Below are 50,264 nucleotides of genomic sequence, written 5' to 3' on the forward strand. Positions count from 1 at the left end.
CGACATCAGCCAATTGCTGTGGGGCGACCGCATGCCGTCCCAGACGTTGAGCGACAAGCTCAAGAAGGTGTACGACGAGATCGACGCGTGGCGCACGAGGCCGTTGTCGGGCGAATACCCGTACGTGTTCATGGACGGCGTGTGGCACAAGCGCTCCTGGGGCGGCGCGGTCGAGAACGTCAGCGTCCTCGTCGCCATCGGGATCGGCGGGGACGGCCACCGCGAGGTCATCGGCGTCGCCGAGGGCATGAAGGAGGATTCCGCCAGCTGGGAGCAGTTCGTCAGGGGCATGATCGAACGCGGTCTGAAGGGCGTGCGCCTGGTGGTCGGCGACCGGTGCGCCGGACTGGTCGCCACGGTGGGCTCGATGCTGCCCAAGGCGAAGTACCAGCGGTGCATGGTGCATTTCATGCGCAACGTGCTCTCCAAGACGCCGCCAAGCCACCGCGAATGGGCGTCCGCCGCCCTGAAGGCCGTGTTCGCCATGGAATCCCGGGAATCCGCCCTCGCCAAGGCCGGACAGGTCGCCGCGGAGATGGAATCCAGGAGGCTGAAGGCCGCCGCGAACTGCCTGCGCGAGGGCGTCGGCGAGACGACGACCTATCTGCTGGACGAGTTCCCCGCGGAGCACCGCAGACGGATCCGCACCAACAACATGATCGAACGGCTGAACAGGGAGATCCGACGGCGCACGCGCGTCGTGGGCAGCTTCCCCGACGGCGACAGCGCGTTGATGCTCGTATGCGCGCGCATCCGGTACGTCACCGCGAACGAATGGTCGAACCGCCGCTACCTGGACATGTCCCGGCTCGATGACAACCTCGTGGAAGCGAACTGATCATCGCGCCATGGACGGCCATGATCCAAAGTGCGCAACTTTTCGGGCACTACCTTTACAATATCCCGTTGGTTACAACGTTTGACGCCACTTGTTACAGAGAGAACCCCCATGAAGAGAAGCATCCTCGCGCTGGCATCCGGCGCGTTCATCCTCGGCGCCGCCGAATTCGTGATGATGGGCATCCTGCCCCAAACCGCCGCCGCCATGCACGTCAGCATCCCCGCCGCAGGCCATTACATCTCCGCCTACGCAATCGGCGTGTGCTTCGGCACGCTGATTCTGGTGTTCGGCCGCAAAGTGCCACCGAAGAACCTCATCATACTGTTCATGGTGATCGCATTGGCAGGCAATACGCTCAGTGCGGTTTCCGTGAACTCCCCCATGCTGTTGGCTGCCCGTTTCATCTCCGGCCTGCCGCACGGCGCGTTCTTCGGCACTGCGACGCTGATCGCCAAGACGTTGGCCGACAAGGGCAAGGAAGCGCAATCCGTCTCGATGATGGTGACCGGCCAGACCGTAGCCAATATGCTGGGCGTTCCCGCGGGCACGCTGCTGGCCGAAACGATGTCGTGGCGTCTGGCGTTCGCGATCCTCGCCGCCTGGGCGTTGATGACGATGATGCTCGTCCTCGCCTGGGTGCCGTTCGTCGCGCCGATCAAGGATGCCGGCATCAAGGGTCAGTTCCGGTTCCTCACCCACACCGGCCCGTGGCTGATTCTTCTGGCCGTATTCTGCGGCAATACCGGTATTTTCTGCTGGTGGAGCTATATCTCGCCGTGGCTGCAGAAGACCGGCGGCTGGCAGTCCGCGGTCGTGCCGCTGCTCATGGTGCTCGCCGGTTTCGGCATGGTGCTCGGCGGTATTTCCGGTGGCCGACTGACCGATCTGTGGAAGCCCGGCGCGACGGCCGCGCTCTCGCAGGGCATCGCCACCATCGGCCTGCTGCTGGTGTTCCTCGTTCCCGGCAATCACATCACGACCGCGGTGCTGACCTTCATGCTCGGTTTTGCACTGTTCTTCAACTCCTCGCCGCAACAGCTGCTGATGGTGCAGGCCGGTGAGGGCGGTGGCGAGCTCATCGCCGGTGCGGCCGTGCAGATCGCCTTCAACTTCGGCAATGCGGTCGGTTCGATCATCGGCGGCGCCGCGCTGACGGCCACCGCCATGAACTACCACTACACGGGGCTTGCCGGCGCGCCGATCGCCCTGATCGCCGTGCTCATGCTAGTCACCTACTCGCGCCGCTACGAAACCCACACCGGGGCATTGGAGCGTATGCGCGAAGTACGGGTGTGAGCCTTCACCGCCTCCCATAAAGCCTGCTTGGCTCATCGCAAACAGGCTTGCGCATGTCTCATCGAATCAAATCGAATCTGCATGTATGCCGTTGCCTTAGGCGAACGGCATCGGCATACACTGGGAGAGGAACGGACACGCGACAAGGAGGATGCATGGTTGACGAGGCGGCACTGCTGGCCAGTTTCACGGCACGATTCGACCGGGAAACGGAGGATACCGCAGACCAAACGGACGGAACGGCACCTGACGGAACGGCACCCGACGAAACACAGGACGAGACTGCTCCCACCTTCGACGTCGACCGGTTCCTGCAAGAATTGGATGCGATATTCGCCCGTCATGCCGCAGCGAGCGAAGCCGCACCCTACCTCGAACAGGCCATGATCGACGCGGAGAACGCCGGCGACGAAGCCGGTCTACTCACCGTCCTCAACGAAACCATGGGGTTCTATCGTTCCCAAGGCTGGCATGAGAAGAACCAGTGGATCGTGCAACGCGCCATCGAACTGGCGCTGCGCATGGGCCTGGAAGGAACCGAAACCTGGGCCACGACGCTCATCAACTGCGCCACCGCGATGCGTGCCGCGCAACACTACGATCAGGCCGAGGACCTGTACATGCAGGCCTTGCAATGCGCCGAAAACGTCTACCCGCCGAAGGATCGCCGCATCGCCGCGCTGCACAACAATCTTTCCATGCTCTACCAGGAGACCGGCAGGCCCGAATCCTCCGAACGCGAACTGCGCGAAGCCATGCGGATACTACGCGAGGCAAGCCGCGACCCATCGACGGATATCGATCTGGCAAGTTCGTGCACGAATCTCGCATTGACGCTCTTGGATGAGGGCAAGGCCAGCGACGCCCGCACCTATGCCGACGAGGCGCTCGCCATCCATGCCGCCGCACGGGCGCAGGGCGTGGATTCGGCGCATTACGCCTCCGCATTGGCGGGCGCGGCGCAGGTATGTTTCGCGCAACGGCAGTACGGCGAGGCTGCGGGGTTTTACCGCAAGGCGCTGAACCTGATCGAGGAGCGTTATGGCCGGAATACGGAGTATTGGCGTACCACCGAGGAGAATCTGAAGCAAGCGCTGGATGCCGCAAAGGCCGCGGGTCAGAGCGTTGATGAGCCGGCGCACGGGGCTACCGTCGCGCCGATGCCCAACGGCATGGAACTGGCACGCGACTTCTGGGAGCAGGCCGGCAAGCCGATGCTGTTGGAACGCTACCCCCGGTATGCGGGTCGTATCGCCGCCGGATTGGTCGGGTACGGTTCGGAATGTTTCGGATTCGATGATGCGTATTCACGCGATCATGATTTCGGACCGCGCTTCTGCCTGTGGCTCACGGATGAGGATTACGCCACCATCGGCGAATCGCTGCAGCGTGATTACGATCGCATCGCCGCCGCATGGCGGGCGAAGCACACCTCGCCGGATGTGCCCAGCTCCCCCACCACCCCGCGGGCGCGGGGAGCCGCACGCAGGGACGGCGTGTTCCGTATCGGCGATTTCTTCGAGGGCATTACCGGCTATCGGCAGGCCCCCGCACAGGACGCTCCGCATGAATGGCTTATGTTGAGCGAATCCACGCTGGCCACCGTGACCAACGGTCAGGTGTTCGCCGACGCGCTCGGCGCGTTCTCCTCAGCCAGGCAGGGGTTCACGTTCATGCCGGAGGATGTGCGTCTTTCCTTGATTTCCCGCCGTCTCGGCATGATCGCGCAGGCTGGCCAATACAATCTGCCCCGCATGTTGAACCGCGGTGACGGGCCGGCCGCCATGGCATGCATCCATGAATTCATGCAGGCCGCGATTTCGCTGGTGTTCCTCATCAACAACCCGGTTTCCGTAGGCTATGTGCCCTACTACAAGTGGCGGTTCGCGGCGCTGCGCCGGCTGAGCGGGCGCATGGCGACACGTCTGGCCGACGTGTGCGCGCAATTGGAGGAAGTGTTGGAACTCGCGTCGGCGGCGTGTTTCGCGGGTGGCGGCACAACCGTCCGGGCCAACACCCATATCGATGCCCATGCCGATTCCGCAACCGATTCCGCAACCGATTCCGCAACCGATTCCGCAACCGCATCGCCCGCCGACCGCATTCAGGCGATCATCGAAGGCATCTGCGCCGAAATCGTGGCCGAGCTGCGGCGCGAAGGCCTAACCGAATCGGATGAGACGTTCCTGGAATGGCAGCGCCCGTACGTCGAGGAGCATATCGTCTCCGACGCGCCATGCCTGCACAGTCTGTGAGCATGGCCATGCAAACGAACGACATCAGCAACGACACCGCCGACGGCGCGACCAGTAGCACAACCGATAGCACTGCCAGCAGCACGCGCAACAATCTGGTCGAAACCATCGTGCGATTGGAATGGGATGCGTTCCAGCGCACGACCAATACGGGCGGACGCGCCGCATGCCAAGGCAACTGGCCCGTATTCCATCAGATGCGTGCCAGTCAGTTCCTCACCTGGACGGAGAATCTGCTTGCCAGTTATCGCGACGATCTCGACCGGGCCGAGCATCTCGGCCGTAATCTCGTCACCGAAAAATACGCGCGTATGATGCGTTCCACCCATCCCGACGAGTATGCGGCGAACATCGAACCGTATATCCCCAAGCTTTCCGCCGCCCGCGAGGCCGAACAGGAGGCGATCATCGCCACGCAGGTGGCGTGGGCGCGTGAATTCCGCGAGCGCTACCCGAAGCTGGGCGCGGCCATGCGTGTGCTCACCACCGCGGAGGATACGCCTGACGCCACATCGTTCGAAACGTATCTGCGCGGCGAACTGGGCACCTATTCGGAGCGCACGCTCGGCTTGTACCGGGATTTCGTGGCGCGTTTGGCCGCCGAGCATCGCAATCTTACGGAGGAGACGATTGCGAACACCGCGCGGATCGCCGGTTTCGAAGGATTGGATGGGGCGGAACACGCGCAGTAATCGCGGGAATCCCGCGAAACGCCGAACATGACGGCTCCCCTTGCGCGGGAACGTCCTACAGTGGCAACTGTGCGAGCAGAATCGAGAGGAACGGGAACACCGCAGGAACCGGCATTGCCGGGACGTACGGCGAAGGGAACAGCGAAAAGAATAGGATTAACCGCCGCGTTGACTGTGTTGATCACCGTGCTGCTGATTGCGCTGCTGGGCGCTTTGGGGGCCGCGTGCACGCCGCGATGGCAGGTCAAGCCGTTCACGAACCATATCACCGTGCGGTCGTCCAGCACCGCCATCCACGCGAACGGCATCACCTCCCCGCAGGAGGGCCGCTACCGCACTAAGGAGACGCATGTCACCGTCAAGCTTGGCAACGGCAAATCGGTCAGCGCGATTGTGCGTGAACCGGTCGGTGCGCCAAGCGATCATGCCGCGTGTCTGTTCCTGCATGGGTCGGGAACCGGCAAATCGTCGGAGGCGTACGGCGATATTGCCAATGCGATGGCTTCGACCGGCATCACGACGCTGGTGCCGGACAAGCGTCTCGACAACTATTCCATGTTGAGCCGCGACTATGAATCCAGCGCCGACGATTACGCGCAATCGTTGAGGGTTCTGCGTGCGTGGCCTGGCGTGGATGCCACGAAGACGGGAATCTACGCCGAATCCGAAGGCACGTGGATCGCCACGGTGCTGACGAGCAAGCATCCCGATTTGGCTTTCGCCATACTCGCTTCCTCCCCCGTGGTTTCCGGGCGGCAGCTGATGGCCATGAGCGCCACCAACTATCTTGAGGCCGTGGGCGCCCCGGATGCCGTCACCCGTATCATTCCGAAGCTGACGAGTCTGAGCGTGCAGGGTATCGGCCCGAATTACGCCGATTTCAACGCCGCGCACTACCGCACGTCGCTTACCATGCCGCTGCTTATCGATTATGGGACGCGCGATACGGCGATGCCGGTCGAACAGGGGGCGCGGATGCTGACCCGCGCAGCCAACGCCGCCGGCAACCGTAATGTGACGGTGCGGTATTACTACGCGAATCATCAGATGCGCACCGGTTCGGCCCAGCCGGCTCCCGGTTTGCCGTTGGAATCGCATTACACACATGACTTGGAGGATTGGGTGAATGCCGTCACCGCGGGTGCCGGTGCAAACGATTGGACCACGCCGATGGTGGCCGGAGCCCAGCCTCATCAGACGCTTACCGCACCGACCGACACCTCGCCGGCGTTGGTGACTTCCGTGGGCGTGATCGCCGGCGCGATCGCATTGTGCCTGCTATGCGCACTGCTTGCGGTTCTCGGCGCACCGATACTGATTGCAGCGGGACTGATTCGCGGCCGCGCCCGCAAGTCGGGTCATGGTTCGCAAGACGATTCGCAAGACGATTCGCAGCTTGCCCTAACTCCCGAGCAGGTCCGAATCCCGCGACCATCGATCCCGCGCTTCACCGGTTCGCTTCGCGCCTCGCTGATCGTCAACGCCGTTCTCGCCGTGGGTGTGACGTGCGTGTTCCTCGCCTATCTGGTCACCGTCATCGTCGACGCGATTTCACTGACCAGCAATTCCACCGTGCTGGCGAGGAACTGGCATGTCGTCACGGCGCTCGCCTGGATGGCCGTCGTGGCCTTCGCCTGGCTGCTGGCGGAATTGATCACCGAAGCGCTTCGCCGTCATACCGGCGCGGTGGCGGCGGCGCGGAACGCCTGCCATGCCATGCCTGATGCCCGAAGCTCCGCTGGAACCTCGAGCATCGGCTTCGGCCATGCCATGGTGATCGTCTGCGTCGTACTGTCCGCGGCGGTGTCGTTGGCGCTACTGGCGTTCTGGGGATTGTTCGGCTGAGGAATCGGCTTCGCCGGCGTCTCCGGTGCCGGCGGTACCGTCGGCACCGCCGGCCGTGCGCGCACGTACCGCACCGACGATCGCCCACACCATGGCGATGGCGATGAGCAGACCCCCGATTCCACCGAGAACATACACGAGGAATCGCTGCGCGTCGATGCCGCCCCACCACGCATCCATCGGCAGGTTCAGACCGCACACCATGGTCACGATGCCGACGATGCACACGAAAACACCGAACACGACGGTCGCCTTGCTGACCCCGGAAGGCCGGATGACCTCACCGCCGTCATGCGCGTTCCCGTAATACGCATTCCCGTAACCTGCGTTCCCGTAACCCGCGTTCCCGTACCGTTCACCCCCGTACACCGGCTGCGATTGCGGCAATGCCTCGGTCGGCGAGTCCATATCCGGTTCCCGCACCGTTTCATCAACGGGTATCTGTTGGGTTTCGTCGTCGTTCATTTCGTTCCTTTCCTTACCGCAGCGTTTCCCAGCGTGTTGTCGGATGCATATTGCACCGCGACGCTGCCGCCGACGGTCGCGCCGACATTGGCCTGCAATTCCGGAAGCGCCGGCGCCTTGCCGTCGTCGACGAAGCAGGGCCAGTACTGCCGATTGTTGGTGATCTCGCGATACCCCTTGTCGATGTCGGAGGACTTGAACGGCGTCGACCGATCCGAATCATCACCGACGTCACCGGCATCGCCGTCATCACCGTCATCACCGTCCGCGCCAGCGGGGCATGTTTTGAACCCGGACGAGGACAACGCCCGCCTACCGACGACCGAACCGGCTTCGGCTCCGCCGAACAGCGAAACCATGCCTTCGCCATTACGGAAGGAGATCTGGTTCGGGCCTCCCACGAAATCAGTGATCGTGTAGCTGCCATCGACCGCCGTGTTCCCGAACGACCACCAGCAACCGTCAGGCAACGTGAGCACCACCTGCGCGTTCACGACGACCAGATTCAGCGCTCCCACAGGGCAGGAACTCGTACCGTATGTGCCGTCATTGAGCTTGACCTTATGCGAACCGTTGTTTTTGGCGTACTGGCTCAGGTCGATATGCAGCACGTCGGTGGCGTAGCTGTTGCCGTATACGGCCATACCGCGCTCGTATTTGCGCATCTCGTCGGCGGTGGACCCCATGGTGACGGTTCCATCGACCTTGACGCGACTGTACGATTGCTCGACCTGGATCATCCGGTAATCGAAAACCGAATATCCCACCATGCCAACGGCAATGACGCAGACCATGAACATCGATAGCCATGCCAGCGGGTGCAAACCGCCTGTCCTGCGCCCAAGGCATCCGAGCACGACGATCACCAGGCCGGTCGCCAGGCAGATCGCGCCCAGGCAGACCGCGCTCGCACGCAGTATGTATTCGGGCTGCAGCCCGTCATGCATCCCGTATGACATGACGCACCACGCGCACACCGCGCATGCAATCAAGGCCAGACCGAACATCACCAGGACGAGCAGTGGCCCTGCGGGCTTGCGGCGTTCCCTTCTGGGCGGGAGCGGCTGTTGCGGCCGCGCGGCCACCGGAGCGGTGAATGTCGGTGGGACATCGGCCGTGGCGAAGGCTTCGGGGCGGGCCATGGATTGCCGGTACGGCTGGTATGGCGATTGATACGGCGGCTGGTACGGCTGGTACTGCGACTGCGGGGACGCACCAGATGGGGTGTTTTCGCCAGCGGCACCGGATTGCGTCTGCCGCGCGGGGTTGACCGGCATGGTCTGATTCGGCGCAGGCTGATTCGGCATGGCCTGGTTCGACGCAGGCTGATTCGGCACGAATTGCCCCGGCGCAGGTTGCCCCGGCATGGGCTGCCCGTACGCCTGCCGAGCCGCCCCCGGCTGCGTCTGCCGGTTATTCGCCACGCTCGACCGCCGGTTGACCACAAGCCACAACACCAAGGCGGCCAAAGCGAACGCGAACCATCCGGCACCGGGAATGCAGAGCGCCATAACGCAGAAAATCAACGCGCCGACGCAATTCCAATCCCACACGCCGTTGATCAAATCCTCGAAGAGAATCCGGTTGCCGTTTTCATCCGGTAGCAGGAGCCACGCCAAACCGTAGAACGCGGCACCCGCACCGAAGAACAATGCCGTGACCAGCATCAATGCGCGTACCAGCGTGACGCTCCAACCGAGGCATCGCGCCAATCCGTCGCACACGCCGCCGACCCAACGGTCACGCCCGCGTACGATCCGACTGGAACGGATCCAGGAGAAGAAGCGCCCGCCACGCGCGGGGCGGGGCGAACCATACGAAGGCTGTTGGTAATACGACTGTCCGGCGGCGTTGGCCGGTTCCGGTTCCGGCCCACTGCGGCCATTCATCGAATCATCATGTGTTTCGTTCATGCTTCCATTACACCAACCCGCAGGCGATCCGCTTATCAGGGAACACCCTGAATCTGCCCTGAACACGGGCTGGATACCCTGAACATGCGACCCCTACGAAGCACAATGGAACCATGAAGTCTTTGGGAAAACCGCGGTACACGCAGCAACAGTACGACCAGGCGAGCGCCATCTACATGGAGTACCGCTACGATCAGGCCGTGCAAGAAGGCCGCCCTCGGCCCGCCCACCAAGCACGCCTACCGCTGTTCAGGCCATCGTATGGGCGCATGGGGGCCGGCGTATGCAAGGCCATCAGCATGCATCTCGGCATTTCCGTCGCGTGGATCCGACTGCTGTTCCTCGTCGCCGCAACATGGTTCGGCGCGGGCGTCATCGCCTACGTTTTCCTATGGATGACCGTTCCCATCGGCGACCCCGTCCAACACGCGTATGCGCTTGCCGCCAATCGCCCGCTTGCGCAATCACCGCTCGCCAAAGGCAACCGGCCATACGAAACGCATACGGATCCCGCCGATCGAACGGCATCCGCGCGAACCCGGCAACACGCGGCGCAACCTTACCCTCAGTCCTATTCCCAACCTTATCCACAGCCCCAAGCCGCAAGCCGCCCCGATGCCACTCCCACGGATTTCGACAATGCGCAAGGGACCAGCGAAAGCCTTGAGCAGACCCTCAGAAGAACGCCGAAACCCGTCCTGCTCACCTTGGCCGGTTTGGCGTTTCTTTCCCTCTGTCTCATTCTGCTGACGGGCGGTGTCGAACCTTTCCTGATCATCCCACTGCTGCTCGGTCTGACCGGCATCGGCGTCTCCTGGCTGAGGTTCAACGCGGAGGACGGCCAATTGTGGACCATGCTGGGCGGTATCGCCATCATTTTCGCGGCCTATGCGATGTACACGGGTTCGCATGTGCGAACGCAATCGGTGTCCATGCCCGGCATACTGCTGTCCGGCTTGGCGCTGCTCGTCGGCGTGCTGCTGGCGATCGTGCCGTGGATCATGGCGCTGATCCGTGATCTGGGCATGGAACGCGCGTTGAAGGAACGTGAGGAGGAGCGCGCCGACATGACCGCGCATCTGCATGATGGCGTGCTGCAAACGCTGGCTCTGATCCAATTGCATGCCGACGACCAGCAGACCGTATTCTCGCTGGCCCGCTCGCAGGAACGCGAGCTGCGCGAATGGTTGTATCAGGAACGCACCACGTCGGATCGTTCCGTCAACGCCGGTCTGAAGGAGATCGCGGCCATGGTGGAAGACACCCACGGCAAGCCGATTGAAGTGGTGACCGTCGGCGATGCGCGTCCGAGCGCGCAGACCGATGCGCTGCTCGAAGCCACGCAACAGGCGTTGATCAATGCGGTGACCCATGGCGGCGAGCCGGTTTCCGTCTACTGCGAGGCGAACGACACGCTGGTCGAGGTGTTCGTACGCGACCACGGCGACGGATTCGATGTGCACGCGGTGCCCGCGAACCGTCTCGGTATTCGTGAATCGATCATCGGACGCATCGAACGCCGCGGCGGTACAGTGGAGATTGTGTCACGTCCACAGTGGGGCACCGAAGTGCGCATGCACATGCCGATTGCGGCAGCGCCGGCGCGTACGCAACCGGCGGCAGGCGACGCAGCGCAGCAACAACAGCAACAGCAGCCGCAGCAGCCGCAACGGTCGCAATATCAGGCGGCTACGCGAGGCGCGCAACGGCAGCGTGCATCACGGCAGACATACGGCGACCGAGCCAGCGGCCGCAGTAAGGAGCAGCAATGAACGAGCAGGAACGGCAGATCCGAATCGCCATCGTCGACGATCATGAGATGTTCCGGGCCGGGGTGATCGCCACGCTGCAACCGTATTTCGACATCATCGGCCAAGCTGCGGATGTCGAGGGATCGGTGGCGATGATCGCCCAGACGAAACCGGACGTGGTGCTGCTCGACGTGCATGTTCCCGGCGGCGAAGGCGGCGGCGGTGCCGAAATCCTCGTCAAATCACGCGCCTACTCCCCCAACACCGTGTTTCTCGCGCTGTCGGTTTCCGATTCGCCGCAGGATGTCGGTTCGGTGATCCGTGCCGGTGCCCAGGGCTATGTGACGAAGACGATTTCCGGCGATGATCTGATTTCCTCCATCAAGCAGGTGCACGAAGGCTATGCCGTGTTCTCGCCGAAGCTGGCGGGATTCGTGCTGTCCGCCTTCCAGAACGGCTCGTCGGCGGGCATGGGCGCACAAGGCGGCCCGATCCATGACGATGAGTTGGATCGTCTGTCGAACCGCGAACAGGAGGTCATGCGTCTGATCGCACGCGGCTACACGTATAAGGAGGTGGCGGCGGAACTGTTCATCTCCATCAAAACCGTGGAAACGCACGTCAGTTCCGTACTGCGCAAACTGCAGCTGTCGAACCGCACCGAACTCACCCGCTGGGCCGTGAACCGCCGCATCGTGTGACGCCGGAGGGAAACGGCCTCTCGCAAAACCCGCAAGCGGGAATCGCCCAACCTATTTCACGGCTTTCGCCGCGCCCGCGCCTTTCCCCATATCCTGCGTTGCGGATAGACGCACGTACCCGGAATGGTGCATGGTGAACCGCATGCGATCGGCTATATACACGTCGGTGGCACGCTCGAACGGGCGACCATCCGACGCGTAGGCAACCCGGTGAATGCGCATCAGCGGGGTTTCCGCATCGACCTGCAGCAATTCGTTCTCGTGCTCATCGCCGATCACCGATTCCAACGTTTCGTCCACATTGCACGGGTACACGCCATAGTCACGCTCAAACATGGTGTAGAACGGCGTCGTCAGATCGCGCGTCAGGAACAGCGGGAACAAATACGCCGGCAAACGCGATCGTTCCAACGAAAGCGGTTGGTCCTCGATATACCGCAACCGCATGATGTCATAGATCATCGGATACTCGCCCGGCAATCGCAATAATCGCACGTCGGAAACGGAAGCCGGGGCGATCACCGCCCGCAATACCTTCGATGAGACGCGCATACCCTGCCTGCGCGCGATCGTCGGCAACGATTCCACCGTATTGATATTGCGCTCCAAGCGCCCATCCGATACGATGACGCCGCCTGCCCGCCCGATTTTCCTGATGATCTCATGATTGGATTCCAGCACGGTCAACGCGTTGCGCAAATCGGAGCGACTGACGCCAAAGCTTTCGGCAAGAGCCCGTTCCGAACCGAGTTTTTCGCCGGGAAGAAGCTCCTGCTCACGTATGCGAGCGCGGATACGGTGAACCAGTTCACTCGTGGCGCTTCGCTCGCGCCCGGTGCCGGCATGATCTTCCATATCCGCGCCCTTTCCTCACAGCTATTTGCTGTTTTACAACTTCAATGTTTCCAAGGTCTTCGTGAATCCGTCCATGAACCAGTCCACGTCGGATTCGCTGAATACCAGCGGCGGACGCAGCTTGAGGATGTTGCCGTAGCGGCCGCATACGGAGGTGAGGATGTGGTTGTCGCGCAGGGTTTCGAGAATGTCCAACGCGGCTTTCTGATCCGGATCCTTGGTGCCGGGCTTGACGATTTCGCATCCGATATACAGGCCTGCGCCACGCACGTCGCCGATGCACGGATGCGCCGGCATAAGCGACGTCACGGCGTCTTTGAACACCCTGCCGACCTTTTTGGCGTTGCCCATGGTGTCTTCGTCACGCATCACGTCGAGTACGGCTTGGGCGGCGGCCATGCATACGGGGTTGCCGCCGAACGTGTTGAAATACGGGATGGAGCCGGCGAACGGTTCGAGCACTTCGTGCTTGGCCGCCATGAGGGAGGTGGGCAGGCCGTTGGCCATAGGCTTGCCTGAAGTGACGAGATCCGGCACGATGCCTTGGCGACCGAAGCCCCAGAACGCATCGCCGGTACGGGTGAAACCGGGCTGGACCTCGTCCGCGATCCACACGCCTCCCAGTTCGTGGACGGTATCGATGACCGGCTTCAGATAGCCGACCGGATCGGGGTATACGCCATCGGATGAGAAGATGGAGTCGGCGAGCAGTGCCGCGAACTTGATGCCGTGACGTTCCATATCGGCCACTGCCTTGCGCACTTCGCCGGCCATCCAGTTGCCGAATTCCTCGGCGGTGCATTCCGAGCCCGGCTTGCCGTCGATGACCAGACGGTAGGTATCCGGGGTCGGAATCATGCGCATGGTCAGACCCAACGTCTGCGCGGTGCCCAAGGCCGGGGAAAGCTTGGAAGTCAATGCGGAATTGCCGTGATACGCCTCATGCGTGACGATCACGCCTTCGCCGCCGGTATAGGTCTGGGCCACTCGTATGGCCAGATCGTTGGCTTCAGAACCGGTGCATTGGAACATGATGCGATCGAGCTCGTCGGGCATGGTGGACAGGATATCTTCCGCATAATGCAGGATGTTTTCGTGCAGATAGCGCGTATGGGTGTTGAGCATCGACGCCTGCTTGGACAAGGCTTCGACCACGCGCGGGTGGCAGTGACCGACGGAAGCGACGTTGTTGTACACGTCCAGATATTCCTCGCCGTCGGCATCCCACAGGTGCGACCCGCGGCCTTTCACCAGATGCACCGGATTGCGGTAGAACAAACGGTAGGCGGGGCCGAGTACGTCTCGCTCCTCGGTGAGTTTGCGTGTTTCCGGATCAAGTGCGGCCGCCATTTCCGGGCGGAAGCTGTTGGTGTCCATAATGGTTGATCGGGTTGCCATGATTCCTTCTTTCGTTGGCTTCCTGTGGCGTTACCCACACGGTAATGCAGCTATGTTGAGTGGCTGATACAGCGCAGAAACAAACCATTTCCGCTGTTTTCCGCCCATTTGGTCAACCTTTCGAGGCTGCGGCGACCACGGTTCCCGCAGCCGCGCAGGTTGGTTTTCCATACGTTTCGCGTTTTATGATTCCGGTTTTCACGAATCGGATTTCGCGCGTTCGCGAAAACCGCACCCTCGGCGGATGCGGCTTTCGCATGTGCCCACATGCCACGCCCCGGAATGGCGATATGCCAGTAGATCGATAATCGATTAGTCGATCAATCTTCCGTCTTGTATTCGGCCTTGCCTCCAGAGGCGGCGAATTCCTCTTCCGGAGAGAGCACCAGGTGCTTGCGCCCGTAGACCGCGAAGAAAACGGTAGCCAGAATGTAGATGACCACCATGGCGTACACCGCCAAACGGTAATCCGGGTTCAGCAGCACGGCCACGAAAATGCAGAACGCGAGCAGACCCGCGATGACCGCGCCCGGCAGACCGAACGGGCTGGTGAACGGACGTTTGATGTCGGGCATCTTCTTTCTGAGGATCACATAGGAGACCATCTGCAGCAGGTACGCCAGCACAGCACCCCAGACGGCGATGTTCAACACCACCGAACCGGCTCCATCACCGCCGTACGCAATGATGAACAGGGCCGCGAAACCGATGATCGCACCGACGATCAAACCCCAATACGGCGTCTTCTTCTTGCCGGTCAACGACAGGAACGCAGGGTAATAGCCCGCGCGGGACAGCGAATACAGGTTGCGTCCGTAAGCGAACATGATGCCTTGGATGGATGCCAGCAGGCCGATCAGCGCGAAGGCGGACAGCACTGCGGCGATATTGCCCGGCAGAATCGCACGATATCCGTCAAGCAGCGGCTCGTCGGAACCGGCAAGCGCTTCGGAACCGACCACGGCCGGGTTCAGGAACACGATGATCAGCGCGGACAGTCCCAGCGTGAAAATGCACAGGCGTGACGACTTCGGAATGTTCTTTTCCGGCTCACGCACTTCCTCGGCGGCCAGCGGTAGCTGTTCGATGCCGAGGAACAGCCACATCGCGAACGGCATGGCGTAGAAGATGGCACCGGGCCCGAACGGCAGGAACGCGGAGTTGCCGTTGGTCGGCGTGATGTTGAGCAGCGTGGAGAAATCGGCTTTGCCGGTCACAAAAGCGCCGATGCCGAACAGTGCGACGATGGCGAGCGCGGCGATGGACACGACTTCGGCGAAGCGGAACGACGTTTCGGCGCCCATCCAATTCACCACTACGAAAATCGCATACAGGGCAAGCCACCACACCCAAGCCAGGCCGTGGTCGTCCAGCGAGTAGCCGGTCAGGTTGGAGAGAATGGCGTCGGCGTATGCCGATGAGAAGTACACGATGGTGGCTGCGGTCATCACGTATTCGATGGTTTCCGCAAGCCCGGTGAAGAAGCCGCCCCATGGTCCCATGGCAGCTCGCGCGAAGGAGTATGCGCCGCCCGTGTGGGGCATGGCCGATGCCATTTCGCTGATCGAGTTCAGCATGAGCACGTACATGAGGTATACCACGATGGCGGCTACCAGCATGCCGCCCCATCCGGCTTGGGCGATGCCTCCGTTCCAGCCGGAGAAGTCACCGGAAATCACCGCCGAAATACCGATGGCCCATAGGCCGAAGGCTCCTGCGGTTCGTTTGAGCTGGCGCTTTTTGAAGTAGTCCTTGTCGGTTTCGACGTAGGTCACGCCGCCTATGGATCGTCCTGAAACAGTTGACGCAGTCATTGCAATCGCCTTCCTCTCTTATTTCGGCGAGTTATGCCATTGATTCCTCGTTTGGTTGTGTTTGGTCGGATGCTGTTTAGTTATAAAAATGGATTTTCGTGATTCCGCGATGCTGCGACCGGATCCCCCAGACGCCGCATCAATGCAGCAGCCAGAGCGGATCGTCAAGATATTTCCTCGCGCACATCACACTGCCCGGAGCCTGCTGTGCGGCCAAACCGTCGGGTAGGGCGTCTTCACGATGGCTGGTGGTCCAGCCGAGCATCTGCATGCGTCGAATCATCGACAGCGCGGACATGATGTGCAGTTCCTCATCCGTGAACGCACCTGCCACATGCTGGTATCCCTTAACCCACGCTTTGGCGAGATCGGGGGCATACGGTTCGTGTTCGATGAAGCTCAGCGAGGAAGCGTAATCGTAGAGATACCAGCTGTATCCGGCATCATCGAAATCGATGACGGTCAGTTTTCCGTCGTTGCCGCGGATCACATTCGACGGGCGCAGGTCGGCGTGGATGAGACCCCAGGTTTCGTTGGTTCGCGGCACTTTCATCACCACGTCCATGGCCTTCCACAACGCGGTATCGCACAGCTGTTTCTCGTCGTTGGTGAGATCGGCGTTTTCCCAACGTCCCCAGCGTGGCGCTGGGCCGACCATATTCGATAGATCCCAGTTGAACCGTGTGAAACCATACGGCTTGTTCCAGGTACGCGACTGTTCATGGAATTTCGCGGCCCATTCGCCGATGGTTTCGTAATAGGGCGCGGGATTGTCGAGATCCTCCAGCACGGTTCCTTCCACATATTTGGTGGAGATGACCGTCCAGCCGACACCGTTCAGATCGGTGATTTTCGTTACGAATGTGCCGCGAACGGTGGGGACCGGATTGATCAGGCTGATGCCGTCGATATCGTGCAGGGCGTTCAGCCAGCTGATTTCCGAAGCCACGGCCTCCGGGCCGCCAACGTAACCGGGCTGCGAAACGCGCACCACGCCTTGCACCTCACCGTCGAGCAGCAGCAGGAACGTTGCGTTCTCCGACACGGTGATGAGGTTGAGCTGGGCGCGATGGTGGTCGATGCCCCAAGCCGCGCACACGCCTTGGAACAGCCAAAACGGTGCCGGGCATCCTTTGGTGAGTCCGCTGAACGTGTCCAGGCTGACCGCTTGCGTGGGATCGTCAAGCAGGCTGGTGATCTGCTGTGCCATGGTGGCCTCGATTCAAACATGGGATTTTCCGATGAGAGGAACGGCTATGCGTGAATCCTCTTTGCGAAACTGGTGATACCCATGATTGTGCCGGAATCGCCCCTTACAATCGCCACCGCACTGTTACGCCGCAGTTACAAAAGCACACCGCCAGATTAATGGCGTATTACCAAGGCCAGTCCGAGTATCTTCAGGTATCTTCCCCATCCCTCGACCACTTCCCCGGACCTTCCTCGAGTTTCGATCTCTACCCAATACAGACAAAGCGGGGTCTGCCGGGCGAACCCGGCAGACCCCGCAACGCAACGGTTATCCGTTCATTCCGCGATGGGATCACCCCACTGCGGAATCACCCCACGATGGAATCGGTATCTGCGATTGTGACCAGCGGCGTGAACAACGCCATGGTGCCCAACGCCATCCGGTGGTTTTCCGGCGAACTGCCGGCACAGGCGTCGGCGGCCACGCGCACGGCCACACCGCTATCGGCGGCGGCGAGCACGGTGGTGAGCACGCAGCAGTCGGTGGCGACGCCGCATACGGTGATCTTCTTGGCACCGGCAATGGCCTCGCTCAGTGCGTTTCCCCACTTGCCGAACGTGTCGCAGCTGACCACGGCATGGCCTTCCGCCAGGGCCGCGGTGTCGTCGGTGAGGTCGTACATCGGGTCATCGGGCGCGACCAGGAACTGCGGCCAATCCTTGAAATAGTCGACCCAGGCGTTGCGCGGCGGCTGCGGCGCGACATAGCGCGTGTAGACCACGCGATCGCCGAACGCTTCGGCCAATCGCGCGAACGCCTTATCGGTGGTGTGGTAGGAGCCGTCCGGGCACGCCCACGTGGACCACTCGCTTTCCGCGAAAACACGCTGCCGGTCGATGACGACAAGCCATTCATCCTCTGCGATCATGACGTTTCCTTTCTTGCGTTATCCGCGTCCATTCAGACTTCCGAAGCCGGCAGATCGGCTTCCTGCTTGGCGATGTCGCCGCGCTGGAACAGCAATGCTCCGATAAGGCCGACGATGAGCGCGACGATCACACCGAGGTTGGCCGCGGCCCAGCTGCCGTTCTTGCCGCCGATGAGGAACAGCAGGTAGCCCTGCCAGTTCAGCCAGTTGGCGGCGGTGTTGACCACCAGGCCCCAGCCGAGCGCGGTGCCGACGATGAGGATGGCGAAGGATTTGCCGTTCCACGCGCCGTAACGGCCCTTCGGATCGTACAGGTCGGCGGTGCTGTAATCCTTCCTGCGGATGATCACGTCGGCCACGAACATGCCGGCCCAGACGGCCATCGGCACGCCGAGCGTGGTCAGGAAGCCTTGGAACGGGCCGATGAACGTGTCGGAGAAGAAGGTCACGTAGACCACGCCGAGCACGGTCAGGGCCGCGGTGAGCGCGGCGGCCACGGTGCGCGGCAGTTTGACGCCGAAGGAGAGCAACGCGAGTCCGTTGGAGTAGTTGTCCATGATGGAGCCGGACATCAGGCCGAGCACGGCCACGATGGTGTACGGGATCAGGTACCAGGTCGGCAGGATGGACGCCATGGCGCCGATCGGGTCGTTGCCAACGTTTTCGGCCATGTCGGCGTTGGAGACGGCCAGCAGCAGACCGTAGAAGATGAGGAACACGTTGGCGATGGACGCGCCGAACGTCGTCCAGAACACGATGCCGCCGTTGGAGGATTTGCGCGGCAGATAGCGCGAATAGTCGGCCGCGACGTTCACCCAGCCCAGGCCGAAGCCGGTCATCACGAAGAAGCAGCAGCCGAGCATGGCGGGCAACGAACCGGCCGGCACGGAGTTGATGGCGGAGAAGTCGATGTGCCCCCAACCGAGGATGAAGAAGCCGATGGTGATCACGCCGGTCACGATGGTGATGACCTGCTGGCAGCGCATAATCAGGTCGTAGCCGAAGATGCCCGCGACCACCACAAGGCCGACCACCACGATGGTGGAGATGATCTTGGGCGCGACGCCGGAGCCCCAGCCGAGTTTTTCGATGGTGCTCGACATGGCGAGCACTGCGGTGGTGGTCAGTGAGATCTCCCAGCCCAGCGTGGCGATCCAGCTCAGCGCCGCCGGCACTTTGGCGCCTTCGACGCCGAAGGTGGCACGGGTGAGCACCATGGTGGGCGCGTTGCCGCGCTTGCCCGCGATGGAGACGACGCCGACCAGCAGGAACGATACAACCACGCCGATGACGGTCATGGCGGTGGCCTGCCAGAACGAGATGCCGAAACCGAGCGCCCACGCGCCATACGACATGGCGAACATGGAGATGTTGGCCGCGAACCATGGCCAGAACAGGCTGGACGGCGTGCCTTTGCGCTCCTCCTCGGAAATAATGTCGATGCCCTGCTCCTCGATGGAGAGGGCTCCCTTTTCATTGCTCATGTGGAACTCCTTGGGTCTGCTTCGCGACGCTGCGAGCAGATCGTTCACGCACGCCGCGCCACCACGCTGCGCACATGATATAACCAACTTATAGTCACTTATACTATAAGTCTCAAAACGGCTATGCCAAAAGCCTTTCGACCTCATCCCGCCCAGGGCATGTGGCCGGGCCGCGTTTCGTCACAGCCAGCGCCGCGGCGGCATTGGCATAACGCACGGCATCCTCCAACCGCGCGCCTTCGCACAGTCGCGCGCACAGCACGCCGGCATGGCAATCGCCAGCCCCGTTGGTATCCACCGCCTGCACCGGGAAACCGGCGATATGCCGCGGCTCATGGGCCGGAACCGCCAGCCATGCGCCATCCTTGCCCGTACGCACGATCACCGTGGCTTGCAATCGATCGCGCAGCCACGCGACCAGCGATGCGTCAACCTCCGCATCCCGCATATCCGCAGTCGCCGCAAGCCTTTCCGCAATCCCGCGATCGCTGGCTTCACAGGCATCGCCGGCATCGTGGGCATAGGCATCATCGTCATGCCGCAACCGCAGCAATCGTTGCGCGATCAGCACCGCTTCGCGTTCATTGCACGACCATATCGGGCGATAGTCGAGCATCGCGCGGAACATACGGTCATCCGCCTGCGCGATCACCGGGGAGGCGTCGAATACCGCAGCGAATCCGCGGTGTTCGGCCGTCCTTCGCATGAAGGCGAGCAGCGCCTCAGATGTACGGTGCACCAAGGTGTATCCGCTGATATGCACAACGTCTCGGGCGGAAGGATCGACGGCGTCGAACGCGTCGGCCTCGCCATACGCTTCGGCGCCACGTGTCGAGATGAAGGTCCGTTCGGCGTTCGCGTCGGTCAGGGCCATGCAGAACCCCGAATCGCGCGAACCGTCGCGTTTGCCGATATGCCGGATGCCGTGCAGTTCCAGCGCCCGCATGATCTGCGACGCCCACGGCCCCGTGCCGATGATGCCGGCATGCGCCGCCGCGACGCCCATACGGCGCACGGCGTACAACGTGTTGAAACTGGCGCCGACCCGCGTCTGCACACCGTCGGCGAACACGTCTTCGCCCGCATGAGGCACGGCGGCCACGTTCATGGTCAGATCGACAATGATCTGTCCCAGCGAAATAACCTGTCCCACCATGTCAGCACCTTCCGTACCGTTGCCACGATCCCATCGTCCGGCACATATCACCGGCCTTCACCGATGATCACCGATGATCACCGCTCATCACCGGCGTTGCGCAATGCGCACAGCGCGGTGACGATGCCTCCCAAGTCGAGATGGTTGTCTTCCCCAAGCTGCAGCAGCACCCGGTCGAGCATGGCGGCGTCGAAGCCTTGCGCACCATGCCAGGCGCCCAGCATCGCACCGGTGATGGCGCCGATGGTATCGGTATCACCGCCTATGGAAGCCGCGAAACACAAAGCCCGCGTCGGATCGTCGAAGAAGCGTGTGGCGATGGCGAACGCCGCGGCCACCGATTCGTTCGATTCCACGCTGGTACCGCAATCACGTTGCAGCGTCAGCGCGAACTCGTCGTCATCCAGATCACGCCCGCCCTGCTCAGCCCAATCCATGAAGTACCGCACACGCGCCAGCACCGAGGCCTTCGCCGACCAGTTGCCACGCTGCGGAAGCGTCTGCACGAAATCCACCGCCCGACGCAGGAAATCACGTTCGCCCTCGATGGCGAAACTCACCGCGGAAGCCACCAGCGTGGTCGATTCGATACCCTGCACCGTGTTATGCGTCACCACACAGGAACGCCAGGCGGCACCAGCGAGCGCCTTGCCCGGGCGGAACGCGATACCCACCGGAGTGGCGCGCATGGCCCCGCCGTTGGTGGTGCCGAATCGACCGGTTTCCTCCAAGCTCACGCCTTCGGTGAGTTTTTGCAACGCCGCTTTGGTGGACGGCCCCAGCAGATCAAGCGACCCTTTGGCTTTCATATCGGCTTCCCACTGCAGCAGATCACGGGCATACCGGGCATTGTCGAGATTGCCGCCGTCTTCGATAAGCCGATGCGCGAGCACGAACGCCTGTTCCGTATCGTCGGTGACCGCACCGGCCTTCATATTCGGCGCGATGGGCTGCTGCGGCACGGCGTTCATGAGCGTGGTGATCGAACCGCCGTAATACCGGCGAATATCGGCCGCCGACATGCTTTGCGTGGGCATGCCCAGCGCATCGCCCAACGCGAGCCCGGCCATCGCCCCATACGCACGCTCCCCCGCGTGCAACGTCTCCAAGCTTTCGGCCACAACCAGCTCCTTTCGCAAAGCCCGGCCATCGCGCAACCTTGAAACACCGGGATCCGAATAGCAAAAAGGCTTACCGGGAACCCCCAGTAAGCCTTGTGGCGGGCAGAGCGAGATTCGAACTCGCGGAGGCTTGCACCTCAACGGTTTTCAAGACCGTCTCTTTAGACCGCTCAGACATCTACCCGTGCGCTTATCACACGAAACGCCAATATAGCACAACCCGCAGAACGCGAAAAGGGACCCGCGCTCACGCAGGTCCCTTTGAAAACTAGGCAGAAGCCGGGAAAATCAGGCTTCCCACTTGGTCGGCTCGATGACTTCCTTACCACCCATGTACGCACGCATGGCCTTCGGGATCTCGATGGAGCCATCCTTCTGCTGGTGGTTCTCCATGATGGCGACCAGCCAACGGGTGGTGGCCAGGGTGCCGTTCAGCGTGGCCACGGCGCGGGTGGAGCCGTCTTCGGTGCGCTCGCGGATGTTGAGGCGACGAGCCTGGTACTCGGTGCAGTTGGAGGTGGAGGTGAGCTCGCGGTAGCGGCCCTGGGTCGGAACCCATGCCTCGCAGTCGAACTTACGTGCCGCGGAGGAGCCCAGATCGCCTGCGGCGGTGTCGATGATGCGGTACGGCACCTCGACCTTGCCGAGCATCTCCTGCTCCATGGCCAGCAGGTGCTCATGCTCCTTGTAGGAGTCCTCCTGCTTGGCGTAGACGAACATTTCGACCTTGTCGAACTGGTGCACGCGGATGATGCCGGAGGTGTCCTTGCCTGCGGCGCCGGCTTCACGGCGGTAGCAGGAGCTCCAACCGCAGTAGCGCAGCGGGCCGTTCTCCAGATTCAGGATCTCGTTCTCGTGCATGCCTGCGAGCGCCACTTCGGAGGTGCCGACCAGGTACTGCTCGTCGGGTTCGCGCAGACGGTAGATCTCGTCGGCGTGGGAGTTCAGGAAGCCAGTGCCGCGCATCACTTCGGGGCGCACCAGCGTCGGGGTGATGGCGAGGGTGAAGCCGTGCTCCTCGGCCTGATCGACGGCCATGGTGAGCATGGCGATCTGCATACGGGCGACGGCGCCGCGCAGGAAGTAGAAGCGGGATCCGCCGACCTTCACGCCGCGCTCCATGTCGATGCCGGCGACGCCGCGACCCAGGGTGAGGTGGTCCTTCGGCTCGAAGCCTTCGGCTGCGAAGTCGCGGATGTCACCGACCTTCTTGACGACGACGTAATCGTCCTCGCCGCCTTCCGGGGCTTCCGGCTCGACCACATTGGACAGCTTCCACATGGCGGTGGTGTATTCGCCGGTGGCGGCGTCGGCCGCGGCCTTGTATTCGGCGACCTTCTTGGAGAGTTCCTTGGTTTCGGCGATGAGCTTGGCCTTGTCGTCACCGGACGCGGCGGCGACCTTCTTACCGATTTCCTTCTGCTGGGCGCGGGCGGCTTCGAAGTCCTTCAGCGCCGCACGACGCGCTTCGTCGGAGGAGAGCACCTCATCGACGAGTTCGACGGATTCCCCGCGCTTGCGCTGGGATTCCTTGACGATATCAGCGTGTTCACGAATGAATTGAATATCAAGCATGGCCTTAAGCCTAGTGCCGTGTAGCGACGCACCGGGCGAGTTCGTGCAGGATTAGGGGGGATTCCTTCAAAAGGTGAGTTCGTCTGTCCTGTTCTTCGCAAAAATAGGGGGCATGCCCAAAACTGCGCTTATTATCATCTCGGCCGTCGTCACCATCGCAGCCGTCATCGCGGCGATCGTACTGTTCGTACGTTCCTGCAAACGCCGTAAGCTGGCCGATGCGCTTGACCGCCGTGACAACGATTCCGTGCACTACGCGTTCATCATCAACCCTTCGAAGCCGCAGGCCGCGGAACATAGACGTTTCATCGCCTCGTACTGCGCGAATCATGGTTTCAACGACATCGAGTTCATCGAGACACAGCTCGACAAGGACGGCAGGGTTTGCGCGCAGGAGGCTCTGGCTCATGGGGCGGACGTGGTGGTTGCCGTGGGCGGCGATGGCACGGTGCGCACCGTCGCCAGCGCGGTGGCCGGCACGGGGCATGCATTGGGCATCATCCCCATCGGCACCGGTAATCTGTTCGCCCGCAATATGGGTATTCCGGTGGGCGACATCGAGGCGGCGCTCACCGTGGCGACCTCGCATGGTTCCCGCAACGTGGATATGGGCCGTATGACGATTCTCGACAACGAGAAGGAGGATCACGGCCACGCGTTCCTCATCATCGCGGGTATCGGCTTCGACGCCGCGATGATCGACGACACCGATCCCGAATTGAAGAAGAACATCAGCTGGCTGGCGTATTTCGTCGGCGGCGTGAAGAACCTGTTCGCCCCCAAATACCATGGCACCGTCACCATCACGAGCGCGGACGGCAGCACGCATTCGCGCAGCGGCCTCACCTTCCGCACGTTCATGGCCGGCAATTGCGGCGAGATCCCGATGTTCTCGCTGATGCCCAGCGCATCGGTCGACGACGGCATCCTCGATTTCGAGATCATCGATACGACCGGCGGTCTGCTCGGCTGGACGAACCTGTTCGGCGACATCGTCTATCAGACCGTCACCCGCAAGCCCGAGCAGAACCCCATTTCCATCAATTCGAAGGTGGATCAGATTCAGGGCGTCAGCGCGGAGCTCACGCTGGAGAAGCCTGCTTTGGCGGAGGTGGATGGCGATATTCTCGGCGAATCGCAGCATATCCGCTTCAGCGTGGAGAAGCATGCGCTGATCGTGCGCGTGCCGGAAATGCCCGGAAACGCAAAACCGTCCGAGCAGTAAAGCGATTTAGTTCCGGCTCAGACCGCCAAGTCGAACGCGGAATCGTTCAAACGGGCGGCATACGCCGTATATGTCAACGGCTGGCGCTCGGCTGTTTCGCCTTGCTCTGTTGCGCGGCGGATTCCTCGTTCTCGCGCTCCTCGTCCAATACATCCGTGGTGACACGGGAGATGTGCAGGGCGAGATAGGCGATTTCATCCTCGGTCAGATGCGCGTCCAGGCGCAGGGCCGCCACGGCGGCGATCTTGTCGGCGCAACGCATGGCGTCGGAATACGTTTCCTTGATCGAGTTGATGATCGGCTGCGGTTCACGGTCGAGCTGCTTGTTCTGGCTGATGCGGACGAACAGGTAGCGCAGATGGGTGATGAACCTGCCGACGTTGATGCTGTGCTGGTCGAGTTTTACACCATACGACTGTTCGATCACGGCGAGCATCTGCTGGATGACGCCGGTGATCTTATAGGTGCGGGACAGGTCGCCCGTGGAGAATCCCGCGTTGACCATGTGCATTGCGAAGGCGACCACTTCCCCTTCGGGGAGGATGCCGCCAAGATACGAATTGAGTACGGCCACAAGCTTCGTCGCTTGTTCGTATTCGCGCGCGTACAGTGACTGCACTTCGGCCTGCAACGGGTATTCGACGCTGATGCCCTTGTTGATGCGCCTGATGGCGCCGGTGAGATGATCGGCCAAAGCCATGACGAGGGCTGGACGGCGCTCGACCTGAGCGCCCATGCCGATCCTGGTCATGGCTTCGGTGATCAACCGGATGATTTCGGGCGGAATGCCCGCGAGCAGTTCCGCCATATGATCCGGATCACGCCCGTCGGAAGGAACGAAACGCTTGACGACTTTCCTTTCGTCGATGCGCTGGCCGGGCTTGGCTTGGAATCCCAATCCTCGCCCGGTCAGTATCACTTCGCTATTCCCATCTTTCGCCAGGACGACGTTGTTGTTGAATACGCGAAGTACTTCCACCGTTTTCGTTCCTTCCCCAGACGTCGATGTCGTCAGACATCGTCAGTGCTGGATATCGATTACCACATCACCGGCCTTCACATCGATATCCGTCTTCGGCGTGACCGAGGCAAGGGCCATGGTGTTGGTCACCGTCATCAGCGTCGTGGTGCTGTACCCGGCCTGCTTGACCTTATCGAAGTCAACAGTCACCAGAGTATCACCAGCGTTCACTCGCTGATCGGTCTTTACGGCGACGGCGAAGCCTTCACCGTTCATCTTCACCGTGTCGATGCCGACATGCACGAGCACTTCCACGCCGTCATCGGTCTTGATACCGAAGGCGTGGCCGGTTTCGGCGACGGTGGAGAGCACGCCGGAGACCGGGGCGACCACGGTGGAGTCGGACGGCTGGATGGCGACGCCCTCACCCAGTGCGCGGGAGGCGAACACCGGGTCGCCGGACTCGTCGAGGGAGACGACGTGGCCGGACAGCGGGGATGCGACGGTGGTGGTCGCCACTGCGGTGGCGGTGGCGGTCGCCGCAGCGGGAGCGGCCGGGGCAGCCGGGGCGGAAGCGGCGGCGTTGACGGCCTTCTTGGCTTCCTGTTCGGCGATGTAGTCGGCGGCACGCTGCTTGGCTTCGGCCTTCTGCTCCGGGGTGCGGTAGTCGAAGGTCACGACCATGAGGAAGGACACGATGAACGCGGCCGCGATGGACACGGCATAGACCCACATCTGGTTGAACACCGGGATGGTGAGCAGCGAGGTGAAGGCGAAGGCGGTGGTGGTCACGCCGTGCACGACGGCGCCGGAAGCGACGGTGGACGGGAAGAGCCAGCCGAGGATGGCGATGGTGACGCCACCGGTGGCGCAGCCGACCAGCATGCGCTTGTAGACCATCTTGTAACGCAGGTGGATGCCGTACAGGGACGGCTCGGAAACGCCACCGAGCAGACCGGCAGCGAGGGCGCCGAGGGAGGTCTGGCGCATGACCGGGTCCTTATCGCGCACGGCAAGGAACAGCACACCGGCGGTAGCGCCGAAGCAGGCGAAGTTCCAAGTACCCATCGGGCCCTGGATGAAGTCGTAGCCCAGCGTCTGAATGTTCATGAGCATAAGGGCGTTGAGCGGCCAGTGCAGACCCAGCGGCACCAGGAACGGGTACAGCAGCGGGATGACGATGGCGAAGACGAACGGCGCGTTCGCGTTCATCCAGGCGAGGCCGACACCGAGCTCGTTGCCTGCCCACACGCCCAGCGGGCCGATGAGGAAGGCGGTCAGTGCGCCGACGATGATCAGCGAGAAGAACGGCACGAAGACAAGCTGGACGCTTTCGGGGATGATCTTCTTCAGCCCGTGGTAGACGAGCGCCAGCACGGCGGCCATCAGCAGCGGCACGAACACGTTGCCGGAGTAGTCGCTCAGCAGCATCGGCAGACCGAAGATCTTGGCGGTGCAGGAGGTGGTGCCCAAGGCCTGGTTGGTGGTGCAGACGGTGTCCGTGAAGGTCTTGGTGTCCATCAGGCTGGTGAACTGCGGGGTCATGAGCATGGCCATGATCGCGCCGCCCAGCCACGGGTCGACCTTCAGCTTCTTGGCCGCGTTGTACGCGATCATGATCGGCAGGAAGTAGAACACGCCCTTCCAGATCGCCTTCACGAACACCCAGCCGGCGGACGCCTCATCGTTCGGGATCACGTTCAGCGAGATCAGCAGGTTGACCAGCGCGATGATGATGGAGGCGCCGAGCAGCACGCCCAGGATCGGGCGGAACGAATCGGACAGATACTCGAAGAACGCATCAAGCCATGCGAACTTGCCGCGCGCCTTGGCGCGTTCCGCGGCCTTGACCTCGGCATCGGTCATCTGGCCACCGGACTTGCCGCCCTTGCTCGCGGCAGCACCGGCGTTGGCCATCTCCGGCAGATGCATGATGTCCTCGTAGACGTTGGCGACGCCGCCGCCGATAACGACCTGGTAACGGTTGTCGCCCTGCGGCACGGTGCCAAGCACACCCTTGGTACCGTCCAGACGAGCCTGATCGACCTTGCCAGCGTCCACCAGCTCGAAGCGCAGACGCGTGGCGCAATGGGTGAGGCTGCGAACGTTCTCAGCACCACCAATCGCAGCAATGATCTGCGACGCGGTTGACTCAGCCATTTTCCCTTCCTTCCTTGTTTCATTTCCATTCTTCGCCCCGCAGGCCGTCCTCACCGACAAAAAAGACCTGAGGTAAGGCATGTGAATATGCCAAACCTCAGGTCTTGCGTCTGTAATGGACTAGCAACCCTGCGAGTAGTCGAATGGAATGCAGTTTACACCACGTTTACATGATTGGCAAAATTCTTCGTTGAGGACGCAACGGTTTGCCGCGGCATCATTACCGTGCTTCCCGACACGCCGCGCGACAAGTTCGTGCCAACGTTTTCACCGAACAAAATATGACATTACCGCACATTAGCCCATGCCCCGTGGCACAATAAGTCTCATGGTTGCAAATAATGCGGGCAAACCCGCCACCCCAGCAGATCTGATCAATGTCGACGAAGTCATTGGCAAGTACTACGACGTCGTCCCCGACCCGTCCGTTCCGGAACAGCGCGTCTCCTTCGGCACCTCCGGTCACCGCGGATCGTCCCTGAAGACCTCGTTCAACGAGGCCCACATCGTCGCCATCACCCAGGCCATTGCGGAATACCGCAAGAAGGCCGGCGTGAACGGTCCTCTGTACATCGGCCGCGACACCCACGCCCTGTCCGAGCCGGCTTGGAAGACCGCCATCGAGGTCCTCGTCGCCAACGGCGTGCGCGTGCGCATCGATTCCCGTGACGACTTCACCCCGACCCCGGTTGTGTCCCAGGCCATCCTGACCCACAACCGCGCCGCGGACGGCACCCAGCGCTTCACCGGCGACGGCCTCGCCGACGGCATCGTTGTCACCCCGTCCCACAACCCGCCCACCGACGGCGGTTTCAAGTACGACCCGGTCACCGGCGGCCCGGCACCGGCCGACGTGACCAACGCCATCGCCGACCGAGCCAACGAGCTGCTCGGCGATTTCAAGAACGTCAAGCGCGTCCCGTTCGAGCAGGCCATCAAGTCCGACCTGGTCGAGCGCTTCGACTACCGCGACCACTACGTCTCCGACCTGGAGAACGTCATCGACTTCGACGTCATCCGTTCCTCCGGCGTACGTCTGGGCATCGACCCGCTCGGCGGCGCTTCTGTCAACTACTGGCCGCTGATGAACGAGAAGTTCAACCTGACCATCGATGTCGTGCGCCCGCAGGTCGACCCGACCTGGAGCTTTATGACCATCGACCACGACGGCAAGATCCGTATGGATCCGTCCTCCCCGTACGCGATGAAGGGTCTGGTGGACTCCCTCAACAACGGCGCTTGGGACAAGTACGATCTGGTCGGCGGCACCGATCCGGACGCCGATCGTCACGGCATCGTCTGCCCGAACTGGGGCGTGATGAACCCGAACCACTACATCGCCGTGTGCGTGGAGTACCTGTTCGGCGGCAACCGCCCGGGTTGGCCGGAGAACGCCGGCATCGGCAAGACCCTGGTCTCCTCCTCCCTGATCGACCGCGTGGCCGCCTCCATCAACGCCAAGCTCGTTGAGGTGCCGGTCGGCTTCAAGTGGTTCGTCGACCCGCTGTTCAAGGGCGAAGTCGCCTTCGGCGGCGAGGAAAGCTCCGGCATGAGCTTCCTGCGCAAGGATGGCCGCGTCTGGACCACCGATAAGGACGGTCTGATCCCCGACCTGCTGGCCGCCGAGATCACCGCGAAGACCGGCAAGAACCCGGCCCAGCTGCATCAGGAGCAGGTCGAGCGCTTCGGCGAAAGCTGGTACAAGCGCGTCGACACCCCGACCACCCTCGAGCAGAAGCAGAAGTTCGCCAAGCTCACCGGCGACGACGTCGCGGCCACCCAGCTGGCCGGCGAGGACATCACCGCCAAGCTCACCGAAGCCCCTGGCAACCACGCCAAGATCGGCGGCCTGAAGGTCACCACCGAGAACAACTGGTTCGCGGCCCGTCCTTCCGGCACCGAGAACATCTACAAGGTGTACGCCGAGTCCTTCGAGTCCCCCGAGGCTCTGGACAAGGTGCTCGCCGAGGCCACCGAGGTCGTCGACAAGGCTCTGGCCGACTGATTCGGCAAGGCTTCAGCCTGAACGCCTGTCTTTGGGGCGGATCCGCACATATCGCGGGTCCGCCCCTTTCGTTTGCCCGTCACCCGCTTCCGCCCCGTCTAGCCCTCCCACGCATAGCGGCGGTAACGCAGGCTGGGCATGGCGTAGGCTGTCTAAAGGCATCGCCCCGCGCCCGGGGCGCATGAGGAAAGGATCTCGTATGACCATCACCGTTTCCACGGACGGATCGGCATTGGGCAACCCCAACGGCCCCATGGGCTGGGCCTGGGCGGATCACGCCAGGAACGCCGGCGGCACGCCCGGCCACAGGCACGACGACCGCGGCTACGACCATGGCGGGGCGACCAACGGCACCAATCAGATCGGCGAATTGTGCGCCGTATTGGAAGCGCTGCGCGCGCACCCTGGCGCGGAACCGCTGCTCATCGAATCGGATTCGCAGTATGCCATCAACTGTTCCACCAAATGGGTGAAGGGCTGGAAGAAGAACGGCTGGAAGAACTCGCAGAAGAAGCCGGTGAAGAACGCCGAGCTCATCAAGGCCATCGATGCCGAAATCGCCAAGCGCGAAGGCCCCGTCGATTTCCGTTGGGTGAAGGGCCATGCGGGCAATGCCGGCAACGAGCTGGTCGACGAGTTGGCGCGCGGGTACGCCACGGACTGCCGTTCCGGCGCCAAGGACGGCTATCTGCCCATCGAGGGGTGGCAATCCCTGCTGCATTCCGAATATTCCGCCGGTACCGACGTGCCGCCGGACGTCCAGCTGGTTCTCGACGGCAAGGCGAGCGCCGACTCGCTCAGGCCTGTATTCGAGATGGACGGCGATGAACAAGCCGATGCCGATCATGATGCGAAGCGTCCGGAGGAGCATCAACCCGAGCCTTCCGTGAAACAACCCGTGAAACAGTCTGCCGACAATGAACACGCCGAATCGCGCACAACCTCGCGAACGGCGACGCAAGCGGCGCAACCCACGCCGCAACAACCCGCACCGCAACAGCACGCACCGCAACAGCACGCACAGCCCACACAGCAGGCCGCACCACAGCACATCGGCAGGCCGTCCGGCTTGAACGTTTCGGGCGACCTGACATTCTCCCCCGCCCCGAAAACCAGCCCCTACTTCACCGGCGAACCAATGCCCGTGCACGGCTACATCGAAATCGACGGTTATGTGGACGGCGACGGCAACCTGCACATCACCAATACGCCGTTCATGCGGCGGTAAAACCCCGAATTACAATGGACACGACGTTCCATCGCCGCCGTGACACGGTAGGATGGAAACGACTTACTGGCAACGACGCTTCCATAGCGCCTATAAGCAAGGAGAAGGCATGGACAAGGCACAACAGGACGCCATGAAGAAAGCGGCTGGCATTGAGGCCGCCAAGCTCATCCAGAACGGCATGATCGCCGGTCTGGGAACCGGTTCCACCGTGAAGTTCCTCGTGGACGAACTCGGCCGCCGCGTGCAGGAGGAAGGCCTGCAGTTCACCGGCGTCACCACCTCCCGCCGTACGCAGGAACAGGCCGAGAGCTTCGGCATCAAGATCGTGGACATCGATGACGTCGACCACATCGACGTGACCATCGACGGCGCCGACGAAGTCGACAAGAACTTCAACGGCATCAAGGGCGGCGGCGCGGCCCTGCTGTGGGAGAAGATCGTGGCTACCAACTCCAACAAGATCGTCTGGATCGTCGACGAGTCCAAGGTCGTCGACACCATCGGCAAGTTCCCGCTGCCGGTCGAGGTGATTCCGTTCGGCGCCGGCCAGGTCGTCAAGAAGTTCGAGGCCAAGGGCTACAAGCCGGTGCTGCGTCTCGACGCCGATGGCAAGGAAGTCCGCACCGACGAGAACAACTTCGTGGTCGACCTGCATCTTGAGCGCATCGACCGCCCCGCCGAATTGGCCGAAGATCTCATCAACACCGTCGGTGTCGTCGAGCACGGCCTGTTCCTCAACATGGTCGACACCGTGATCGTGGGCAATCCCGACGGCCCGCGCATTCTGACCAATTCCAACAAGTGATGCCTAATATCACCGCAAACTGACCGAGGGCCCGGACGAATCCGTCCGGGCCCTCGTCGTTTTCTCCTTGCCATTACGGCATCCGCGGCGTTCCCATCATGCGCCGACACACCCACGCATATCATAAACGGCAAAAACGAACCCCGCGGGCGTATGCCTCGCGGGGTTCGTTAATGCCTTAAAGCCTTGTAAGACTACTTGCGCTGGTGGCGGGTCTTACGCAGCAGTTTGCGGTGCTTCTTCTTGCTCATCCGCTTGCGGCGCTTCTTGATGACGGAACCCATCTGAAGCCTCCATTCCGATTAATCGTAAAGTTGCAACTTTCCAAACTATACACGTTCTTACGGACTATGCCACTTCCGTGTATCACAGGGGGAATTTCTGCACGAAACGCTCCACGCCGGCCGCGGAACCGGTGGCCTGGAACACGACCGTGTCGTTGTACCACACCGCCGTCGCGAACTTGGTGTTCTCCTTGTTCTCGCGAACCACGTATTCGCCCGTCTCGTTGCCACGCACCTTCACCGCGCCGGAATACAGGGTCTTACCGGTCAGCTTCTCGGTCAGGGAATTGTACTGGGTCTTCGCGGAGTCGGAAACGCTCCACTGGCCGACGATCAGCGTGATGTCCTCGCTTTTCTTGCCGGTGCTGTAGGTCAGCGTGTACTCCTCCAGCGGCGACGTGGACTTCCACGTCTCCGAACTGTCGGCCTTGGTGCGCGCGAAATTCAGCACGCTGTCCGGCATGGCCTTAAGCAGCTCGGTGGAGTCCTTCGGCAAGGCCACGGCATCGATGGCGGGTTTGGTGGGCTCCTTCACCTGCTCCTGTTGCTGCTGTTGCTGCGAGGCCTGCTTGTTCAACGCCCAACCGGGCCATACGAAGGCCGACGCCATGGACAGCGCGATGATTACCACGGCGACGATGATGACGATGAACAATTTGCGATGCGATGAGCTGCGTGTATTCGGCATATTTCGATTGTGGCACAGCCGTCTGACGCTCCGGCAGTAGCGAAACGGCTTGTCGCTTCGCCTCGGTAGCGTCGGTTCCATGGCAAAGACGTCCGTACAGTATCTATGTTCCGAATGTGGTTGGAGCGGCCCGAAATGGGTGGGCCGATGCCCCGAATGCGGCCAATGGGGAACGGTCGATGAGTTCCGTGAGGCACGCCCGTCCGCGCGTTCGCGCACCGCCGATCCCGGCCATGACCGTCGCACACGCGCCACGGAAGCCGTCACTGCGGTTTCAGCCACGGCGATCACCGAAATCGGCACCGACACCGTGGAACGTGTCGAAACGGGCTTCTCCGAATTCGATCGCGTGCTCGGCGGTGGCATCGTCCCCGGCTCGGTGGTGCTTATCGCCGGTGAACCCGGCATCGGCAAATCCACGTTGCTGCTGGAAACCGCCGGTAATATCGCCCGGACGCACCGCGACGGCACCGTGCTGTACATTTCCGGCGAGGAATCGCAGGCCCAGGTGCGTCTGCGTGCCACGCGCATCAACGCGGTGGAACCGAATCTGCTGCTCGCCGCCACCACCGATCTCGGCACGGCGCTCGGCCTGATCGAACATCACCGGCCCGCGCTGGCCATCGTCGATTCGGCGCAGACCATCGTCTCTCAGGATGTCGACGGCATTTCCGGCGGTTCCACGCAGGTGCGCGAGGTCGCGAGCGCGCTTATCGACACCGCGAAGACGTTGGATGTGCCGGTGCTGCTGGTGGGCCATGTGACCAAGGATGGTTCGATTGCGGGACCGCGTACCTTGGAGCATCTGGTGGATGTGGTGTGCCAGTTCGAGGGCGATAGTGAGACCGCGCTGCGTCTGCTGCGTGCGGTGAAGAATCGTTTCGGGCCGACGGATGAGGTCGGCTGTTTCGACATGAGCGGCGAAGGCATCGAGGAGGTGACGGATCCGTCCGGCCTATTCCTCTCGTCGAGCGGTGACAATACGAGCGCGCCTGTTGAGGGCACGTGCGTCACGTTCACGTTGGACGGGCATCGTTCGTTGCCGATCGAAGTGCAGGCGTTGGTCACCGACTCGGTGCTGCCCACGCCGCGCAGGGCGGTGAATGGGGTGGATGGCAGTCGTATCGCCATGCTGACCGCCGTGCTGTACCGTCATGGCAAGTTGAATCTGCTGGGCAACGATCTGTATGTTTCCACGATTGCGGGTGGCATCGCCAAGGAACCGGGGTGTGATCTGGCGATTGTGGCCGCGTTGGCGAGCGCCGCGAAGCACTCCCCCATTCCCCGCACCACTTGCGCGATCGGTGAGATTTCACTCACCGGGCAGATTCGGCCGGTGCCGCGTTTGGAGTATCGTCTGCGCGAGGCGGCACGATTGGGTTTCACCACGGCGGTGGTGCCCGTGTTGCGTAAGCCGATTACGGTTCCGGGGCTGCATATCGTGCAGGTGGACACGCTGGCGGACGCGCTGGTGTCGCTGCCCGCACGATCATAGCAAAAAGCCGACGCAGCAAGTGCCGCGCCGGCTTTTTCTGGGTATGTAAAATCTCTGGTTGAATGACGGGTTTCGAAGAACGTTCATCCTCTAAGTTCCAGAAGGAACCGTCTGGTTGAAAATCGTTTGAGACGTGTTTCCGTTTCAACCAGAGATTTACCGTTAGTTGAGTATCTCGCCGGTGGTTTCGTCCACCTCGTATTCAGGTTCGGGGAACGGCTCCCATTCGTCTTCCTCGTTGCTCTCGTCTTCCGCTTCGGTGGTGAACAGCGCGCCTTTGGTGAGGATTCGGGGACCGATGCTTATGCCGCCGCTGTTGATGATGTTGAGGAGGTTGGTCTTTCGGTACAGGCTTCTTCCCCGCAACGTTTCAAAGGAGTATCCGCGTCCTTTCATGTTGGATTCGCGTATGAGTCTGTTGGCGCATTCGGTGTAGCCGTTGCTTATGGCTATGGGGCAGTCCCAGTATTGGAAGATCTGGGTGTAGAAGTTGCGTACCGTTTTGGCGAGGGTTCTGAACGAGTCGAACAATTCGCCTTCGGGAATGTTGTTCTCCCATGTTTGGAACGCTTTCTGGGCGTTGCGTTTCGATGTGGGGTTCTCGTCCCAGATGTCGAAGAAGTCCTCCTTGACGTCGAAGGCCGTGGCGAGGGGCTTGAGCTCGTCGACGCCGCGCAGCAGGCGTATTTTCTCGGCCTCCTCGCCTGTGAGGTCGCGACGTCGGGTTTTGAGCGTGTAGGCAAGTCCGCGCTTGGTTTTGATGCGGTCCTTCTTGGTCATGGTCGTTTGCAGGGACCGTCTCACGGAGTCGACGGCTTCGTTGGCCTTCATGACGACGTGGAAGTGGTCGATGGCCCAGCGTGCGTTCGGCATGGCCGTGGCGATGCTTTTCTCGAATGGCCGATACATGTCCGAGCACACCCACATGACCTTGTCCCTGTCGGGCATGTTCATGAAGTATTCTGTGAGGGTCCTTTGGTTTCGGCCGTTGAGCATGTCGTAGAGCGTGCGGTGTTCGAGGTCGGTGATGACGGTGACCTCTCCGATGCGCTTGATCTTGATCTCGTCGATGCCGAGGAATGCGGGCGTGCGGAACCGCAGCTTCTCGTCATAGTCGCGGATGTATTCCTCGAACACGTTCTTGACGGTCACATGGGTCAACGCGTAGTCGACGGCCACGTCGCGGAACGTGGTGCGCAGGGAACGTTGCGCAATGTCCGCGTAGGCGCGCGAGGTCATCATGCGTTTCTGGTTCACGCCGTCGATGTCGGGCTGCCAGATGTCGTTGCACTGGCTGCAACGCCTTCGGGGAAACTCGATGATCAGGCGGGTTGGTACGCCTCCCATGGGGGTGTCCGCGATTTTGAGCGCGCGTCTGCCGTGGCTGTACGTCTTTCCGCCGCAAACCCCGCAAGCCTCGGGCACCGGACCGCAGTACGCGAGCCGTATGTTCTTGACCCGCTTGCCCTTGTCGATCGTCTCCTCGGTGCCCGTCAGCTCGCAGTCCGCGATGCCGAACAGGTCCTTGACGATGGAACCGGAATCATTGGCTGTCATGATCGCGCTCCATCCGCTTCATATACTCCTGAAGTTTCGGGATGTCGTAGCGTTTTCCGGAACGTAGCTGGTCATAGGCCTGATCGGCGAGGGAGTCGATGGCCTGCGGGTCGTTCATGACCTTCGCGGCGAGGTCTCCCAGCTCGTTGCTCACGAGGTTCACGAGGCCCGCCTTGACGATGCTCTTCAGTCTTCCGTCGTTGAGTATGGACTCCTTCGAGTTGTTGGAATTCGTGATTCTGGTCTGGGTGATGTTGTCGCCCGCCACATAGTCGGAGATGAAGTTCACGGCCCTCGCGGCGGAGATCACGTTCACGTCGGTGCCCCATGTCTCGTTGAGCTTTTCGACGATCCTCTTCAGACTCTGCTGCTTGGGAGCGGTCGAACGCCCGAGGCCGGCCCCCATGGGTTTGAGCTCGCGGTCCTGCTGGTCGTCGGCGCGACGCAGCCTGTTGATCCTGTAGTCGGAGAGCACGAGGCCCTTGATGTCGATCTCGTCGACGCTGGTGTTGCTGATCCGGTGATAGAGCAGTTTCGCGAACCCGTGGAACACTTCCAGATCCGGTTCTCCCAGATCGACGATCTGGCTGATGAACATGTAGGCGGAGCAGTAGCGTTTCAGGAGTTTGCGGAACGTGACGAGACCGTCGCGGGCCTCCTGTTCCTCGTCCATGCGCTGCTGGGCGTATCGGATGGTCTCCTTGTCGCCGTCGGCTTTGGCGTGTTCGAGGGTGTCGGCCCATGTCGCGTATGCGGTGGTGTGAGCCTTGTATTCGCTGCTCCAGCGTTCCGCGGGAAGGCTCACGGCCTTGTAGAGGCGCTTGCGGTACGAGTCCCGTTCCTCTCCCGTGGAAAGCTGCGCTATGGCCCGGTACTGGGCGTCGCGGTACTGAGAGAAGTCCTCCTGCGTGTAGATTCCCGTCTTATCGAGCCGCTTCTTGATCTCGTACACCATGTTCGGATCCTGCGCCTCGCTCATGGCCGCGCCGGTGTCGTATTTGCGGAACGCGTTGACCACGGTGTCGGCCTTGTTCACAAAATCGAGGATGAACACTTGGTCCTTGCCGGGGTAGATCCGGTTGACGCGCGAATAGGTCTGCACGATCTCGATGTCGTTGGCGATGGGCTTGTCGATGTACAAGGCGCAGAGCTTGGGCTGGTCGAATCCGGTCTGGAACTTGTTCGCCACGATCATGAGCCTGTACTGCGGGGTGTCGAACGCGTTCTCGATGGTCTCGTAGCCGAGGTTGTTCATGTTCGACTCGGTGTAGTCGTAGTCCGGGTTGATCGCCGCGAACGGGTTGTCCCTGAGGTATTCGTCCTCCGGGACCACGCACTGGGAGCCCTTGACCTTGTCGGAGAACGCCACCAGCGGCTCTCCGGGAACCTTGAATTGCAGGTGAGGCTCGATCCTGCTGCGGTCCAGTTCGGGATGGGCCCGCAGGTACGCGTCGAACGCATACTTGTAACGGACCACGGCCGGGCGCGACGGCGTGATAATCATGGCCTTGGCCTGACCGTCGAGCAACGGAGCCACGTTCCTGACGAAATGCTCGATGATCAGCGCGGTCTTCTCCATCACGTTCGTCGGATGCAACGCCTTCCACTTCGCGATGACGCGGCGCGCGGCGTTCTCGTCGACGAGTTTGTCGGGCGCGTACTCCTCGGCGAGCCTGAACGCGGTCGAATAGGGCATGTACCCGGACAGCGGGTCGATGATGTACCCTTCCTCGATGGCTTGCCGCATCGGGTACTTGTGGAACGATTCCGGGATGCTCCTGCCCTTCTTGTCGAGCTTGTCTCCGGGACGGCCGAACAGGGTCATGGTCTCGGCCTTCGGGGTCGCGGTGAACGCGAAGAACGACACGTTCCGCGGCATCACGTTGCCAGCCTGCATGCGGGTGAAGTACTCGGAAATCACGTCCTCGTCGGTCAGGTCTCCCTCCTCGCCGGTCTCGGAGGGCAGGGGCCGCGCCTCGGGAAGGTTGAGCTTGTCCGCCGCCGCGTTGAACGCGCTCTTCAGCGCCGCGGCGCTGCTGCCTTCCTGTGAGGAGTGGGCCTCGTCGATGATGACGGCGAAGTCCCGGCCCGTCAGACGGGGGTCTGCGGCGATCATGGGCCATGCGTACAGGAACGTCTGCAAGGTGACCACGATGATCTCCCTGCGGTCGCCCAACGCCTTGGCCAGCTGCCGGCTCTTCGCCGCGTCGGACGTCCGACGTCCCTCGGAGTCGGTGCCGATGTCCATGACGTAACCGGGGGCGTTCCTCAGCTGGCCTATAGTCTTCTTGATGTTCGTGTCAAGGCTCAGACGGTCGGTCACGACCACCACGCTGGAGAACAGTCGTTCTCCGTTGTCCTGCCTGACGTCGGCGAGCTCGTGCGCGGTCCACGTGATCGTCTCGGTCTTGCCCGACCCCGCGGAATGCTCAATCAGATACCTTTGCCCGGCCCCGTTGGCGCGCACGTCGGCGATCATCTTGGTCACGGCGTCCCACTGATGGTAGCGGGGGAAGATCTGCGTGCAGCGCGTGCGCATGCGGCCGGTCGCGTCCTCCTTGCGGCTGGTCTCCTCGAACACGAAGTTCTGGAAGATGTGCAGCCAGTTGTCCCTCTGGCAGATTTCCTTCCAGAAGTACGAGGTCCGATAGCCGCCGTCCTCGGCGGGGGGATTGCCGGCGTGCCCGTCCGCGGTGCCCTTGTTGAATGGCAGGAACCGGGGCACGTCCGCCTCCAGATTGGTGCACATCCACACCTCGTCCTCGCTGATCGCGAAATGCACCACCGCACCGCTCTTGTACATCAGCAGCCAGTTGCGCCGGTTCGTGCCCGGTTCGATGGGCTTGCGTTCGGTCTGGTACTCCTCGATGGCGTCCTGCACCGTCTGGGTCAGCTCGGTCTTGACCTCCGCGGTCGCCACCGGGATGCCGTTGATGAAGAACACCAGATCCAGCGATTTGTTGCCTTGCGTCTGGTAATGCACCTGATGCATCACCCGCAGGATGTTCGCCTCGTAGTCGACTTGCGCGTTCCTGATGCGCTTGTCCGCCGGATACGGGGCCGAACCCATGATCGTCTGATAGCCCGCCATTTTGAATCCGTGGCGAATCACGTCTATCGTGCCGTCGTCCCGCAAGGCGGAAACCAGCTGCATGCGCAGGTTGTTCTCCCAGTTCCCGCCCATGGACGCACGCATCTTCTCCAGCTTCTCCGGCGCGACCCGTTCCTGGAACTCGATGAAGTCCGGCATGTACAACGCCGTTTGCGGGTCGAACCCCGTATCGTCCGGGCTCACCCTCCAGCCGTTCTCACCCTCCAGCCCCGCGATAGAACGCGACAAGTACCGTTCGAACGCATCCTCCCTGTGCAGACTGTCGTTCACGCTCATCACGCACCTCCCATACAATCAATACGACCAGTCACCGCATGGAAAATCAGACTCCTGCGATACTCCTCAAGCCTCGCAATCACCTGTTCCTGACGATCAACACCCTCATCAATCGCAGCACACTTGTAATCAAGTTGGGAGATGATTTCCAATTGGTCTTGACGAGGCGGAACGAAAACTTTTAAATTCCCCAGTTCCTGCTGGTTAATCTTCGGCATCTTGATTCGTATGTCTGATACCAGCCCTGCTTGTTCGACGAACTGATCTGAAAGCATATAATATTTAAGCCACTCAGGAAATTGACTGGTTGAGATTGGATACATGTCGGCACTACATAATCCATCATCCGGGGCTATTATCACCTTATTTAGTCTCGGTCTTACTTTCGAATAAAGAATCGCGCCTTTATGGAATAGATGATTGCAGCTAGTGACGCCATCTTCGTAGACGGTGCTGGTACGCAGCAGCCTTCCATTTCCCTTGCTTATTGATTCTGGAGAAATATGCAACCAATGCTGATAGTTATCCGGTTCGACTAAGTTGGAATCTACGTGTGCGATGAACTTGAATCTCTTCCATGTCCAACGGGTATTATCCAAACCGTTTGAATCTCCGGCGACTGTGTGCGAAATGACGGCCTTCCGATAGTCCTCCAGCTTGTCGATGATCATCCGATGGCGGGCGATGGCCTCATTGATCGGCTTACACCGCGAATCCAAGAAAGCAACAATCGAACGCTGAACATCGCGAGGCGGCACTACCACATAAGTTTCTTTCAAATCTCTGGGATTGACGTGAAATACTTTAACATCAACAAGATTTCGGCGAATCTGAGATCTCCAATTATCAGTCGAAAACAAATATGCAAAATACTTGTTATCGAAAGTCTGTAGCGGAATCAGCTGCGTCGTATCACCTCCTGCATACACTTCAATATTGCTATCTAGATAGATGCAATTTCCGCAACCTTTGAGGTCTTCAGATGTACTTGCAAAGATGAAACCACCTTTGCTAATTGGAATAGTATTATCTGGAATTATGTCTGGTGAGACATATCGGATTAGCTCTCTATGGATAGAGAATCCATCGTTGAGCTTTGAATGAACTTGTCCGTAATTAACAACTGGCACACCGTGTTCAATCAAATCGGCCTTTGTAACCGTGATTCCTTTTCCAATGGAAAACAAACTCTTCAAAGGCTTCATTTCCCAACCGTCGGGCATATGGCCGAACCATTCGGTGTTGTTGATTTCGTTCCGGGTTCTCATTTGAGGAATTCTTTCATGAAGTCTTCGATGCCGTCTTCGAGGTTGAGGATTTCCGCTGCGATGTCCTGTGGGTCGCGTGGCTGTTCGTACTTGTAGAAGTATCGGTTGAAGCTGATGTTGGTGCCGACCACGCCGGTCTGTCCGTCCTGTAGCGGCCCGTGGTCGTCCCTGACCTTGTAGTCGATGACGGCGTCCGGCGCGTAGGGAAGCACCTCCGTGACCATGTATTCGTCGAAGTCCATGCCGTAGGGGATGTTTTCCTTGTCGCTGGCCTCGGGGTCGTAGACCGTGTCGCCTTCCGGCGTTCGGGCGGCGTCGGCTTCGGGATCCCGGACGCCGAACACTCTGACGATGGCCTTCTGGAGCTGGTCTCTCGTGGGTTTCGGCTTGTCCATGAGCTTGCCGAGCTCCTTGCACGCGGTGTGCGACCATTCGTAAGTCCAAGTCTCGCCAGCGTGCTCGGCGAAGTAGTTCCTGATCGCCTGCTTGTTGGCCTCCGACAGGTTCTTCATGGGCTTGGAGGACTCGAACAGGTCATCGGTCCTCGACTTGTCGATGGTGATGTACATGAGCAGGGGACGCCGCGTGGTGACTTGGCGGTACATGAATTCGCTGGCGGGCACGATGACGCTGTTGCCGTGGTCATGCCCGTCGATATAGGTGCGGGTGATCCAGTCGATTTGCTCGTCGCTGATCTCGTACCGTTTGTTTCCCAGATTCCTTTTCAAGGGGACGCGTTTGTCCGACGCGTCTATGAGCTGGATCATGCCCCGGCGTCCTTCGGGTTTCTTGTTCGACAGTATCCAGATGTATGTGCTGATGCCAGTGCGGAAGAAGATCTCGGTGGGCAGTTTCACGATGCAGTCGATGTAGTCCTTCTCGAACAGCCACCGGCGAATGTTCGACGGCCCGGAGCCGGCGTCGCCGTTGAACAGGGGGCTGCCGGAAAGCACGATCGCAGCCTTGCCTCCGCCCTGCTCGATGGGGGCGAGCTTGGCGGCCACGTTCTGGATGAACAGCATGCTGCCGTCGCTGATGGCAGGCAGCCCAGCTCCGAAACGGCCCTTGAAGCCAAGCTTGGCCTCCTCAAGCACCGCTTTTTTCTCTTTCTTCCATTCCTTGCCGTAGGGAGGATTGGTCAGCTGATAGTTGAACGTCTCGCCCTCGAATTTGTCGTCGGAGAGGGTGTCCCCGTGCATGATGTGCTCGGACAGGTCGCGCATGGAGTCGAACTTGTCCTGCCCCGCGTTGCCGACATTGCGCAGCAGCAGATTCGTCTTGCCCACAGCCCAAGTCACGCCCTCCGACTCCTGACCGTAGGGGATGATCGTGGCCGGGGCCTTCGCGTTCGACCGGGTCTTCCATTCCTCCAGCACGTCGAGCGCGTCGCTGATGAACCCGCAGGTTCCGCAGGTGCCGTCGTACAAACTTCGCATGCTGCCGTTGTCGGAATTGAGGAATTCGTCCTCGTTGGCGAAGATGAGGCTGACGGCAAGCCTGACCACGTCGCGGGGCGTCATGAAGTCTTCGGCCCCCTGCGCGATCTCCTCGCCATACCGTTGGATCAGATGTTCGTAGATGTCGCTCATCATGCGGTCGGGAACGGCTTCCGGACTCAGATCGAAGCCCGCGAAACGCATGCACACCTCGTGCAGCATGCCCTCGTTCTGAAGATCTTGGCACGTCTCCCGGATCTTGAACTTGGTCAGGATGTCCCTCGCGTTAGGGCTGAACCCGTCGACGTATTCCATGAGCGCGTCAAGGGTGCGATCGATTCCCAGATCGTTGAGCCGGAAGCTGGTCACGTTATAGAAGGACTTGCCCGAGAACGTGCAGTAGATCTCGTTCTCACGCCCCAATGTCGGCTCGTACTTCTCCACGGCCTTGCACACCGCGTCGCGGGTCGGCTCCAAGGCACATTCCAGTCTCCGCAGCAGCGCGAAGGGAAGGACGAGCTTGTTGTAGTCGGCTGGGCGGATCACGTCGCGCACATATTCGGCGATGCTCCAAATCTCACTGACGTAATCGAACGCGCTTCTTTGCTCCGGCATATCTGACCCTTTCTGTCAACCACAGATTTTACAAAAGGACTCAGACTTTTCAACCACAGATTTACCAAACACGCTTTTCGTTGGCGCATGACTACCGGCTAGACGCCCACCCAATTCCAACCTCAGATTTTACATACCCCTTTTTCTTTCGGTACCGTCCGTGCGCCGATCAGTGTGCGTCGCCGGTAATGCGCTTGGTTTCCTCCACGTTGCGGCGGAGTTCGGCCGTCAATTCGTCGACCCCGTCGAACTTGACCTGCGGGCGCAGGAATCCGGCGAATTCCACGCGGACGGTGTGACCGTACAGTTCGAGCCAATCCTCGCTCAGGCAGTACGCTTCCACCACGCGCTCATGCATGCCGGTGGCTTCGCTGAACGTGGGCTTGGTGCCGATGGAGATGGCGGCGGGCCAGCGCGGCGCATCCTGCGCGTCATGCACGCGCGCCGCACGCGTTTCCAGATCGGCGTTTTCGCAGGCTTCGCCCAAGTCGACCAGCCAACCCGCGTACACGCCGTCCACGGGCAGGTATCCGGTGATATCAGATCCGAGATTGGCCGTGGGGAATCCGATGGAGCGCCCACGTTCCTCGCCGTGCACCACGTTGCCGGTCACCGCATGGGCGTGGCCGAGAATGGCGTCGGCGTCCTTGATACGTCCATTGCCCAGCAGATAGCGCACGTTGCTTGAGCTCCATGTGCGCACCGGCTTGGCCTGATGCTTCTTGCTCCACGCACGGCGTTCCGCCTTGTTGGCGTTCGCCAGCGGATCGACGGGTTCTCCCCAGTCGGCGGGCATCTGCGGCTTCCAGTCGCGCGGAATGCGCACTTCGCCGGGGCCACGGTCGTCCACCACGTCGAGTTCGAACACGCCAGTCGCCGCGGCGAGATTCTCGATCGCATGCACGTCGCCCTTGCGTCCGGCTCCCAATGCGGCGTCGGCGCCGAGCACCAGCGTGCGCATGCCGAGTTTGCCGGTCAACTGGCCGAGGAAGAAGATATAGGATTTTTCGGCGAATGCCAGCGTGTACCGCACCACATACACCTGCTCGATACCGGCCTGTTCCATGGCCGCCAGTCGCTCGTCCACACCGGTGAGCGCGTCCACATCCACTGCGGGCGCGTTTTCGCCGTGCGCATGCACGAATGCCGGGCGGGGGTCGAACAGCATGACCGCCGAAGCCGCGTCATGCTGCTTCGCGAGTTCCACAACGCGGCCGATCACCGCCTGATGACCCAAGTGCATGCCGTCGAAGGAGCCGAGCGTAATCACCATACGACGGTCCTTATCCACGTCGGGCCATTCGATGTCGCCATGCTCGTCGGGGATCAAAGTCGTGATGTTCATACGTGATGTCCTTCGCGTTGTACCGATGATGTACGTTCTAACGTTTACGCCGCGTCCACTGTAGCAGGCGAGCCCGCCCGCGTTTCCGGCTTCTTCGGGCGGCCGTTCGGTCGGCTATTCGTTCGGCCATCCGGCCGGTCGGCCATTCGGTCGGCTCAGTCGGCTGGGAACACGGTGAGCGGTTTGGCCATATGGGCGTTGGCTCTGCCGATGATGGCCACCACGTCCGCTTCCGCGCCGTCACCCGCCGCAGGCACATAGGCCACGGTGTCGCAGGTCACGGCCCGTGCGATCCGCCTGCCGAAACGCAGTTCTGCCGCCTCGTTCGCGTCGATGGCAATGACCGGCATGGCGCCTTTGGCGGCATCCAGCATGCCGAGCGCATGGCCCAGCACCCAATCGGTGCGTTCGTCGCCACGTTCGAACGGCGTATCGAGCACGGCTCGATTGCGGGTGATGGTTTCGCCTTCACGGTTCGTGAAGGTTTTCGCCTCCGCGTGCGCGGTGATGATGCGTGCCGTGTTCGCCTGCGGGTCGGCAAGGCCGCTGGCGTCGTCGGGTAGGGCGAAACGCCCCACGCACGTGCGGCGCAGCCGGGTGAGATAGCCGCCGATGCCGAGTTCGGCACCCAGATCACGCGCCAGGGCACGGATATACGTGCCGGACGAGCAGCTGACGCGCACATCCACGTCCATCACCGGTTCCGCATGGCCTTCATCGGGCGTGGCGCACAGCTGGCAGGCGGCATCCTCCAAGCCCGCATACCCTTGCCGGGCGTCGAGCACGGCGAATTCGCCGATGGTGACCTTACGGGCCTTGAGCTCCACGTCCTTGCCTTCGCGGGCCAGATCGTAGGCGCGCTTGCCGTTGATCTTGATCGAGGAGAAGGTGTTGGGCACCTGATCGATATCGCCGAGGAAACGCGTCCGAACCGCGCTTTCCACCGCCTGCACGGCCTGCACCGGGTCGGCGGGCGGGAGGATCGCGGCCTGGGCACTGCCGTCGAATCGGCACACGTCGCCTTCCGCGTCGTCGGTGGTGCTGCACAGGCCGAGCCGGATGGTCGCCTCATACGTCTTGTCGTGTTCGACGATGGCGCTCAACAGTCGCGTGGCGCGGCCGAACGCGAGCACCAGCAGACCGGTGGCCATGGGGTCCAATGTGCCCGCATGGCCTACCTTCTTGATATGCAGCGCGCCGCGTGCGGCGGCGACCACATCGAAGCTGGTGACGCCCTGCGGCTTGTCGACCAGCAGCAGACCGGACGGCTCAGGCTTCCGCATCGTCCCAGTCTTCGTCGTCATCGTCCCAATCATCCGAATCCGTCTGATCGGTTTCGTCCTCGTTCTCCTCGGGGTGCTTGTACGGGTCGGCGTCACCGGCGTACTGCGCGGTTTCGCGGGCCTTGGCGAGTTCCTCGTCACGCTTGCGCGCGACGGCGAGAATATCCTCGATCTCGTGCGCTTCGCCCGGCACTTCGTCGAACACGAACTGCAGCTGCGGGGTCAGGCGCAGACCCGCCTTGGTGCCCACCAGGGAGCGCAGACGGCCCTTGGCCTGGTTCAGCGCCTGCTGGGCGCGCTTGCGTTCGCCGTCCTCATGGCCTTCGTGGCCGAGCTGGGTCCAGTAGACCTTGGCGAGCTGCAGATCGTTGGTCACACGGACTTCGGTGATGGTGATGTTCGCCAGTCGCTTATCGTGCAGCTGGGCCTCCATCGAGGAGGCGATCACACGCTGGATCAGGGCCGCGATACGCGCGGCGCGCGGGTTGGTTCCTGCCATGGGTTTTCCTTTACGTATGTCGATGATGTTGCGGTTCCCGTGTTTCGCACGGCGCGGGAACGGTTGGGGTCTTCGGGTTCCGGCCCCCATGTGCGCCGTTGGGGCATGCCGATGGGCGGATTCACCGCCCGACGTTATGCCCGTTAAAACGAATCAGTGCACGCCTCTGCCGCGGCCTTGCCGTCGGCGGAAACGTACACTGATCGTTCATATGACTGTCGTCGTTCGCGTGCGACGACTACTTGCGTTCGATTTCGCGCATCTCGAAGGTTTCGATGATGTCGCCGATCTCGATGTCGTTGAAGGTGCCGAGGTTGATACCGGCCTCGTAGCCTTCCTTGACGGACTGCACGTCGTCCTTGAAACGACGCAGCGAGGAGATCTCCAGATCGTTGACGGTAGCCACGCCATTGCGCAGGATACGGCACTTCGTACCACGCTTGACCTCGCCGTCCTGCACCATGACGCCGGCGATGTTGCCGAACTTGGAGGAACGGAAGATCTCGCGGATCTCGGAGTGGGAGGTGGTGACCTCTTCGTATTCCGGCTTCAGCATGCCCTTCAGGGATGCCTCGATGTCTTCGATGGCCTTGTAGATGATCGAGTAGTACTTGATCTCCACGCCTTCGCGCTCGGCCAGATCCGCCACCTGACGGTTCGGGCGCACGTTGAAGCCGATGATGACGGCCTTGTCGACGGTCGCGAGGTTGACATCGTTCTGCGTGATAGCGCCGACGCCGCGGTGGATGACCTGAATGCCGACCTCGTCGGACACCTCGATCTTCATCAGGGAATCTTCCAGCGCCTCGACGGAACCGGAGGAATCGCCCTTGATGACGATGTTGAGCATATCCACCTCGGACTTGGCGAACTGCTCCTTGAGGCTTTCCAGGGAGACGATCTTGCGACGCTTCGCCAGCTGGGCGGCACGCTCGGTGGCCTGACGCTTCTCGGCGATCTGACGGGCCGCACGATCATCGCCGGCCACGAGGAACAGGTCGCCCGCGGTGGGCACGGAGGTGAGGCCGAGCACCTGCACCGGGCAGGAGGGGCCTGCGGTCTTCATCTGCTTGCCATTCTCGTCGAGCATGGCGCGGACGCGGCCGTACGAAGTACCGGCAACGATCGAATCGCCCACGTGGAGCGTACCGGACTGCACCAGCACGGTGGCCACGGCGCCGCGACCCTTGTCGAGTCGGGCTTCGATGGTGGCGCCACGGGCGTCCATATCCGGGTTGGCGCGCAGGTCGAGCTCCGCGTCGGCCGTGAGCAGCACGGCTTCGAGCAGCTTGTCGACGTTCGTGCCCTGCTTGGCGGAGATGTCGACGAACATGGTGTCGCCGCCGTATTCCTCCGGCACGAGGCCGAACTCGGTGAGCTGGCCGCGGACCTTGTCGGGGTTGGCGCCCGGCTTATCGATCTTGTTCACGGCGACCACGATCGGCACGTGGGCGGCCTGGGCGTGGTTGATGGCTTCAACGGTCTGGGGCATCACACCATCGTCCGCGGCGACCACGAGGATCGCGACGTCGGTGAGTTCGGCGCCACGCGCACGCATGGCGGTGAAGGCCTCGTGGCCAGGGGTATCAAGGAAGGTGATCTTGCGCTGTTCGCCCTCAAGGGTGACGGACACCTGGTAGGCGCCGATACGCTGGGTGATGCCGCCGGCTTCGCCTTCGATGACGTTGCTTCGACGGATGGTGTCCAGCAGTCGGGTCTTACCGTGATCGACGTGGCCCATGACTGTGACGACCGGCGGACGGGGCTTGAGATCCTCGTCGTCCTGCAGCTCTTCCTCATCAAGGTCGATGTCGAACTGCTGCAGCAGCTCCTTGTCTTCCTCTTCCGCGGAAACCAGCTTGATATCCCAGCCGATTTCCTCGCCGAGGATCTGGAAGGTGGCTTCGTCGAGGGACTGCGTGGCCGTGGCCATTTCGCCGAGATGGAACATCACGGTGACGAGGGCCGCCGGATTGACGTTGATCTTCTCAGCCAGATCGGCAAGGCTTGCGCCCTGACGCAGACGGATCACCTGACCATCGCCGCGCGGAATGCGCACGCCGCCGATGGTCGGTGCTTTGATCTCCTCATATTCACGACGCTTCGCCAGCCTGTTTTTACGAGCCTTCGAAGACTTGCCGCCCTGACGGCCGAATGCGCCTGCAGCACCGCCGCGACCGCGACCGCCGCCGCGTGCGGGACCGTTGCTCGGACCGCTGCTCGGGAAGTTGTTCTGCTGGCCGGTGCCGCTACGGAAACCGCCGCGTGCGCCGCCGCCCTGCTGGCCGCCGCGCTGTGCGCCGCCATTGCGGTTCTGGCCCCACTGGCCGGGACGTGCGCCCTGCGCTCCCTGACCCGGACGACCGCCGCGGAAACCACCGCGACCGCCGCGACCACCACGGCCGCCGCGCTTGTCCTCGTTGTTGTTCACGGTCGGACGCGCCATCGGATGCGGACGCGGGATGTCGCCCGGCGTAGGCGTATGCATGCCCTGCTTGCGGCTGAACGGATTGTTGCCCGGACGCGGACCCGGGGTGTGCGGACGCTGCTGCGAGGACGCGTTGCCCTGGGCGGCGTGCGGTGCGGGCACCGGGGCCTTCGGACCCGGCTTGGCCTGGCGCATGCCCGGTTTGGGCTGCTGTGCGGCGGGCTTTTCGTTGCGCTGCTGCGGAGCGTTGCCGTTACGGTCGTTACGGTGCGGCTTGGGGCCGGGCACCGCAGGGCGCTGCTGCTTCGGCGCACCCGGCTTGGCTGCCGGGGCGGCCGGCTTGGCGGGGCCGGGCTTCACACCGGGCTTGACGATCGGCTTCGGGGTAGCCTTGGGAGCAGCTGCCTTCGGCTGTTCCTTCCCCTTGGCTGCGCCGTCGCCCTTCGGAGCCAACGCGGCCTTGAGCTTGCGCTCGACCGGGGGCTCGACGGTGGAGGATGCCGACTTGACGAACTCCCCCATATCCTTCAGCTTCTCCAGCACGGTCTTGCTGTCGAGGCCAAGGTCCTTGGCGATTTCATATACGCGTGGTTTTGCCACTACTTGTTCTCCTATCTGTGACCACGCGCCCGCGCAGTCAATGCTCGATGACGGTGAGCCTGTTCATCGTGCAACCATGATCGTGTGTATCCTCGTCGTTCGACTCAGAGCCTACTTATGCCTGATAAATTCCGGCATAAGCATACCCAAAGCGCTGGATTATTCGTCTGCCTGCTTGTCCGCCTGCTCGGCCATCTTCTTGGCGTGATTCTCGGCGGACTCGATGCCGATCTTCCAGCCGGTAAGCTTGGCGGCCAGACGGGCGTTCTGCCCTTCCTTGCCGATGGCCAGCGACAGCTGGTCGTCGTGGATGAAGGCGATGGCGGTCTTGTTCTTCTCGCTGATGACCTGCACGCCGGTGGCGACGGCCGGGGACAGCGCGGAGGCGACGAACTTCGCCGGATCGTCGGAGTAGTCGACGATGTCGATCTTCTCCTGGCCGAGGTTCTCCATCACCGCGCGGACACGAGCGCCGCCGGGGCCGATCAGGGCACCCTTCGGGTTCACGCCTTCCATGTTGGCCTTGACCGCGATCTTGGTGCGGGCACCGGCCTCACGGGCGATGGCCATGATCGACACGGCACCGGAAACCAGCTCCGGCACTTCGCGTTCGAACAGGCAACGCACCAGTTCCGGATGGGAGCGGGAGACGATGATCTCCGGTCCCTTGATGCCGCGGCCGACGTTCACCACGTACACGCGCAGACGTTCGCCGTGACGGTAACGTTCACCCGGCACCTGCTCGCGACGCGGCAGCAGCGCTTCGACATCGCCGACGGCGATGTGCACGTTGGAGGGATCCTTGACATCCTGCTGGACGACACCGGTGATCAGCTTGCCCTTCTGACCGCTGAACGCACCGAAGATCCTCTCGTCCTCCGCACGGCGGAACAGCAGGGTGATGACCTGACGTGCCGTGGCGGCGGCGAGACGACCGAAGTCCTTGGGGGTGTCGTCGTATTCCTCACCCAGCGTGGGCGCGGGATGCGGGTTCTCCTCGGTGGGGGTTCCCGGGATCTCGTCGGCGGCCCACACGGTGAACGTGCCGGCGCGGTCGTCGAGTTCGATGCGCGCGTGCTTGGCGGCGTGCGGCGTCTTCAGATATGCGAGGCGCAGCGCCTCGGAAAGAGCGTCATCAAGTGTTTCAGCGTCAATACCCTGCTCCGCTGCGAGCTTATGAATTCCTGCCAGGTCCAGTTCCATATTCCGCAAGACCTCCCTTAAATTATTGCGTACTAGGCTCATATGGTCATAGTCAAAGCTTATTCTACTGTTTTATGCAGACACTTCGAGATGCCCTCCCCTTGGGCGCACGGTCGCTGGCGATAGCGGCCGCATGCGCCATGCTCATGCCGCTCGCGGGATGTTCGGCACCGAATCTCGAAGCGCAGGTCAACGAGGCCGCCAAACCCGACACCTGTGAAAGCTCGTATGAATCCGCAGTAGGTGAATCGGGTACCATGGCCGCCGGCCATCCGCTGATGATGCGCTATCTCAGCGCGACCGCCGCCGCGTCGTCCTGGGCCGAGGTCGCCTCTTCCTGCCCGGCCCGCGCCGTCGAAGGCGCCGTGCACTCCGCGCAATCCTCATACACCGCCCAGGTGCTTGCCGCACGTTTGGGCATCACCGTATCCTCCGCACCCACCATGGACTACGGTTCGCTGGTGCGGTTGAGCATGGACGCCGATGCATTGTCGAAGATCGTGTTG

At 61.7% G+C, this 50,264-nt stretch carries 36 protein-coding genes, 1 tRNA gene and 1 pseudogene; 13 read left to right on the plus strand and 25 right to left on the minus strand.

The window, feature by feature from the left end:
* The 5 genes from KIH75_RS06270 to KIH75_RS06290 all read left to right on the plus strand — a co-directional run.
* The coding region (locus KIH75_RS06270; protein WP_219055912.1) for an IS256 family transposase at window positions 1-838 on the plus strand (838 nt) is incomplete at its 5' end.
* A 111-nt stretch (window positions 839-949) separates the two neighbouring features.
* Window positions 950-2,137 (plus strand): MFS transporter, encoded by a 1,188-nt coding sequence (locus tag KIH75_RS06275; RefSeq protein ID WP_219055913.1) that lies wholly within the window; start codon window positions 950-952, stop codon window positions 2,135-2,137.
* Between the two features lie 155 nt (window positions 2,138-2,292).
* Complete coding sequence (locus KIH75_RS06280) at window positions 2,293-4,392, plus strand: DUF4037 domain-containing protein (RefSeq protein WP_219055914.1); 2,100 nt, start codon at window positions 2,293-2,295, stop codon at window positions 4,390-4,392.
* Window positions 4,393-4,400: 8 nt separating this feature from the next.
* Window positions 4,401-5,084, plus strand: coding sequence for a DUF4125 family protein (locus KIH75_RS06285; protein WP_219055940.1), 684 nt, complete (start codon window positions 4,401-4,403; stop codon window positions 5,082-5,084).
* A 174-nt stretch (window positions 5,085-5,258) separates the two neighbouring features.
* A complete protein-coding gene (locus KIH75_RS06290) occupies window positions 5,259-6,929 on the plus strand; it encodes an alpha/beta hydrolase family protein (RefSeq protein ID WP_338024304.1) in 1,671 nt (556 codons plus the stop codon).
* Here the strand turns inward: KIH75_RS06290 and KIH75_RS06295 are convergent.
* Both KIH75_RS06295 and KIH75_RS06300 read right to left on the minus strand, forming a co-directional pair.
* On the minus strand, window positions 6,900-7,394 hold the full coding sequence (locus KIH75_RS06295) for a hypothetical protein (protein ID WP_219055916.1): 495 nt from the start codon (window positions 7,392-7,394) through the stop codon (window positions 6,900-6,902). The genes KIH75_RS06290 and KIH75_RS06295 overlap by 30 nt on opposite strands.
* Window positions 7,391-9,307: a PspC domain-containing protein gene (locus tag KIH75_RS06300; protein ID WP_236028088.1), complete on the minus strand. Its 1,917-nt coding sequence runs from the start codon at window positions 9,305-9,307 to the stop codon at window positions 7,391-7,393. Before KIH75_RS06300 ends, KIH75_RS06295 begins: the two co-directional genes overlap by 4 nt.
* A 113-nt stretch (window positions 9,308-9,420) precedes the next feature.
* On the opposite strand from KIH75_RS06300, the gene KIH75_RS06305 reads away from it, so the two are divergent.
* Both KIH75_RS06305 and KIH75_RS06310 read left to right on the plus strand, forming a co-directional pair.
* Window positions 9,421-11,079 (plus strand): ATP-binding protein, encoded by a 1,659-nt coding sequence (locus KIH75_RS06305; protein WP_219055917.1) that lies wholly within the window; start codon window positions 9,421-9,423, stop codon window positions 11,077-11,079.
* Window positions 11,076-11,759 (plus strand): LuxR C-terminal-related transcriptional regulator, encoded by a 684-nt coding sequence (locus tag KIH75_RS06310; RefSeq protein ID WP_219055918.1) that lies wholly within the window; start codon window positions 11,076-11,078, stop codon window positions 11,757-11,759. The genes KIH75_RS06305 and KIH75_RS06310 overlap by 4 nt, the downstream gene beginning before the upstream one ends.
* 51 nt (window positions 11,760-11,810) lie before the next feature.
* Here the strand turns inward: KIH75_RS06310 and KIH75_RS06315 are convergent, their stop codons facing one another.
* From KIH75_RS06315 to serS, 10 genes are all read right to left on the minus strand, one after another.
* On the minus strand, window positions 11,811-12,614 hold the full coding sequence (locus KIH75_RS06315) for a GntR family transcriptional regulator (protein ID WP_219055919.1): 804 nt from the start codon (window positions 12,612-12,614) through the stop codon (window positions 11,811-11,813).
* Between the two features lie 33 nt (window positions 12,615-12,647).
* Window positions 12,648-14,012: an aspartate aminotransferase family protein gene (locus tag KIH75_RS06320; RefSeq protein ID WP_219055920.1), complete on the minus strand. Its 1,365-nt coding sequence runs from the start codon at window positions 14,010-14,012 to the stop codon at window positions 12,648-12,650.
* Window positions 14,013-14,332: 320 nt separating this feature from the next.
* Entirely contained in the window at window positions 14,333-15,826 is a 1,494-nt protein-coding gene (locus KIH75_RS06325) for an amino acid permease (protein ID WP_219055921.1), read from the minus strand.
* A 139-nt stretch (window positions 15,827-15,965) separates the two neighbouring features.
* Window positions 15,966-17,036: a phosphotransferase enzyme family protein gene (locus KIH75_RS06330; protein ID WP_219055922.1), complete on the minus strand. Its 1,071-nt coding sequence runs from the start codon at window positions 17,034-17,036 to the stop codon at window positions 15,966-15,968.
* Window positions 17,037-17,385: 349 nt separating this feature from the next.
* The gene (locus KIH75_RS06335; protein WP_219055923.1) at window positions 17,386-17,946 is read right to left on the minus strand and encodes a cysteine hydrolase family protein; all 561 of its coding nucleotides are present in this window, start codon (window positions 17,944-17,946) and stop codon (window positions 17,386-17,388) included.
* 32 nt (window positions 17,947-17,978) lie between these two features.
* A complete protein-coding gene (locus KIH75_RS06340; protein WP_219055924.1) occupies window positions 17,979-19,430 on the minus strand; it encodes a purine-cytosine permease family protein in 1,452 nt (483 codons plus the stop codon).
* Window positions 19,431-19,551: 121 nt separating this feature from the next.
* Window positions 19,552-20,586 (minus strand): PfkB family carbohydrate kinase, encoded by a 1,035-nt coding sequence (locus KIH75_RS06345; RefSeq protein WP_219055925.1) that lies wholly within the window; start codon window positions 20,584-20,586, stop codon window positions 19,552-19,554.
* A gap of 77 nt (window positions 20,587-20,663) precedes the next feature.
* Window positions 20,664-21,656 carry an ADP-ribosylglycohydrolase family protein gene (locus KIH75_RS06350; protein WP_219055942.1) on the minus strand — a complete coding sequence of 331 codons (993 nt, stop codon included), beginning with the start codon at window positions 21,654-21,656 and terminating at the stop codon, window positions 20,664-20,666.
* A 147-nt stretch (window positions 21,657-21,803) separates the two neighbouring features.
* A tRNA-Ser gene (locus KIH75_RS06355) sits at window positions 21,804-21,891 on the minus strand.
* Between the two features lie 104 nt (window positions 21,892-21,995).
* A complete protein-coding gene (gene serS, locus KIH75_RS06360) occupies window positions 21,996-23,282 on the minus strand; it encodes a serine--tRNA ligase (RefSeq protein WP_219055926.1) in 1,287 nt (428 codons plus the stop codon).
* Between the two features lie 112 nt (window positions 23,283-23,394).
* On the opposite strand from serS, the gene KIH75_RS06365 reads away from it, so the two are divergent.
* The gene (locus tag KIH75_RS06365; RefSeq protein ID WP_219055927.1) at window positions 23,395-24,507 is read left to right on the plus strand and encodes a diacylglycerol/lipid kinase family protein; all 1,113 of its coding nucleotides are present in this window, start codon (window positions 23,395-23,397) and stop codon (window positions 24,505-24,507) included.
* Window positions 24,508-24,580: 73 nt separating this feature from the next.
* On the opposite strand, the gene KIH75_RS06370 is transcribed toward KIH75_RS06365, so the two are convergent.
* Window positions 24,581-25,486 carry a PRD domain-containing protein gene (locus KIH75_RS06370; protein WP_219055928.1) on the minus strand — a complete coding sequence of 302 codons (906 nt, stop codon included), beginning with the start codon at window positions 25,484-25,486 and terminating at the stop codon, window positions 24,581-24,583.
* Window positions 25,487-25,528: 42 nt separating this feature from the next.
* A complete protein-coding gene (locus KIH75_RS06375; RefSeq protein WP_219055929.1) occupies window positions 25,529-27,628 on the minus strand; it encodes a glucose PTS transporter subunit IIA in 2,100 nt (699 codons plus the stop codon).
* A gap of 328 nt (window positions 27,629-27,956) precedes the next feature.
* Between KIH75_RS06375 and pgm the strand changes: the two genes are divergently transcribed.
* From pgm to rpiA, 3 genes are all read left to right on the plus strand, one after another.
* Window positions 27,957-29,633, plus strand: coding sequence for a phosphoglucomutase (alpha-D-glucose-1,6-bisphosphate-dependent) (gene pgm / locus KIH75_RS06380; protein WP_219055930.1), 1,677 nt, complete (start codon window positions 27,957-27,959; stop codon window positions 29,631-29,633).
* A 253-nt stretch (window positions 29,634-29,886) separates the two neighbouring features.
* Window positions 29,887-30,861 carry a ribonuclease H family protein gene (locus KIH75_RS06385; protein ID WP_420829183.1) on the plus strand — a complete coding sequence of 325 codons (975 nt, stop codon included), beginning with the start codon at window positions 29,887-29,889 and terminating at the stop codon, window positions 30,859-30,861.
* 109 nt (window positions 30,862-30,970) lie between these two features.
* Window positions 30,971-31,669 carry a ribose-5-phosphate isomerase RpiA gene (gene rpiA, locus KIH75_RS06390; RefSeq protein WP_219055932.1) on the plus strand — a complete coding sequence of 233 codons (699 nt, stop codon included), beginning with the start codon at window positions 30,971-30,973 and terminating at the stop codon, window positions 31,667-31,669.
* Window positions 31,670-31,863: 194 nt separating this feature from the next.
* Here rpiA and KIH75_RS06395 read toward each other — a convergent pair whose 3' ends face one another.
* Both KIH75_RS06395 and KIH75_RS06400 read right to left on the minus strand, forming a co-directional pair.
* Complete coding sequence (locus KIH75_RS06395) at window positions 31,864-31,953, minus strand: 30S ribosomal protein bS22 (RefSeq protein WP_004268639.1); 90 nt, start codon at window positions 31,951-31,953, stop codon at window positions 31,864-31,866.
* 82 nt (window positions 31,954-32,035) lie between these two features.
* Complete coding sequence (locus KIH75_RS06400) at window positions 32,036-32,641, minus strand: hypothetical protein (protein WP_219055933.1); 606 nt, start codon at window positions 32,639-32,641, stop codon at window positions 32,036-32,038.
* A 79-nt stretch (window positions 32,642-32,720) separates the two neighbouring features.
* On the opposite strand from KIH75_RS06400, the gene radA reads away from it, so the two are divergent.
* Window positions 32,721-34,136 (plus strand): DNA repair protein RadA, encoded by a 1,416-nt coding sequence (gene radA, locus KIH75_RS06405; RefSeq protein WP_219055934.1) that lies wholly within the window; start codon window positions 32,721-32,723, stop codon window positions 34,134-34,136.
* Between the two features lie 162 nt (window positions 34,137-34,298).
* Here radA and KIH75_RS06410 read toward each other — a convergent pair whose 3' ends face one another.
* The 9 genes from KIH75_RS06410 to nusA form a co-directional block, all read right to left on the minus strand.
* Window positions 34,299-35,693 (minus strand): ISL3 family transposase, encoded by a 1,395-nt coding sequence (locus KIH75_RS06410; protein ID WP_054321422.1) that lies wholly within the window; start codon window positions 35,691-35,693, stop codon window positions 34,299-34,301.
* Complete coding sequence (locus KIH75_RS06415; protein ID WP_129236660.1) at window positions 35,680-39,081, minus strand: type I restriction endonuclease subunit R; 3,402 nt, start codon at window positions 39,079-39,081, stop codon at window positions 35,680-35,682. Before KIH75_RS06415 ends, KIH75_RS06410 begins: the two co-directional genes overlap by 14 nt.
* Window positions 39,081-40,349, minus strand: a complete 1,269-nt coding sequence (locus tag KIH75_RS06420) for a restriction endonuclease subunit S (RefSeq protein WP_164999697.1) — start codon at window positions 40,347-40,349, stop codon at window positions 39,081-39,083. Before KIH75_RS06420 ends, KIH75_RS06415 begins: the two co-directional genes overlap by 1 nt.
* On the minus strand, window positions 40,346-42,400 hold the full coding sequence (locus KIH75_RS06425; protein WP_129236662.1) for a type I restriction-modification system subunit M: 2,055 nt from the start codon (window positions 42,398-42,400) through the stop codon (window positions 40,346-40,348). Before KIH75_RS06425 ends, KIH75_RS06420 begins: the two co-directional genes overlap by 4 nt.
* 169 nt (window positions 42,401-42,569) lie before the next feature.
* Window positions 42,570-43,745, minus strand: a complete 1,176-nt coding sequence (gene ribF, locus KIH75_RS06430; RefSeq protein ID WP_219055935.1) for a bifunctional riboflavin kinase/FMN adenylyltransferase — start codon at window positions 43,743-43,745, stop codon at window positions 42,570-42,572.
* Between the two features lie 155 nt (window positions 43,746-43,900).
* The gene (truB, locus tag KIH75_RS06435) at window positions 43,901-45,049 is read right to left on the minus strand and encodes a tRNA pseudouridine(55) synthase TruB (RefSeq protein ID WP_219055936.1); all 1,149 of its coding nucleotides are present in this window, start codon (window positions 45,047-45,049) and stop codon (window positions 43,901-43,903) included.
* The gene (gene rbfA / locus KIH75_RS06440) at window positions 45,015-45,527 is read right to left on the minus strand and encodes a 30S ribosome-binding factor RbfA (protein WP_219055937.1); all 513 of its coding nucleotides are present in this window, start codon (window positions 45,525-45,527) and stop codon (window positions 45,015-45,017) included. Before rbfA ends, truB begins: the two co-directional genes overlap by 35 nt.
* A 238-nt stretch (window positions 45,528-45,765) precedes the next feature.
* Entirely contained in the window at window positions 45,766-48,555 is a 2,790-nt protein-coding gene (gene infB / locus KIH75_RS06445; protein WP_219055938.1) for a translation initiation factor IF-2, read from the minus strand.
* Between the two features lie 159 nt (window positions 48,556-48,714).
* Window positions 48,715-49,758 carry a transcription termination factor NusA gene (nusA, locus tag KIH75_RS06450; protein ID WP_219055939.1) on the minus strand — a complete coding sequence of 348 codons (1,044 nt, stop codon included), beginning with the start codon at window positions 49,756-49,758 and terminating at the stop codon, window positions 48,715-48,717.
* 74 nt (window positions 49,759-49,832) lie between these two features.
* On the opposite strand from nusA, the pseudogene KIH75_RS06455 reads away from it, so the two are divergent.
* Window positions 49,833-50,264 (plus strand): annotated as a pseudogene (locus tag KIH75_RS06455) (hypothetical protein); the annotation flags it as partial.

The sequence above is a fragment of the Bifidobacterium pongonis genome (genome assembly GCF_019331805.1).
Lineage (GTDB): Bacteria > Actinomycetota > Actinomycetes > Actinomycetales > Bifidobacteriaceae > Bifidobacterium > Bifidobacterium pongonis.

Coding starts and splice junctions, on each gene's coding strand:
- KIH75_RS06275 (WP_219055913.1), top strand. CDS start 950: ATGAAGAGAAGCATCCTCGCGCTGGCATCCGGCGCGTTCATCCTCGGC.
- KIH75_RS06280 (WP_219055914.1), top strand. CDS start 2,293: ATGGTTGACGAGGCGGCACTGCTGGCCAGTTTCACGGCACGATTCGAC.
- KIH75_RS06285 (WP_219055940.1), top strand. CDS start 4,401: ATGCAAACGAACGACATCAGCAACGACACCGCCGACGGCGCGACCAGT.
- KIH75_RS06295 (WP_219055916.1), bottom strand. CDS start 7,394: ATGAACGACGACGAAACCCAACAGATACCCGTTGATGAAACGGTGCGG.
- KIH75_RS06300 (WP_236028088.1), bottom strand. CDS start 9,307: ATGAACGAAACACATGATGATTCGATGAATGGCCGCAGTGGGCCGGAA.
- KIH75_RS06305 (WP_219055917.1), top strand. CDS start 9,421: ATGAAGTCTTTGGGAAAACCGCGGTACACGCAGCAACAGTACGACCAG.
- KIH75_RS06310 (WP_219055918.1), top strand. CDS start 11,076: ATGAACGAGCAGGAACGGCAGATCCGAATCGCCATCGTCGACGATCAT.
- KIH75_RS06315 (WP_219055919.1), bottom strand. CDS start 12,614: ATGGAAGATCATGCCGGCACCGGGCGCGAGCGAAGCGCCACGAGTGAA.
- KIH75_RS06320 (WP_219055920.1), bottom strand. CDS start 14,012: ATGGCAACCCGATCAACCATTATGGACACCAACAGCTTCCGCCCGGAA.
- KIH75_RS06325 (WP_219055921.1), bottom strand. CDS start 15,826: ATGACTGCGTCAACTGTTTCAGGACGATCCATAGGCGGCGTGACCTAC.
- KIH75_RS06330 (WP_219055922.1), bottom strand. CDS start 17,036: ATGGCACAGCAGATCACCAGCCTGCTTGACGATCCCACGCAAGCGGTC.
- KIH75_RS06335 (WP_219055923.1), bottom strand. CDS start 17,946: ATGATCGCAGAGGATGAATGGCTTGTCGTCATCGACCGGCAGCGTGTT.
- KIH75_RS06340 (WP_219055924.1), bottom strand. CDS start 19,430: ATGAGCAATGAAAAGGGAGCCCTCTCCATCGAGGAGCAGGGCATCGAC.
- KIH75_RS06345 (WP_219055925.1), bottom strand. CDS start 20,586: ATGGTGGGACAGGTTATTTCGCTGGGACAGATCATTGTCGATCTGACC.
- KIH75_RS06350 (WP_219055942.1), bottom strand. CDS start 21,656: ATGGCCGGGCTCGCGTTGGGCGATGCGCTGGGCATGCCCACGCAAAGC.
- serS (WP_219055926.1), bottom strand. CDS start 23,282: ATGCTTGATATTCAATTCATTCGTGAACACGCTGATATCGTCAAGGAA.
- KIH75_RS06365 (WP_219055927.1), top strand. CDS start 23,395: ATGCCCAAAACTGCGCTTATTATCATCTCGGCCGTCGTCACCATCGCA.
- KIH75_RS06375 (WP_219055929.1), bottom strand. CDS start 27,628: ATGGCTGAGTCAACCGCGTCGCAGATCATTGCTGCGATTGGTGGTGCT.
- pgm (WP_219055930.1), top strand. CDS start 27,957: ATGGTTGCAAATAATGCGGGCAAACCCGCCACCCCAGCAGATCTGATC.
- KIH75_RS06385 (WP_420829183.1), top strand. CDS start 29,887: ATGGGCTGGGCCTGGGCGGATCACGCCAGGAACGCCGGCGGCACGCCC.
- rpiA (WP_219055932.1), top strand. CDS start 30,971: ATGGACAAGGCACAACAGGACGCCATGAAGAAAGCGGCTGGCATTGAG.
- KIH75_RS06395 (WP_004268639.1), bottom strand. CDS start 31,953: ATGGGTTCCGTCATCAAGAAGCGCCGCAAGCGGATGAGCAAGAAGAAG.
- KIH75_RS06400 (WP_219055933.1), bottom strand. CDS start 32,641: ATGCCGAATACACGCAGCTCATCGCATCGCAAATTGTTCATCGTCATC.
- radA (WP_219055934.1), top strand. CDS start 32,721: ATGGCAAAGACGTCCGTACAGTATCTATGTTCCGAATGTGGTTGGAGC.
- KIH75_RS06410 (WP_054321422.1), bottom strand. CDS start 35,693: ATGACAGCCAATGATTCCGGTTCCATCGTCAAGGACCTGTTCGGCATC.
- KIH75_RS06415 (WP_129236660.1), bottom strand. CDS start 39,081: ATGAGCGTGAACGACAGTCTGCACAGGGAGGATGCGTTCGAACGGTAC.
- KIH75_RS06420 (WP_164999697.1), bottom strand. CDS start 40,349: ATGAGAACCCGGAACGAAATCAACAACACCGAATGGTTCGGCCATATG.
- KIH75_RS06425 (WP_129236662.1), bottom strand. CDS start 42,400: ATGCCGGAGCAAAGAAGCGCGTTCGATTACGTCAGTGAGATTTGGAGC.
- ribF (WP_219055935.1), bottom strand. CDS start 43,745: ATGAACATCACGACTTTGATCCCCGACGAGCATGGCGACATCGAATGG.
- truB (WP_219055936.1), bottom strand. CDS start 45,049: ATGACGACGAAGACTGGGACGATGCGGAAGCCTGAGCCGTCCGGTCTG.
- rbfA (WP_219055937.1), bottom strand. CDS start 45,527: ATGGCAGGAACCAACCCGCGCGCCGCGCGTATCGCGGCCCTGATCCAG.
- nusA (WP_219055939.1), bottom strand. CDS start 49,758: ATGGAACTGGACCTGGCAGGAATTCATAAGCTCGCAGCGGAGCAGGGT.